General features: G+C 67.7%; 54 protein-coding genes (1 of these 54 running past the window's edge). 30 read left to right on the forward strand and 24 right to left on the reverse strand.

The window, feature by feature from the left end; genetic code table 11:
• From QZM35_RS27475 to QZM35_RS27495, 5 genes are all read right to left on the reverse strand, one after another.
• Positions 1-626: ABC transporter ATP-binding protein (locus tag QZM35_RS27475; RefSeq protein WP_301777315.1), on the reverse strand; the 626-nt coding region annotated here is incomplete at its 3' end.
• 63 nt (positions 627-689) lie between these two features.
• Positions 690-875 carry a hypothetical protein gene (locus QZM35_RS27480; protein WP_301777210.1) on the reverse strand — a complete coding sequence of 62 codons (186 nt, stop codon included), beginning with the start codon at positions 873-875 and terminating at the stop codon, positions 690-692.
• A gap of 253 nt (positions 876-1,128) precedes the next feature.
• A complete protein-coding gene (locus QZM35_RS27485; RefSeq protein WP_089428463.1) occupies positions 1,129-1,596 on the reverse strand; it encodes a nucleoside deaminase in 468 nt (155 codons plus the stop codon).
• Positions 1,597-1,703: 107 nt separating this feature from the next.
• Complete coding sequence (gene cynS, locus QZM35_RS27490) at positions 1,704-2,174, reverse strand: cyanase (protein ID WP_089428464.1); 471 nt, start codon at positions 2,172-2,174, stop codon at positions 1,704-1,706.
• A gap of 35 nt (positions 2,175-2,209) precedes the next feature.
• The gene (locus tag QZM35_RS27495) at positions 2,210-2,869 is read right to left on the reverse strand and encodes a carbonic anhydrase (RefSeq protein ID WP_301777211.1); all 660 of its coding nucleotides are present in this window, start codon (positions 2,867-2,869) and stop codon (positions 2,210-2,212) included.
• A 113-nt stretch (positions 2,870-2,982) separates the two neighbouring features.
• Here QZM35_RS27495 and cynR point away from each other — a divergent pair, with 113 nt between their 5' ends.
• Complete coding sequence (gene cynR, locus QZM35_RS27500; RefSeq protein WP_301777212.1) at positions 2,983-3,879, forward strand: transcriptional regulator CynR; 897 nt, start codon at positions 2,983-2,985, stop codon at positions 3,877-3,879.
• A gap of 75 nt (positions 3,880-3,954) precedes the next feature.
• Here cynR and QZM35_RS27505 read toward each other — a convergent pair whose 3' ends face one another.
• Together QZM35_RS27505 and QZM35_RS27510 are read right to left on the reverse strand one after the other, a co-directional pair.
• On the reverse strand, positions 3,955-4,158 hold the full coding sequence (locus QZM35_RS27505) for a hypothetical protein (RefSeq protein WP_089429190.1): 204 nt from the start codon (positions 4,156-4,158) through the stop codon (positions 3,955-3,957).
• Between the two features lie 34 nt (positions 4,159-4,192).
• Entirely contained in the window at positions 4,193-5,512 is a 1,320-nt protein-coding gene (locus tag QZM35_RS27510; RefSeq protein ID WP_089457473.1) for a DUF3422 family protein, read from the reverse strand.
• Between the two features lie 161 nt (positions 5,513-5,673).
• Between QZM35_RS27510 and QZM35_RS27515 the strand changes: the two genes are divergently transcribed.
• Positions 5,674-6,549, forward strand: a complete 876-nt coding sequence (locus tag QZM35_RS27515) for a LysR family transcriptional regulator (RefSeq protein WP_089428468.1) — start codon at positions 5,674-5,676, stop codon at positions 6,547-6,549.
• Here QZM35_RS27515 and QZM35_RS27520 read toward each other — a convergent pair whose 3' ends face one another.
• From QZM35_RS27520 to QZM35_RS27530, 3 genes are all read right to left on the reverse strand, one after another.
• A complete protein-coding gene (locus QZM35_RS27520) occupies positions 6,550-7,110 on the reverse strand; it encodes a hypothetical protein (protein WP_301777213.1) in 561 nt (186 codons plus the stop codon). It abuts the gene before it with no gap.
• 148 nt (positions 7,111-7,258) lie between these two features.
• Positions 7,259-7,609 carry a hypothetical protein gene (locus QZM35_RS27525; RefSeq protein ID WP_089428470.1) on the reverse strand — a complete coding sequence of 117 codons (351 nt, stop codon included), beginning with the start codon at positions 7,607-7,609 and terminating at the stop codon, positions 7,259-7,261.
• A gap of 224 nt (positions 7,610-7,833) precedes the next feature.
• Positions 7,834-8,754 carry a LysR family transcriptional regulator gene (locus QZM35_RS27530; RefSeq protein WP_301777214.1) on the reverse strand — a complete coding sequence of 307 codons (921 nt, stop codon included), beginning with the start codon at positions 8,752-8,754 and terminating at the stop codon, positions 7,834-7,836.
• A 325-nt stretch (positions 8,755-9,079) separates the two neighbouring features.
• Between QZM35_RS27530 and fae the strand changes: the two genes are divergently transcribed.
• The 4 genes from fae (at position 9,080) to QZM35_RS27550 (ending at position 13,682) form a co-directional block, all read left to right on the forward strand.
• Positions 9,080-9,604, forward strand: coding sequence for a formaldehyde-activating enzyme (gene fae, locus QZM35_RS27535; RefSeq protein ID WP_011356415.1), 525 nt, complete (start codon positions 9,080-9,082; stop codon positions 9,602-9,604).
• 48 nt (positions 9,605-9,652) lie between these two features.
• The gene (locus QZM35_RS27540) at positions 9,653-10,675 is read left to right on the forward strand and encodes an aldo/keto reductase (RefSeq protein ID WP_039369873.1); all 1,023 of its coding nucleotides are present in this window, start codon (positions 9,653-9,655) and stop codon (positions 10,673-10,675) included.
• A 53-nt stretch (positions 10,676-10,728) separates the two neighbouring features.
• Entirely contained in the window at positions 10,729-12,180 is a 1,452-nt protein-coding gene (locus QZM35_RS27545) for an NAD-dependent succinate-semialdehyde dehydrogenase (protein WP_301777215.1), read from the forward strand.
• A gap of 167 nt (positions 12,181-12,347) precedes the next feature.
• The gene (locus QZM35_RS27550; RefSeq protein ID WP_301777316.1) at positions 12,348-13,682 is read left to right on the forward strand and encodes an MFS transporter; all 1,335 of its coding nucleotides are present in this window, start codon (positions 12,348-12,350) and stop codon (positions 13,680-13,682) included.
• Between the two features lie 161 nt (positions 13,683-13,843).
• Here QZM35_RS27550 and QZM35_RS27555 read toward each other — a convergent pair whose 3' ends face one another.
• Positions 13,844-14,143: a type II toxin-antitoxin system RelE/ParE family toxin gene (locus QZM35_RS27555; RefSeq protein WP_301777317.1), complete on the reverse strand. Its 300-nt coding sequence runs from the start codon at positions 14,141-14,143 to the stop codon at positions 13,844-13,846.
• Complete coding sequence (locus QZM35_RS27560; protein ID WP_089428476.1) at positions 14,140-14,397, reverse strand: type II toxin-antitoxin system ParD family antitoxin; 258 nt, start codon at positions 14,395-14,397, stop codon at positions 14,140-14,142. The genes QZM35_RS27555 and QZM35_RS27560 overlap by 4 nt, the downstream gene beginning before the upstream one ends.
• 229 nt (positions 14,398-14,626) lie before the next feature.
• Here QZM35_RS27560 and QZM35_RS27565 point away from each other — a divergent pair, with 229 nt between their 5' ends.
• The 3 genes from QZM35_RS27565 (at position 14,627) to QZM35_RS27575 (ending at position 16,530) form a co-directional block, all read left to right on the forward strand.
• On the forward strand, positions 14,627-15,346 hold the full coding sequence (locus QZM35_RS27565; protein WP_301777216.1) for a hypothetical protein: 720 nt from the start codon (positions 14,627-14,629) through the stop codon (positions 15,344-15,346).
• A gap of 75 nt (positions 15,347-15,421) precedes the next feature.
• A complete protein-coding gene (locus QZM35_RS27570; RefSeq protein WP_301777217.1) occupies positions 15,422-16,180 on the forward strand; it encodes a hypothetical protein in 759 nt (252 codons plus the stop codon).
• Positions 16,177-16,530 carry a hypothetical protein gene (locus tag QZM35_RS27575; protein ID WP_089428479.1) on the forward strand — a complete coding sequence of 118 codons (354 nt, stop codon included), beginning with the start codon at positions 16,177-16,179 and terminating at the stop codon, positions 16,528-16,530. Before QZM35_RS27570 ends, QZM35_RS27575 begins: the two co-directional genes overlap by 4 nt.
• A 164-nt stretch (positions 16,531-16,694) precedes the next feature.
• Here QZM35_RS27575 and QZM35_RS27580 read toward each other — a convergent pair whose 3' ends face one another.
• Complete coding sequence (locus QZM35_RS27580; RefSeq protein ID WP_301777218.1) at positions 16,695-17,570, reverse strand: LysR substrate-binding domain-containing protein; 876 nt, start codon at positions 17,568-17,570, stop codon at positions 16,695-16,697.
• 222 nt (positions 17,571-17,792) lie between these two features.
• Here QZM35_RS27580 and QZM35_RS27585 point away from each other — a divergent pair, with 222 nt between their 5' ends.
• The 7 genes from QZM35_RS27585 (at position 17,793) to QZM35_RS27615 (ending at position 26,855) form a co-directional block, all read left to right on the forward strand.
• A complete protein-coding gene (locus QZM35_RS27585; protein WP_011356424.1) occupies positions 17,793-18,731 on the forward strand; it encodes a LysR substrate-binding domain-containing protein in 939 nt (312 codons plus the stop codon).
• A 312-nt stretch (positions 18,732-19,043) separates the two neighbouring features.
• Complete coding sequence (gene aldA, locus QZM35_RS27590; protein WP_301777219.1) at positions 19,044-20,468, forward strand: aldehyde dehydrogenase; 1,425 nt, start codon at positions 19,044-19,046, stop codon at positions 20,466-20,468.
• A 133-nt stretch (positions 20,469-20,601) separates the two neighbouring features.
• Positions 20,602-21,933 carry a nitrate/nitrite transporter gene (locus tag QZM35_RS27595; protein ID WP_254600289.1) on the forward strand — a complete coding sequence of 444 codons (1,332 nt, stop codon included), beginning with the start codon at positions 20,602-20,604 and terminating at the stop codon, positions 21,931-21,933.
• Positions 21,930-23,147: a mandelate racemase/muconate lactonizing enzyme family protein gene (locus tag QZM35_RS27600; protein WP_166897003.1), complete on the forward strand. Its 1,218-nt coding sequence runs from the start codon at positions 21,930-21,932 to the stop codon at positions 23,145-23,147. Before QZM35_RS27595 ends, QZM35_RS27600 begins: the two co-directional genes overlap by 4 nt.
• 14 nt (positions 23,148-23,161) lie before the next feature.
• Positions 23,162-24,829: a GMC family oxidoreductase gene (locus QZM35_RS27605; RefSeq protein ID WP_301777220.1), complete on the forward strand. Its 1,668-nt coding sequence runs from the start codon at positions 23,162-23,164 to the stop codon at positions 24,827-24,829.
• Positions 24,830-24,908: 79 nt separating this feature from the next.
• The gene (locus QZM35_RS27610) at positions 24,909-25,496 is read left to right on the forward strand and encodes a class I SAM-dependent methyltransferase (RefSeq protein ID WP_179255109.1); all 588 of its coding nucleotides are present in this window, start codon (positions 24,909-24,911) and stop codon (positions 25,494-25,496) included.
• A gap of 426 nt (positions 25,497-25,922) precedes the next feature.
• Positions 25,923-26,855 carry an MBL fold metallo-hydrolase gene (locus QZM35_RS27615; protein ID WP_089428486.1) on the forward strand — a complete coding sequence of 311 codons (933 nt, stop codon included), beginning with the start codon at positions 25,923-25,925 and terminating at the stop codon, positions 26,853-26,855.
• Between the two features lie 153 nt (positions 26,856-27,008).
• Here the strand turns inward: QZM35_RS27615 and QZM35_RS27620 are convergent, their stop codons facing one another.
• The 3 genes from QZM35_RS27620 to QZM35_RS27630 form a co-directional block, all read right to left on the reverse strand.
• The gene (locus QZM35_RS27620; protein ID WP_089432035.1) at positions 27,009-27,830 is read right to left on the reverse strand and encodes a glycine betaine/L-proline ABC transporter ATP-binding protein; all 822 of its coding nucleotides are present in this window, start codon (positions 27,828-27,830) and stop codon (positions 27,009-27,011) included.
• Positions 27,831-27,844: 14 nt separating this feature from the next.
• Positions 27,845-28,810 carry a proline/glycine betaine ABC transporter permease gene (locus QZM35_RS27625; protein ID WP_174975433.1) on the reverse strand — a complete coding sequence of 322 codons (966 nt, stop codon included), beginning with the start codon at positions 28,808-28,810 and terminating at the stop codon, positions 27,845-27,847.
• A 69-nt stretch (positions 28,811-28,879) separates the two neighbouring features.
• A complete protein-coding gene (locus tag QZM35_RS27630; protein WP_301777221.1) occupies positions 28,880-29,917 on the reverse strand; it encodes an ABC transporter substrate-binding protein in 1,038 nt (345 codons plus the stop codon).
• A 571-nt stretch (positions 29,918-30,488) separates the two neighbouring features.
• On the opposite strand from QZM35_RS27630, the gene QZM35_RS27635 reads away from it, so the two are divergent.
• The 3 genes from QZM35_RS27635 to QZM35_RS27645 all read left to right on the forward strand — a co-directional run bounded on the left by QZM35_RS27635 (position 30,489) and on the right by QZM35_RS27645 (position 33,903).
• A complete protein-coding gene (locus QZM35_RS27635) occupies positions 30,489-31,640 on the forward strand; it encodes a porin (RefSeq protein WP_174975434.1) in 1,152 nt (383 codons plus the stop codon).
• A gap of 317 nt (positions 31,641-31,957) precedes the next feature.
• Positions 31,958-32,767 (forward strand): OXA-1043 family class D beta-lactamase, encoded by an 810-nt coding sequence (blaOXA, locus tag QZM35_RS27640; protein WP_089428491.1) that lies wholly within the window; start codon positions 31,958-31,960, stop codon positions 32,765-32,767.
• Positions 32,764-33,903 (forward strand): acyltransferase, encoded by a 1,140-nt coding sequence (locus QZM35_RS27645; RefSeq protein WP_301777222.1) that lies wholly within the window; start codon positions 32,764-32,766, stop codon positions 33,901-33,903. Before blaOXA ends, QZM35_RS27645 begins: the two co-directional genes overlap by 4 nt.
• Positions 33,904-34,027: 124 nt before the next feature.
• Here the strand turns inward: QZM35_RS27645 and QZM35_RS27650 are convergent, their stop codons facing one another.
• From QZM35_RS27650 to QZM35_RS27670, 5 genes are all read right to left on the reverse strand, one after another.
• Complete coding sequence (locus QZM35_RS27650; protein WP_301777223.1) at positions 34,028-34,762, reverse strand: hypothetical protein; 735 nt, start codon at positions 34,760-34,762, stop codon at positions 34,028-34,030.
• 33 nt (positions 34,763-34,795) lie between these two features.
• The gene (locus tag QZM35_RS27655) at positions 34,796-36,187 is read right to left on the reverse strand and encodes an alkaline phosphatase (protein ID WP_166889152.1); all 1,392 of its coding nucleotides are present in this window, start codon (positions 36,185-36,187) and stop codon (positions 34,796-34,798) included.
• 32 nt (positions 36,188-36,219) lie between these two features.
• Positions 36,220-37,653, reverse strand: a complete 1,434-nt coding sequence (locus tag QZM35_RS27660; RefSeq protein WP_301777224.1) for an alkaline phosphatase — start codon at positions 37,651-37,653, stop codon at positions 36,220-36,222.
• Between the two features lie 154 nt (positions 37,654-37,807).
• Positions 37,808-38,398 (reverse strand): class I SAM-dependent methyltransferase, encoded by a 591-nt coding sequence (locus QZM35_RS27665; RefSeq protein ID WP_301777225.1) that lies wholly within the window; start codon positions 38,396-38,398, stop codon positions 37,808-37,810.
• 229 nt (positions 38,399-38,627) lie between these two features.
• The gene (locus tag QZM35_RS27670) at positions 38,628-39,611 is read right to left on the reverse strand and encodes an aldo/keto reductase (RefSeq protein WP_301777226.1); all 984 of its coding nucleotides are present in this window, start codon (positions 39,609-39,611) and stop codon (positions 38,628-38,630) included.
• 119 nt (positions 39,612-39,730) lie between these two features.
• Between QZM35_RS27670 and QZM35_RS27675 the strand changes: the two genes are divergently transcribed.
• Positions 39,731-40,648: a LysR family transcriptional regulator gene (locus QZM35_RS27675; RefSeq protein WP_301777227.1), complete on the forward strand. Its 918-nt coding sequence runs from the start codon at positions 39,731-39,733 to the stop codon at positions 40,646-40,648.
• 38 nt (positions 40,649-40,686) lie between these two features.
• On the opposite strand, the gene QZM35_RS27680 is transcribed toward QZM35_RS27675, so the two are convergent.
• The 3 genes from QZM35_RS27680 to QZM35_RS27690 all read right to left on the reverse strand — a co-directional run bounded on the left by QZM35_RS27680 (position 40,687) and on the right by QZM35_RS27690 (position 43,699).
• Entirely contained in the window at positions 40,687-41,127 is a 441-nt protein-coding gene (locus tag QZM35_RS27680; RefSeq protein WP_089428499.1) for a GNAT family N-acetyltransferase, read from the reverse strand.
• 106 nt (positions 41,128-41,233) lie between these two features.
• Complete coding sequence (gene poxB, locus QZM35_RS27685) at positions 41,234-42,955, reverse strand: ubiquinone-dependent pyruvate dehydrogenase (RefSeq protein ID WP_089428500.1); 1,722 nt, start codon at positions 42,953-42,955, stop codon at positions 41,234-41,236.
• A gap of 243 nt (positions 42,956-43,198) precedes the next feature.
• Positions 43,199-43,699: an Lrp/AsnC family transcriptional regulator gene (locus QZM35_RS27690; RefSeq protein WP_089428501.1), complete on the reverse strand. Its 501-nt coding sequence runs from the start codon at positions 43,697-43,699 to the stop codon at positions 43,199-43,201.
• A gap of 197 nt (positions 43,700-43,896) precedes the next feature.
• On the opposite strand from QZM35_RS27690, the gene QZM35_RS27695 reads away from it, so the two are divergent.
• From QZM35_RS27695 to QZM35_RS27740, 10 genes are all read left to right on the forward strand, one after another.
• Positions 43,897-44,913: a 1-aminocyclopropane-1-carboxylate deaminase gene (locus tag QZM35_RS27695; protein ID WP_174975442.1), complete on the forward strand. Its 1,017-nt coding sequence runs from the start codon at positions 43,897-43,899 to the stop codon at positions 44,911-44,913.
• 605 nt (positions 44,914-45,518) lie between these two features.
• The gene (locus QZM35_RS27700) at positions 45,519-46,931 is read left to right on the forward strand and encodes an undecaprenyl-phosphate glucose phosphotransferase (protein ID WP_301777228.1); all 1,413 of its coding nucleotides are present in this window, start codon (positions 45,519-45,521) and stop codon (positions 46,929-46,931) included.
• A 52-nt stretch (positions 46,932-46,983) separates the two neighbouring features.
• Positions 46,984-48,153 carry a polysaccharide biosynthesis/export family protein gene (locus tag QZM35_RS27705; RefSeq protein ID WP_089428504.1) on the forward strand — a complete coding sequence of 390 codons (1,170 nt, stop codon included), beginning with the start codon at positions 46,984-46,986 and terminating at the stop codon, positions 48,151-48,153.
• Positions 48,150-48,629: a low molecular weight protein-tyrosine-phosphatase gene (locus QZM35_RS27710; protein WP_089428505.1), complete on the forward strand. Its 480-nt coding sequence runs from the start codon at positions 48,150-48,152 to the stop codon at positions 48,627-48,629. Before QZM35_RS27705 ends, QZM35_RS27710 begins: the two co-directional genes overlap by 4 nt.
• Positions 48,626-50,920, forward strand: coding sequence for a polysaccharide biosynthesis tyrosine autokinase (locus tag QZM35_RS27715; RefSeq protein WP_301777229.1), 2,295 nt, complete (start codon positions 48,626-48,628; stop codon positions 50,918-50,920). Before QZM35_RS27710 ends, QZM35_RS27715 begins: the two co-directional genes overlap by 4 nt.
• Positions 50,917-52,161 (forward strand): glycosyltransferase family 4 protein, encoded by a 1,245-nt coding sequence (locus QZM35_RS27720; protein ID WP_301777230.1) that lies wholly within the window; start codon positions 50,917-50,919, stop codon positions 52,159-52,161. Before QZM35_RS27715 ends, QZM35_RS27720 begins: the two co-directional genes overlap by 4 nt.
• The gene (locus QZM35_RS27725; protein WP_089428507.1) at positions 52,158-53,360 is read left to right on the forward strand and encodes a polysaccharide pyruvyl transferase family protein; all 1,203 of its coding nucleotides are present in this window, start codon (positions 52,158-52,160) and stop codon (positions 53,358-53,360) included. Before QZM35_RS27720 ends, QZM35_RS27725 begins: the two co-directional genes overlap by 4 nt.
• The gene (locus QZM35_RS27730; protein ID WP_089428508.1) at positions 53,354-54,646 is read left to right on the forward strand and encodes a polysaccharide biosynthesis protein; all 1,293 of its coding nucleotides are present in this window, start codon (positions 53,354-53,356) and stop codon (positions 54,644-54,646) included. The genes QZM35_RS27725 and QZM35_RS27730 overlap by 7 nt, the downstream gene beginning before the upstream one ends.
• Positions 54,636-55,763, forward strand: a complete 1,128-nt coding sequence (locus QZM35_RS27735; protein WP_089428509.1) for a hypothetical protein — start codon at positions 54,636-54,638, stop codon at positions 55,761-55,763. The genes QZM35_RS27730 and QZM35_RS27735 overlap by 11 nt, the downstream gene beginning before the upstream one ends.
• A 7-nt stretch (positions 55,764-55,770) precedes the next feature.
• A protein-coding gene (locus tag QZM35_RS27740; protein ID WP_301777231.1) for an acyltransferase crosses the window boundary here: on the forward strand, positions 55,771-55,814 show its 5' end (the start). Its footprint extends 988 nt past the window's final position; the window shows 44 of its 1,032 coding nt (coding positions 1-44); the start codon lies at positions 55,771-55,773; its stop codon lies off the right edge, out of view.

The raw sequence follows: 55,814 nt of genomic DNA on the forward strand, positions 1-55,814 counted from the left end.
GCCTCTTCCTGGTCGTGCGTGACCATCACGCAGGTCACGTCGACCTTCTCGATGATGTTCACGAGTTCGAGCTGGGTTTTCTGGCGGATCTTCTTGTCGAGCGCGGACATCGGCTCGTCGAGCAGCAGCAGCTTCGGGCGCTTGACCAGCGAGCGCGCGAGCGCGACGCGCTGCTGCTGGCCGCCAGAGAGCTGATGCGGCTTGCGCTGCGCGTACTTGCTCATCTGCACGAGCGCGAGCGCATCGGCCACGCGCTCCTTGATCTCGTTCTTTGGCGTGCCTTCCTGCTTCAGGCCGAACGCAACGTTCGATTCGACCGTCATGTGCGGGAACAGCGCGTACGACTGGAACATCATGTTCACCGGGCGGCGGTACGGCGGTAGCGACGCGAGGTCCTCGCCGTCGACGAAGATCTTGCCGGAGGTGGCCGTCTCGAGGCCCGCGAGCATGCGCAGCAACGTCGACTTGCCGCAGCCCGAGCTGCCGAGCAGCGCGAACAGCTCGTTCTTCGCGATCGTCAGGTTCACGTTGTCGACGGCGGTGCTGTCGCCGAATTTCTTCACGACGTTTTCGATGCGCACGAACGTGTCGTTCGGCTTGAGCATGTCCGTCGTCGGGCGATGCATCGCATCAGGTGTACTGAATGAATCCCGTTTCATGATGGTCCGTTGTAAGCAGGTAAGCGAATCTCAGGCGTCAGGCGCGAACGGCTGGGCAGCCGCACGGTGCTGGCGGAGAGGAATCGAGCGATTCCTCGTCCGGAACGTATGGCGCAACGAAACAGGGGTGAGGAAACGCACGGCGATCGGCGGCCATCCGTGGCGACCGACCGAGGTCGCTGCGCAGGCTGACATGAAGATTTCATCGGTTTTCATCGGGCTTTCCGCACGTTTCTTTCGTCTCCAGTGCGAATTTTTAAACCCGTCAAAAAGCTTTTGGATCGCGGATTTCGGTTCCGGACATTGAACGGGATCGATGTTTGGCGAGGCAGGAAAACGGGGGCACGAGCCGGCCCCGTGCGGCAGTGCGGGTGCCCGGCGGCACGGGCGCCGTCGGGTGGAACGGAGGGTGGGGAAAACGAGCAGCCGGGCGGCTGCCGGGCGCGGCCGGTGCGCCGCGCGGGTCACGTCACTTCGCGTTCAGTTCCTTCCAGCGCCGGTAGACGTTGATCGCATCGCCGTGCTTCTGCTGCACCATCGGCAACCGGCGCTCGTCGATCGGCTTCGCATATTCGGCGTAGAACGTGTCGAGCTCGAAATACTTGCGGTCGTCGCGGTAGAACGGCGCGTAGTCCTCGCGCGTCGTGATGTAGACCACGCGCTTCGGGCTGCAGTAGTACAGCGAACCGAGGCACATCGGGCACGGGCTCGCGAGAATGTAGATCTCGCAGTCGCTCAGGTGCTCGGTGCCGAGCGTGCGGCACGCATCGCGCACCGCGAGGATCTCGGCGTGCGCGGTCGGGTCGCTGGTTTGCGCGACGAGGTTCGGGCTTTCCGCGACGATCTCGCCGTCGCGGACGATCACCGTCGCGAACGGGCGGCCGCCCTCTTCCACGTTCTTCATCGCAAGGTCGATCGTGCGTTTCACAAAATCCATGGCTGCGTCCTCGTTGAAACGGAATGGCGGGAACGTGCGCCGGCCGGCGGCCCACGCACGTCGGGCGGGAACCTGCGCGGCACCGCTGCCGCGGCGCCGCGCCGGCGTCAGAACGGCTTGGTCGGCAGGTACTTGCCGTCGAGCGTGATCACCGCGCGCGAACCGCCTTCGGGATCGTCGACCTTCTTCACGTCGAGCCGGAAATTGATCGCGCTGATGATGCCGTCGCCGAACTTCTCGTGGACCAGCGCCTTCAGCGTCGTGCCGTACACCTGCAGCATTTCGTAGAACCGGTAGATGGTCGGGTCAGTCGGCACGCGATCGTCGATGCTGCCGCGCAGCGGGATCATCTGCAGCAGCAGCACCGCATCGTCGTCGAGGCCGAGCTTGTCGGCAACGCTGCGTGCGGCTTGCGCCGGCAGCGCGTGCTGGCCGAGCAGCGCGGCCGTCACGAACGCTTCGCTCAGGCCCGTGCCTTCGGTGAGCTGCGCGAACGACAGGTTCTTGCGCGCCTTCGCGAGCACGATGGTTTCGGCAAGTGCGTGGCGGGCGGTCTGGCTGTGCTGGGACTGGATCATGGCAATTCCTCGTGGTGGGTGGGAGCAATCCGGATTCAGGCCGCGACGGCAAGCGTCGCGGGCGTGGCGCGGACCTCGGGGTGGTCCGCCAGGGGGACGAACCGGCCGGTTGCGCCGTCGTAGGCGTCGATGCAGCCCGATTCGATGTCGTAGACCCAGCCGTGCAGCGCGAGGCGCCCTTCTTCGAGCGCGAGCCGCACGGCAGGGTGCGTCTTCAGGTTCGCCAGTTGCGCGACGACGTTCTCGCGCACCATCGAGTCGATCCGCTCGCGTTCGCTGCGATGCGTGCGCGCCTCGTTCACGACCCGCGCCGAATCGGCGTAGCGCAGCCAGTGGCCGACGGCCGGCATGTGATCCATGCACTGGCAGGTGGCGATCGCGGTCATCGCGCCGCAATCGGAATGGCCGCAGATCACGACGTCGGTCACGCGCAGCGCGGCCACCGCGTATTCGACCGACGCCGATACGCCGCCCGGCTCGGGGCCGTACGACGGCACGATGTTGCCGGCATTGCGGATCACGAACAGGTCGCCCGGTTCGCGCTGCGTGACGAGTTCGGGCACGAGCCGGCTGTCCGAGCACGAAATGAACAGCGCCCGCGGGTTCTGGCTGCGCGCGAGATCGCGGAACAGTGCGGCGCGCTCCGGATAGGCGTCGCGCTGGAACTTCAGGAAGCCTTCGATGATGTCCTTCATCGTGTGTTCTCCGGGGCAGGTGGAATCGATGAAGGGCAGGTTACGCCGGACTTCCAATAACGTAAAAGACTGATTTATGATCTACCCGATAAGCATGACTTATAGGAACCGCCATGCTGCTGCGCCATATCCACTACTTCCTCGCCGTCGCCGAGCACCGCAGCTTCACGCGCGCGGCCTCCGCGCTGCACGTGTCGCAGCCCGCGCTGTCCCAGCAGATCCGCCAGCTCGAGGAGACGCTCGGCGCGCAGCTGTTCGACCGCACCGGGCGCGTGACGCAGCTGACCGACGCCGGCGACGTGTATTTCCGCTATGCGCGGCAGGCGCTGCACGATCTCGCGGAAGGCCGGCGCGCGATTCACGACGTGCAGGACCTGAGCCGCGGCTCGCTGCGGATCGCGGTCACGCCGACTTTCACGAGCTATCTCGTCGGGCCGCTCGTCGAGGCGTTTCACGGCCGCTATCCGGATGTGTCGCTGTCGGTGCGCGAGATGTCGCAGGAGCGCATCGAGGCGCTGCTCGTCGACGACGAGCTCGATGTCGGCATCGCGTTCGAGGACGTGCAGACGGCGGATATCGAAGCGCACACGCTGCTGGTCGAAACGCTCGCGCTCGTCGTGAACCGCGAGCATGCGCTCGCCGGCAAACGCAAGGCCGGCGTGCGCGCGCTGCACGACGCGCCGCTCGTGCTGCTCACGGCCGAGTTCGCGACACGCGTGCAGATCGATCGCTATTTCCGCGAGCACGACGTGCGGCCGCGCGTGTTGATGGAAGCGAATTCACTGGGGGCGGTGATCGAGATCGTGCGCCGCACGAACCTCGCGACGCTGCTGCCGGCGACGATCGCGACCGGGCACGACGATCTCGCTGCCGTCGCGCTCGATCCGGCCGTCCTGCGGCGCACGGCCGTGCTGCTGCAGCGCAAGGGGGCGTACCGAAGCGCGGCCGCGCGCGCGTTCGTCGAACTGGCGCTGGCGCAGCAGGCGGGGAAAGGGGGAAAAGGAAAGTGAACCGCGCCCGGCACGTCTCGAGACGTGCCGGGTCATGAAGGCCGGCGTTGCCCCGTACCGGGGCATGCCATCGCGTCAGTTGTACCCGAGAATCGCCACCGCCGCGACGTCCGGTCGATCGATCGTATTCCCGACGAGCGACGTCATCGGCTCCTGCAGCACGGCCTGATACGACGTCACGCGCGGCTCGTCCGGCGCGCCCGGCTCACCCGGTGCCGGTTCGTCGAACGCGGCATCGAAACCGCTGTAAAAGCCCGCTTGTGTCTGCGAAAAAGTCATCTCCATTCCTTTCATTGATTGTGTTTTAGATGTTCTAACCAGCCTGCTTCAACGCCGCCGCATGCACCGGCGCGCCGTCATGCGCAGCCTCCGATCGCGCCAGCTGCGCGCGCGTGCGCCGCGTAATGTGAATCACCGCGAACACGACCGGCGCGATCAGCAGGCCTTCCGCCAGCTCGGGATCGACCGGCAGGTTCATCACGTGCAGCGCCTTGAACGCCGCCGTCGCCAGCGACAGCACGTAGTACGAAATGGCCGCCACCGACAGCCCTTCGACCGCGTGCTGCAAGTGAAGCTGATTGCGCGCGGTGCGCTCCATGCCCGCCAGCAGGCGCGTCACGTCCTTTTCCTGGGCAAGGTTCACGCGCGTGCGCAGCAGGTCGACCGCCCGCGCGATCCGCGCAGCGATCTGCTCGTGGCGCGCCCATACGCTGCGGCAGGTTTCCATCGCCGGCGCGAAGCGGCGCTCCATGAATTCGGCGATCGTCGGCATCCCTTCGATGCGCTCCTCGCGCAGCTCGTGGATGCGCGCCAGCACGAGCTTTTCGTACGCCCGCGACGCGCTGAAACGTGCGCCCGATCCCGACAGCGATTCGACCCGCACCGCGAGATGCGTGAGCTTGACGAGCAGCGCCGTGTCGTCGCCGTCCGCGCCGCTCGCGTCCATCCTCTGCATCAGCGCGTGCAGCGCCGCGTGGATCTCGTCGAGCTCGCGGCTCATCCGGCGCGCGACGGGCAACGCGAGCAGCGCCATCATCCGGTAGGTTTCGATTTCATACAGGCGCTGCAGCAGCCGGCCGCCCTGCTCCTCGCGGAAATCCTCGTCGACCACGAGAAAGCGCATGAAGCCGTCGTCGCGCACGTGCCAGTCGCAGAACACCTTGCCGCCGCCGAGCACGTTGCTGCCGACGAGCGCGGGCCCGTCGATCCAGCGGCGCAGGTCGCCGCACACGAGCCGCGCGGCGTCGCCCGACAGCAACTCCATGCGCACCGCGACGAAGCGGATGCCGGCCAGCCGCGCGAACCACGCGGCCGGAATGCCTTCGATCGCGAGATCGTCGAAATAGCCGGTGTCGCGACGCGGCGCGACGAACGTGAAGGTCGAGAATTCGGTGTGACGTTCCCACTTCAGGTGCCAGCCGCTCGGCGACTGCACTGCGTAGTGTGTCGCGCCTTCGTGCGGCGCGGCGATGCCGGTGTCGCGGCACAGCGCGTGCAGCAGCGTTTCGTGGATGTCGGGCTGGCCGTCCGCGTAGATCGCGTAATGCGTGAGCGACACGGCTTCGGCGAGCCGCAGGAACGGCCGGGCATGCAATTCCGCGGCCAGTGCGGCGCGCAACGGATGGTCCATCATCGAGACACCACGCTTTCCTGTTCAGTGCTGCACGCCGGCTCAGCCGGCCCGAACGCCACGCCACCCTCGGGCGAAACGTCAGCGTGATCGCACTATGGCAGACACACAGCAACAATAAAAACGCATAATGCTGATCGTTACGTTCAGTTTTCCTTATACCTATGAAGATGCTCGATCACGACGTGCTGGCCACCGTCGTCGCCGTCGCGGAAACCGGCAACATGACCCGCGCCGCCGAGGCCGTGAACCGCTCGCAGTCGGCCGTGAGCATGCAGATCAAGAGCCTGGAAGACGCGATCGGCCGGCCGCTGTTCGTGCGCAAGCCGCGCAGCATCGTGCTGACGCGCGAAGGCGAGGTGCTGCTGGGATTCGCCAGACGAATGCTGGCGCTGCGCGACGAGGCGTGGGCGGCCGTGGTGCGGCCGGAAGTGACCGGCAAGGTCGTGATCGGCGTGCCGGACGACTATGCGTCGTCGCTGCTGCCGTCGGTCCTGAAGAAATTCTCGGCAACCTACCCGAAGGTCGAGATCCAGGTGATGGGACTGCCGAGCAGCGCGCTCGCGCCGCTGATCAAGGACGGCACCGTCGATCTCGTGTGCGGCACCCGCATCAAGGGGTTGTCCGGCGACTTCATCCGCCACGAGCCGATGGCGTGGGCCGCGATGACGAACGGGCCGCGCGTGTGGGAAGAACGGCCGCTGCCGATCGCGGTGTTCATGCCGGGCAGCGTCGCGCGCGAGAACGCGATCCGCAGCCTGGAACGCGCGAAGGTGCCGTACCGCACCTCCTATGAAAGCCCGAGCCTGCTCGGGCTGCTCAGCATGGTCGAGGCCGGCCTGGCCGTCGCGCCGCTCGCGCGCTGCGCGATTCCCGCGCAGCTGTCGATGCTCGGCCGCTCGCACGGGCTGCCCGACCTGCCGCCGCTCGAGCTGATCCTCGCGCGCAGCACCAAGTCGAAGCGGCCGCCGTGCGACTTTCTCGCGGAACAGCTGATGGAAGACCTGCAGCGGCAGACCGGGCAGACCGGCGAAGCCTGATCAGCGCGTCGCGCCGAACCCGGCCGCGCCCAGCGCCGCGTTGACGTTCGCGGCGACCGTATCGACGAGCGCCTCGAGCGTATCGCCGCGCACGTGCCGGTGTTCCGGCGCGACGTGCTCCTTGCGTTGCCAGCCCCACTGCGCGCCCGACGCGACCGACAGCGTCGCGCCGAACACGTTGCCGTGGCGGAGGCCGAAGGTGCTCACGCACCGCCCGGCCACATAGTCCTGTTCGGGCAAATAAAGCCGGATCTCGACCGCGACCTGGTCGCGATCGTTGACGCGCGCGGCCGGGCTGACCGGCGACGCGAACGTCTTGCCGATCCGCCAGCTCACGCAGGTTTCCCACGCCGCGAGCGGCCCGCCGGCCGCGTCGACCCGTTCGGTGTCGACCGACCACTGATGCCGGTCGGGCACGACGATCGCCTGGTGCAGCAGCACTTCGGCCACGCGCACCGTCGTCACGAGCTGACGCGCGAGCTGCTGGCCCGACGGCAACGACGCCGTCCGTACGCGGCGGCTCTCCGGCCGCGCGACAGGTACTGCTTCCATGAGGTGCATGACCCCTCCGTATTCAGGATCGGCGCCGCGCACGCGGTGTCGCGCGCGTGTCCGCCGTCGGTCGACGGACAGCACGGCGACCGGCAATCGGCAATCGGGCGGCGCATCGGACCAGCCATCCACGAGCGAGCAATAACCGTTCCCCGCGTCACCGCGCGTTCGGCCCGATGCGCAGGCGGCGGGCAACCGGCCCGATCACCGCATCGGCCTGCTGCGCGATCAGCATGTGGAGCGTGAAATCCAGGTCTTCCGGCGCGATGTCGAAGTGCACGTGAACCACGTCGCGCACGGCACGCGCGCTGACGACGTACACGCCGAGCGGGGAATGCAGCAGCGCCGCGAGGCGGGCGTGCGCGTGTTCGCCGGAGTCGGCCGTCAGCGTGACGGGCAACTGCAGGCGCGGGCGCGGCGGCGGGAACGGAATGACGTTGTCGGGTGCGCCGGCGCGCAACGGGCGGCCGGCGACATGGAAGGCGGGAACGGGATGAATGAAGGTCATGGAGCGGACGGAAGCCGTCTCGGCTGTTCGACACATCCCCAGCTTAGAAGAGACGACATAAACGTCGTGCAAAAAAACGCTGCGGCAGTGCAAAAAACGGCATAGGGGACACAACACGCCATCGGCCGGCAGCTGGCCGCGCGATCGTCATGGGTGCGCGGTGGTCGCGCGCCACGGCGCGCGTCAACCTCGCCCGCGCCGGGTTCGCCCGTCGGTTCGTCCCGTTACGCGGCGAAAGCGTCGAGCGACGCGCGCCGCCGCTCGTCGACCATCGATTCGATCAGCGACACCAGGTCGTCGGTCAGCGGATCGCAGATGCCCGGCGAGCGATGCAGTTCGAGGTCGGCCGCCGGCAGCGACGGAAAGCCGTCCGCCTCGTCGAGCACGCGCCAGTTCCCGGGCAACGTGCAGCGGTCGATCATCGTCACGGCCGCGCCGTGGTTCACCGCGATCTTGATGCCGGTCGGGCTCTGGCTCGTGTAGACGACGTGAAACGACCGGTCGGCCGTCGCGAGGGCCTGCAGCCCGCGCTGCCGGTAGCAGCACGTTTCCGGGAACAGCGCGAGCGGCACCGACGCCTGGCGGTCGAGCGCGAAATCACGGTGCGCGGCCCACACGACGTCGTGCCGGCCCAGCACGCGCCCGCCCGCGCCGGGCCCGTGCCGCACGACGAGCGCCACGTCGAGCTCGCCGGCCTGCAGCCGGTCGAGCAGTTCGAGCGACATCCGGCAATGCACGTGCAGGCGCGCGCCCGGCCGCATCGCATAGAACGACTTCAGCAGGTCGGGCAGCCACAGCTCCGCGTAGTCCTCGGGCAGCCCGAAGCGCACGACGCCGCGGTCGCTGCTCGCCTGCTTCAGCGCGAGGATCGCGTCGTTCTGCACCTGGATGATCCGGCGCGCGTGGATCAGGAAATTCTCGCCGTCGCGCGACAGCTCGAGCCGCCGGCTGTTGCGCATGAACAAGTGCGTGTCGAGCCGTTCCTCGAGCGTGCGGATGCGCAGGCTGATCGTCGATTGCGTGCGATGCAGTTGCCGGGCCGCCGCGGTGAAGCCACCGCTTTCGACGACCGCGACGAACGCCCGGATCAGTTCCGGATCGAGCGAACTGAGCTTCGACCAATCGGGCTTTTGAATGGCAGCCATCGAAATTACTCGCTTTCGAAAAAAGAAGGGAAGACGAAAGATAGGGCTCGGAGTACGCCGATTGTTGTCCGGATGCGCTCGGCCCTCCAACCCCTGCCCGGGTATGACAAACCCGGAGCCGGTACGCGCATGCCCACCCGCCGCTCCCGCCCCGCCCGCCGTCACGACCACGGCCGAGGCCCGCCCGGCGGGCGTGCGCGGGCCGGCTTCAGGGCTTTCCCGGAGACGACGAAAACTCATGGCCCGATCAGAAAACATCGATTCACCGGCCGCCACACGGCCCACCACAATCGCCTCACCCTCACCTCATCGACGAGACACCGCAATGACCGCATCCCAACCCAGGCAGCTTTACATCGGCGAAGGCTTCGAAGGCCCCGGCGTCAACCTCGCGCACATCAACGTGCTGGTCGGCCCGCGCAACGGCCCGGCGGGCCAGGCGTTCGCCACCGCACTCGCGACGCCGTCGGCCGGCCATGCGCCGTTCGTCGTGATCGCGCAGCCGGGCGTGCCGACCAAGCCGCTCACGCTGTACGTGAACAAGGCGCAGATCGCCAGCGATTTCCACGGCAACGCCACGTGGGGCGCGTCGCAGGCCGGCATCGCGAAGGCCGTGGCCGAAGCGCTCGAGAACGGCACGCTGCCGCCCGAAGCGGAGAACGACTGGGTCGTCGTGTCGGCGAACTGGGTGAACCCGCAAACGGACGACCTCGACGCCGTGTTCGAGAACAACTACCGCGCGTGCCGCAACGCGATCGTCGCGGCGATGGAAGGGCTGCCGCATCGCGACGCGGTGTTCGCCGCCGCCCGCGACGTGTCGAACCCGTTCTACACCCCGAAGAAAAACTGACGACGACAAGCGGCCGACGCACGACGGACGGCCGCATCTGGAGGAAACATGGAATACGTCCGCCTCGGCCAGTCCGGCCTGAAGGTGTCCCGCCTGTGTCTCGGCACGATGAACATGGGCACCCCCGAATGGAAGCCCTGGATCTTCGACGAAGCGCAGAGCGAGCCGATCGTGCGCCGCGCGCTCGACGCCGGCGTGAACTTCATCGATCTCGCGGATTTCTACTCGACGGGCGTCGGCGAGGAAGTGGTCGGCCGCATCCTGAAGCGCAACGCGCGCCGTGAGGAGCTCGTCGTGACGACCAAGGTCGGCTACGACATGGGCAGCTATCCGAACGCGGGCGGCCATTCGCGCAAGCACGTGCTCGACGGCATCGACGGGTCGCTCAAGCGCCTCGGGATGGATTACGTCGACATCTTCATGCTGCACTTCTTCGACGTGAACACGCCCGTCGAGGAAACGATGAGCACGCTGCACGACATCGTGCGGGCGGGCAAGGCGCGCTATATCGGCGTATCGACGATGTACACGTGGCAGTTCGCGAAGATCATGCAGGCCTGCGAACGAAACGGCTGGGACAAGCCGATCAACATGCAGCTGCAGCTGAACCTCGCGTATCGCGAGGAAGAGCGCGAGATGGTGCCGTACTGCATCGACCAGGGCGTCGGCGTATCGGTGTTCAGCCCGCTCGCGCGCGGCCTGCTCACCTGCGAGCCGCAATCGACGCGCAACCAGACCGACTTCTTCACCGCGCAGATGTACGGCGATGCGTCGTCGCTCGCGATCGCGGCATCCGTCGCGAAAGTCGCGAAGCGCCGCGGCGTGCCGCCCGCACAGATCGCGCAGGCATGGGTGCTGAGCCGCCCCGGCATCGCGAGCATGCTGGTCGGCGCGGATTCCGTCGCGCAGTTCGACAGCGCGCTCGGCGCGCTCGAAACGCAGCTCACCGACGAAGAGCTGCACGAGCTGGAACGCAACTACACGCCGTGCGACCTGATCAACGACTACACGGCCGGCAAGCGCATCGCGCGCGAATCGCGTCCGGCGCAGGGCAGCTTCGCGACGGACTGAAGCACTGATGCACTGAATCACGAAGCTCCGAGGCACTGAAGGAACGACACACAATGAATGAATTTCTGAGGACCGGCCATTTCATCGGCGGTGAATGGCACGAATCGCATGGTGCGAGCGATGCAACCTATCCGGTGCTGAACCCGGCGACCGGCGAGACGATCGCGAAGGTCGCGAAAGGCGGCGCCGACGACACGCAACGCGCGATCGATGCGGCAGCACACGCGTTTCCGGCATGGCGCGCATTGACCGCAAAGGAACGCGGCGCCCGCGTGAAACGCTGGGGCGAGCTGATGCTTGAAAACCGCGACGCGCTCGCCGAGCTGCTGACGCGCGAGCAAGGCAAGCCGCTCGCGGAAGCGCGTGGCGAAGTCGCGTATGCGGCGAGCTTTCTCGAATGGTTCGCGGAAGAAGCGAAGCGCATGTACGGCGACGTGATCCCGAGCCCGAAGCCGAACGCGCAGATCGTCGTCACGCGCGAGCCGGTCGGCGTGGTCGCGGCGATCACGCCGTGGAATTTCCCGCTGGCGATGATCACGCGCAAGGCCGGCCCCGCGCTCGCGGCCGGCTGCACGATGGTGTTGAAGCCGTCCGAGGAGACGCCGCTGTCGGCGTTCGCGCTCGCGGTGCTCGCCGAGCGCGCGGGCGTGCCGGCCGGCGTGTTCAACGTGGTGTCGGGCGACGCGGTCGCGATCGGCGAAACGCTGACGAGTTCGTCCGTCGTGCGCAAGCTGTCGTTCACGGGTTCGACGCGGGTCGGCAAGCTGCTCGCGAAGCAGTCGGCCGACACGCTGAAGAAGCTGTCGCTCGAACTCGGCGGCAACGCGCCGTTCATCGTGTTCAACGATGCCGATCTCGATGCGGCGGTCGAAGGCGCGATCGCATCGAAGTTCCGCAACACGGGCCAGACCTGCGTGTGCGTGAACCGTTTCCTCGTGCAAGACGGCGTGTACGACGCGTTCACGCGCAAGCTCGCGGATGCCGTGCGCAAGCTGCGCGTCGGCAACGCGCTCGCGGGTGAAGTCGACCAGGGGCCGCTGATCAACGAAGCGGCGCTCGGCAAGGTCGAGCGGCACGTGGCCGACGCCACCGCGAAGGGCGCGCACGCGCTCACCGGCGGCAAGCGTCACGCGCTCGGCGGCACGTTCTACGAGCCGACCGTGCTGACCGGCATGACGGCCGACATGCTGATCGCCGAAGAGGAAACCTTCGGCCCCGTCGCCGGCTGCTTCCGCTTCGCGACCGAGGAAGAGGCCGTGGCGGCGGCCAACGACACGCCGTTCGGGCTGTCCGCGTACTTCTACACGCGCGACCTCGGCCGTGCATGGCGCGTGTCGGGTGCGCTGGAGAGCGGGATGGTCGGCGTCAACGACGGGATCATCTCGACCGAAGTCGCGCCGTTCGGCGGCGTCAAGCAATCGGGGCTCGGCCGCGAAGGCTCGAAGTACGGCCTCGACGAGTACGTGGAACTCAAGTACACGCTGATGGCCGGCCTCGGCCGCTGACCGCCGGCCGCTCCCCGCGGTCGACCCGCGCCGCGCGCCGTCCGGCCGCGCGGCGCCCTGCACGGCACGCGCGGCGGCGCTCCGCCCGCGCGCGCCGCCGCGCGCCCGATAACCATCCAGGAGACAGCTTGACTCAAGCCAACGTTCAATCCGGCACCGCACGCGCGTTGCCGCTGTCGCGTGGCGCCGATGCGCCGCACCGCCCCGTCGCACTCGACGACGTGCCGCTCAACCGCTTCCACGTGAAGATCGCCGGCCTGACGTTCGGCGCGCATTTCACCGAGGGCTACACGCTCGGCACGATCGGCTATGCGCTCGCCGCGCTCGGCCGGCAGATGCCGATCGACGCGTTCTGGATGGGGATGATCGGCAGCTCCGCGCTGATCGGCATCTTCTTCGGCAGCCTCGTGTTCGGCTGGCTGTCCGACCGGATGGGCCGGCAGAAGATCTTCCTGACCAGCTTCGTGATCATCACGGCGGCCGCGTTCGCGCAATGCTTCGTCACGTCGCCGCTCGAACTGTGCGTGCTGCGCGTGCTGATCGGCTTCGGGATGGGCGGCGACTTCACGGTCGGCCACGCGATCCTCGCCGAATTCTCGCCGCGCAAGCATCGCGGCGCGCTGCTCGGCTCGTTCAGCGTGATCTGGACGATCGGCTATGTGGCCGCGAACGTGCTCGGCCTCGCGTACAGCGACGTCACGCCGGATGCATGGCGCTGGCTGCTCGCGTCGGCTGCGTTGCCCGCGCTGATCGTGCTGGTGCTGCGGATCGGCACGCCCGAATCGCCGCGCTGGCTGCTCGGCAAGGGCCGGGAGAAGGAAGCACGTGCGATCGTCGCGAAGCATTTCGGGCCACACGTGATGCTCGACGGTTCGACCGAGCCGCATGCGCATGGCGGCTTCGCGCGGCTGTTCCAGCGTGACCTGATCCGCCGCACGATGTTCAACTGCGCGTTCTTCGTGTGCCTGGTGATTCCGTATTTCGCGATCTACACGTTCCTGCCGACGATCCTGAAGACGATCGGCCTCGCCGAAGGTTTCGGCGCCGACCTGCTGCTGAACGGCTTCCTGGTGCTCGGCGCGCTGATCGGCATCTGGCTGACGATCCGGCTGTCGCGGCGCGGCTTCCTGATCGGCTCGTTCGCGGTGACGTGCGCGTCGCTCGTCGCGCTGGCGGTGCTGCCGTCGTCGGCGGCCGTCGCGATGATCGTCGCGTTCGCGATCTTCACGCTGACGATGTCTGCGTTCAGCAACCTCGTCGGCGTGTTCCCGCCCGAGTGCTTCCCGACCGAAGTGCGCGCGAGCGGCGTGGGTCTCGCGATCGCGGGCAGCCGGCTCGGTTCGGCGATCGGCACGTTCCTGCTGCCGGTCGGCATCGCCACGCTCGGCTTTCACGCGACGATGTTCGCGTTGGCGGGCGTGCTGCTGGTGGGGATGATCGTGTCGATCGCGTGGGCGCCGGAGACGAAGCATCTGACGCTGGAGGAGGCGTCGGGGCATTGATGAGGGCGGCGGGTTGTGTGGCCGCCAGCTTCATCGTGCTCGATGGAGGCTTTCGTGTCGACAAGCCGCTGATACGCTGCGGCGATGCTGCGCTCGATTCGAACGAACCCGGCCGCGGCCGGGTTCGTTCATTTGGGACGCGATGCGATGCGCACGTTCGCTCAGAACAGGATCGATGCGTAGTCCCGCGCGCCGTGCAGGATGTGAAGAATGTCGATCCGCGCAGGCGGATCGCCGACGACCCGATAGAAGATCTGGTAGTTGCCGTACACGCGGTGCCGCACGCCGTGGCGCTCGTAGCGCGGCACCAGCGGAAACGCCAGCGGCATCGCGACCAGGCTCAGGCATTTGTCGCGAATCTCTCGCACGAACGTCACGGCACGTTGCGGGTTGTCGCGTGCAATGTAATCGGCGATCGCTTCGAGTTCGGCAATCGCAAAGTCGGACAGGCGCACGGTCAGGCCTGCCGATCCGCCTGGGCCCGATACTTCGCCTCGAGCCGATCGAAGACTTCCGCTGCGTCGGCGCTGTGCCCTGCTTCCGCATCGGACAGGCTGCGTGCAATCACGGCGTCCAGCGCGTTCAGCTGTGCCTCGCGATCCTGGATGAGGCGTACACCTTCGCGAAGCACTTCGCTCTTGGATCCGTAGCGGCCTGATTCGACCAGTTTCGTGACGTAAGCCTCCAGTTGCTGCCCCAGTTCCGCACTGATCATGTCGACCTCCCGACCGGATTGAATTCGATCCATCGAGCGTATCGCGCCTATCAACTATTATCAAGAAGAGGGTCTCCAAAAGATCGGCGCGAATGCTTTCGAGGTGCCGATCGGGCGGAGGGACGGAACCGGACGCGCTTCAGGCAGGCTGCTTTGGCGCCGGACATTCATCCGGTTTTCGTGCGCACTCGTGTAGCCTTACCGGACCCTCACCGTGCGAGCAGCGATCATGATTGAAGACATCGTCACGCCACAACCTGGCCTGAAGGTCTACCCGCCAGACGCCGACGTCTTTGCCGAGCCGCATGCCGCACTCGCGCGCCACCTGCATCCGCTGGTGTCGATCGACCTGTCGACGGTCAATCCGTCGTGGGAGGGCTGGATCCACCTGCTCAGTCCCGTCGAACCGTACGACGGGCTCGTCGGGCAGGACACGGCCGCGTATCACAACGACTATCTGCGCGCGAACTGGATCGGGTTCCGGCTCGACGACGACAACCGCTACACGCTGCTGGGCGACCCGCGCTACTTCTATCTGGAAAACCCGCCCGGCACGCATGACGCGGGCTATCGCGCGGAACTGGAGGCGCACTACGCCGAGCAGCAGGCCAGCATCGAAGCCGCGCGCCGGCGGTTCGCCGAATACGGCGTGCTCTACTCGTCCAACCAGTACGCGCCGGACGAGCGCGATTTCAGCCAGGAAAAGCCGTGCAACCTGATCGACCAGCTCGGCGGATCGGTCGGCTGGGGCAACTGGTCGGGCACGTCGGATTTTCCGGTCGACGACCGCAATCCCGACGACATCCGGCCGCTCGGCCCCGACGGTGCGCGCTTTCGCTTCGTCGCCCGCGTCACCGGCTGGGAATACCGCGCGATGGGCGCGGACTCGATTCTCCTGTTTTACGAGCCGGCCAGCCGCGTGGCGCTGCTGACGTTCGACTGGTCGTAGGGCGGGCGGGACGGGCGGGCGCTCCGTCTCGTGATTGGCCGTTTGGCGGACTCTGCCCGCGGGATTCGCGCCGATATGCTGGGGGCTTTCCATTCATCGCTGGAAGCCATGCCCGCTCAACCTGTCGATCTCGGTCATGTCCTGCCGTACGAGACGACGTACTTCGACGATCGGCTCACGGTCGATCGAAACGACCTCGATATCGCCGCGTTGCTCGGGGTGAGCGGCAGCGTCCCCGACGAACTGCTCGTTTCGTTGTGCGGCGCGCCGGCCGGATCGGAAATCCAGGCCTATCTCGACAGCAGAGGCCGTTTGACGCTCTCGGTCACGCACCCTACCTGGATCCGATCCGAAAACCGCGTATTGGTCCGTCGAGAATCGGACACATCCCTACTCGAGCTCAAGACAATCGATCTCGTCGATAACGCAGTCACGGGACTCGGCGCGGCGATGCTGTGGCGAATCGTCAGGGCATCCGATAAGTTGGGCATCAGCCGAATCATTGCATTCGCAGCGGGGGGCCGGAAGGCAGCGCCCAAACCGGGCGGGCGCCGGCTATTCGGGTACTACGCATGGCCACGGTTCGGCTTCGACGCGCCCATTCCGGACAAGTGCGGCGATGAAGCGGCGCTGTTCCAGTATTTCCAGGGGCACCCGGTCGGTCTTGCCGACGGATCACTCCGGTCGCTGCGTGCGCTCTATGCGACGCGATTCGGGCGGGATTTCTGGCGCGTAGCGGGATCACATCGCTGGATGACATTCGACGTCACACCGCACGGCATGTCCGTGCGGGCGCTGCAACGTTACTTGATCGAAAAGGGGATTTACGAATGAACGCAAAGCACACGCCGATCGCCGGATTCCGGATCACGCGCCCCACGGCGAAGCGCGGCCGGCCGTCGAGCCGGCGTCCTCTCGCCCTCAGCGCCGAAGCAAGGCGTCTCCTCGATGCGCTCGTCACAACCGAGCTCCATCACAGCCTGGCGCGTGTCATGCGCAAGTCCGCCGTCGGGCACGACACGCGGACGGCCAACATGCCGGTATCCCCGCCGCGACGCGCCGTCTTCAACGTCGGGCGTATCGATCTCTCGAAGTGCCAGTTGCCTGTCGAATCGATCGCCGACATAGAATTCTGGGGGCGCCGGGAAACACTCATGCACTTCGGGCACGACCCCGACCGGTAGCCGGCAACGACGACGAAGCCGCATGGCCCAGGCCGTCAACGATCGTGACTATCGCCGTTCCCCGTAACGATCGTTGACAGACGCCAACACCGCGAGAACAGCAGGACTGGCGCGGACTGATCCGATTTCTCACGCATTTCGATCAGCCGCGTCCCACTCCCGCCCTACCCCCTCCTCGCCGCCTGCTCCCTCAACCACGCGGCAAACGCGACCACCGGCTCGACCGCCACACTCTCCGGCTCGACATCGAGCCAATACCCGAACGGCCCGATCGGCTGCACCGGTGACAGCCGCACGAGGCTGCCCTCGCCGATCTCCTCCTCGATCATGTTCAGGTCGACCACCGCGAGCCCCGCGCCCTTGCGCGCCGCGCGGATCGCCTGTTCGAGCGTCGAAAACTCGATGCCGTCGCCGATCCGCGCCGGCGGCACGCCCGCCTGCTCGCACCAGTCGTCCCACAGCGTCAGGCGCTTGCCTTCGTGCAGCACATGCAGCGACGGCAACCGGCCCAGCAGCACATCCAGCGCATCGCCGCGATAGCGCGGCGCGCCGACGAGCGCATGCCGCTCCATCATCAACAGCTCCGACTGCATCCCGGCGCGCGCCGCGCGCCCGAAGCGGATGTGGCAATGGCAATCGTCATCCGGCTCCGTGCGGATCGACAGCTCGACGTCGGGCAGCGCCTCCGCGAGCGTGCCGAGCCGCGGCGAAAACCACTGCGTCGCGAACGTCGGCGGAAGCGACACCGTCAGCCGCCGCTTCGCACCCGGCCGCGTGGCGACGATTTCGCCGACGCCCCGTTCGATCGTGTCGAACGCCTGCCCGATGAACGGCAGCAACCGCTCGCCGGCATCGGTCAGGCGCACGCCCTTGTGATCGCGCTCGAACAGCCGCGCGCCGAGCGCTTCCTCGAGCAACCGGATCTGCCGGCTCACCGCCCCCTGCGTCACGCACAGCGAAACCGCCGCGCGGTTGAAGCTCAGGTGACGCGCGGTCTCCTCGAAAAATCGCAGTGCGATCAACGATGGCAGGCGTCGCATGATGTGTGTCCCCTTCGTTCGTATCGTTTGTATCGTTCGTGTCGTTGCCGGCCGGCACCGCCGGCCCGCCTGCGGGCAGCCTTGTCACGACGAGGCACGCCAGCCGCCCTACCGTAAAACCCCCGCGCCCAACGTCGCCGCCATTCAGCGACCCCGCGCCCGCGCCACCCGCCTACAATAAGCATCCCGCACCAAACACGACACCGCCCCGTGAGACGCAAGATGCCGGCGCTGAATGCGCTGAAAGCCTTCGAGATGGCCGGCCGCACCGGCAGCTTCACGCGCGCGGCCGAGCTGCTCAACGTGACGCAGAGCGCGGTGAGCCGCCAGGTTCGCCAGCTCGAGGGCCAGCTCGGCGAAACCCTGCTCGAGCGCCGCCATCACCAGCTCGAACTGACCGCGGCCGGCCGCGTGCTGCTGCGCGCGCTGCAGCAGTCGTTCGACAAGATCGAGCTGACCGTGCGCAGCCTGCAGGAAAAAACCCACCTGAACCGCCTGCGCGCGAACGTGCCGCCCACCTTCGCCGCGCGCTGGCTAATGCCGCGCCTCGGCCGGCTGCGCGACGCGCATCCCGAATTCGAGCTGAGCCTTACGACCCGCATCCACGACAGCCTCGGCGAATCGCGCGTGCTCGACTGCGCGATCCGCTTCGGCGACGGCGAATGGGACGGCTTCGACAACGCGCTGCTGATGCAGGAGCAGCATATCGCCGTCTGCGCGCCCGCGCTGTATGCGCGGCTGCGACAGGACGGCGCGCCGATCGACCTGAACCGCTTCACGCTGCTGCACGTGCTCGCCACCGACGACCAGCGCTACCTGACCTGGCAGCACTGGCTGAAAGCAGCCGGCATCGCCGACGTCGACACGCGCGGCGGCTACGAATTCGACCTGCTCGACCATGCGATCCGCGCGGCGATCGACGGCCTCGGCATCACGATCGCCGACCGCCACATGGTCGCGCGCGAACTCGCGACCGGGCAACTGATGCAGGTGCTCAACGTGCACGTCGACGGCCACCAGTCGTACTGGTTCGTCACGCGGCCCGAGCAGACGAACCTGCCGCACATCGTCCAGTTCCGCGACTGGCTGCAGCAGGAAGTGTGGCTCGCGAAGCGCCATCTCGAACCGTCATCGCCGCTGCCGCAGGTGCCGCTGGCCTAGCGCGCGACCCGCCCCGGCCACCCTCGACCTGCGGCCGCGGGCGACACCTTACCGGCTTCCGCGCCCGTCCGCACTCGGACCAGTCGGAAAATACGACAGCCCTCCGCCCGCTCCCCCCCGGGCCACGCCACGGCAGCCTTGCCGGACGGGCGACTCCAGCCGATTCGCCGAGTAACGTGCGTTTTTCTCATGTTCGACGCGAAAATAAGTCGTTTGTCGTGCGCTAAACGCATGAACAGAATGGCCGCTATCCCGTGCCACGCGTGTCGCCACTCGAAGCGATCCGCCTGCATTCATCGGAGGAGTCACTTCATGCGCACCGAACGCAACTACGTGAACGGCCGTTTCGTCGCCCCGGAAAGCGACACGTTCATCGTCGTCCACAATCCCGCCACCGAAGCGCCGTTCGCGCGCGTGCCGGCCGCGACACCGGCCGACGCGCTCGCCGCCGTCGACGCCGCGGCCGCCGCGCAGAAGGCATGGCGCAAGCTGCCGAGCGCCGAACGCGCCACGTACCTGCACCGCTTCGCCGACGCATTGACCGCGCGCGCGCCCGACATCGGCGCGGCGCTCGCGCAGGAATCCGGCAAGAGCGTCGCGGACGCATCGAACGAAGCGGTCTACGCGGGCCAGATCACGCGCTACCACGCCGAGTGGGCGCGCCGGATCGAGGGCGAGATCATCCCGAGCGACACGCCCGACGAGAACCTGTTCCTGCAGCGCGAGCCGATCGGCGTCGTCGCCTGCCTGATCCCGTTCAACTACCCGGTCTACACGCTGCTGCGCAAGGTCGCGCCCGCGCTGATCGCCGGCAACACCGTGGTCGTGCGGCCGAGCAACCACACGCCGGTGTCCGCGTTCGAGATCGCGAAAGCCGCCGACGATGCCGGCTTCCCGCCGGGCGTCGTCAACATCCTGACGATGGACCACGCGACGGCCGAAGCGCTGTGCACGCATCCGGCCGTCGGCATGATCACGCTGACGGGCAGCGTGAACGCCGGCCGCAAGGTGCTCGACTACTGCAAGGCGAACATCGCGAAGCCGTCGCTCGAACTCGGCGGCAAGACGCCCGCGATCATCGAGCCCGACGCCGACCTCGAACGCGCGGCCGCCGCGCTCGTCGCGTCGAAGACGACCCATTGCGGCCAGCTCTGCACGGCCATCGAACGCGTGTACGTGCACGACAGCGTGCACGACCGCTTCGTCGCGCTGCTGAAGGAGAAGATGGCGGCCGTGCGCATCGGCGACCGCGCGGAAGACGCGTCGCGGATGGGGCCGCTCGTCAGCGCATCGGCGCGCGCGCACATCCACGGGATGGTCGAACGCGCGATCGCAGCCGGCGCGACGCTCGAAACCGGCGGCGCGATTCCGGCCGGCCCCGGCTTCTTCTACCCGGCCACGCTGCTCACCGGCGTGCGGCAGGACATGGAGATCGTGCAGGAGGAAACCTTCGGCCCGATCATGCCCGTGCTGCGCTACACGACGCTCGACGAGGCGATCGGGTTCGCGAACGACCACCAGTTCGGCCTGTCGTCGGTGCTCTACACCGAGCGCTACCGCACCGCGATGACCGTCGCGAACGCGATCGAAGCCGGCGAGCTGTACGTGAACCGCACGCCGGCCGATCCGTACCAGGGCTTCCACGCCGGCTGGAAGCGCTCGGGCCTCGGCGGCGACGACGGCAAGCACGGGATGCTCGAATTCACGCAGACGCGCCTCGTCGTCATGAAGTACTGACGCCGTCACGCCAAACGCACCGTTTCCGGCGCGCGCACTCAAACACCACGCCGCGCGCGCCGCCCCTGACCCAACCAGAACATAAAAAATCTGCAGGCGTCCGCGTTAAGGATGCCTGATGGAGGAAGACATCATGCCGACCCAACCGTCGACACCCGCCGCGTCGCTCGCATTGCAGGACAAAGCACTCGACGCACACGCGTCGCAGCATTCCCGCGCGCAACGCTACCTGCAACTGCTGCTGCTCGTGATCGCCGCGGGCGCGATCTACCCGATGCTATATCTGCGGCAGGTGTACCAGCCGACGATGCTGCAGTTCTTCCATATCGACGACGTGCAGCTCGGCTACCTGTATTCGTCGCTCGGCACGATCTTCCTGATCAGCTATTTGCCGAGCGGCTGGCTGGCCGACCGCCTGTCGCCGCGCTGGCTGATCTGCTTCTCGCTGCTCGCCACCGGCGCGCTCGGGCTCGTCTACGCGACCGGGCCGTCGTTCGACCTGCTGGTGCTGATCTTCGGCGGCTGGGGGCTGACCACCGGCCTCACGTTCTGGGCCGCCGTGATCAAGCGCGTAAACATGATCGCGGGCCCCGACGAACAGGGCCGCTTCTTCGGCCTGCTCGACGGCGGCCGCGGCCTCGTCGAGGCACTGCTCGCGACGATCGCGATCACGCTGTTCGCGTACGTGACGCAGGCACGCGGCGGCACTGACGCAGCCGGCTTCAAGCTCGTCGTCCACCTGTACGCGTTCTTCTGCATCGCGCTCGGCGTGTTGCTCGCGCTGGTGAAGGATCCGTCGAGCACGGGCGACCGTGCAGCGGCCACGAAGCGCGCCAAGGGCAACGTGCTGACCGACCTGAAGACGCTCGCGGCGATCCCCGAGCTGTGGCTCGTCGCCGCGATCGTGTTCTGCGGCTACCAGGTGTTCTGGGCGACCTACAGCTTCTCCGCGTACCTGCACGAAGGCAACTTCGGGCTCAGCGCGACGGCGGCCGGCTTCATCACGACGCTCAAGCTGTGGATGCGCCCCGTCGGCGGCATCGGCGGCGGCTTCCTCGGCGACCGCGTATCGAAGGTGTCCGTGCTGTTCTGGGCGCTGGTGCTCGCCGCGCTGTCGCTGGTCGGGCTGATCGCCGCACCGGCACACAGCCCGCAGGCGATGCTCGTGGTGCTCGTGCTGTTCATCGGCATCCTCACCTATGCGATCCGCGGCCTGTACTGGTCGCTGCTCGACGACTGCAAGGTGCCGACGCATTGCGCGGGCCTCGCGATCGGCCTGATCTCGGTGCTCGGCTATTCGCCCGACGTGTTCGTGCCGCTGATCAACGGCTACGTGACGCAGACCTACCCGGGCGCGCACGGCTACCAGCTCTATTTCGGCTATATCGCGGCCATCGCGCTCTGCGGCGCGGGCGCCGCCGCATTCCTCAAGTACCGCCTCAATCGCATCCAGGAGTCCGCATGAAGATCGTTTCGCTCGAAACCCATATCGTTGCCGTGCCGCCGCCGCATGTCGGCGGGATGTACTGGATCTTCGTGAAGCTGAAGACGGACGACGGCATCGAAGGCGTCGGCGAGATCTATTCGGCGACGTTCGGCCCGAAGGCGATGGCGCCGATCATCGATGACGTGTTCGAACGCCATCTGCTCAACCGCGACCCGCATCACGTCGAACGGCTGTTCCGCCAGGCTTACTCGAGCGGCTTCACGCAGCGGCCCGATCTCACGATGATGGGCGTCGTCAGCGGCCTCGAGATGGCGTGCTGGGACATCATCGGCAAGGCCGCCGGCAAGCCCGTGTACGAACTGCTCGGCGGCAAGATCCACGAGCGGCTGCGCTCGTACACGTACCTGTACCCGAAGAACGCGAAGGGCGAATACGACTACGACGATCCCGACCTCGCGGCCGAATGCGCAGCCGAGAACGTGAAGCTCGGCTTCACGGCCGTCAAGTTCGATCCGGCCGGCCCGTACACGGCTTACTCGGGCCACCAGCTGTCGCTCGAGGTGCTCGATCGCTGCGAGCTGTTCTGCCGCCGCGTGCGCGAAGCCGTCGGCAGCAAGGCCGACCTGCTGTTCGGCACGCACGGGCAGATGGTGCCGTCGTCGGCGATCCGGCTCGCGAAGCGGCTCGAGAAATACGACCCGCTGTGGTTCGAGGAGCCGGTTCCCCCCGGCCAGGAAGAAGCGATCGCGCAAGTCGCGAAGCACACGTCGATTCCGATCGCGACCGGCGAGCGCCTGACGACCAAGTACGAATTCCACAAGCTGCTGCAAGCGGGCGGCGCATCGATCCTGCAACTGAACGTCGCGCGCGTGGGCGGCCTGCTCGAAGCGAAGAAGATCGCGACGCTCGCCGAAGTGCACTACGCGCAGATCGCGCCGCACCTGTACAACGGCCCGGTGGGCGCGGCCGCGAGCATCCAGCTCGCGACCTGCACGCCGAACTTCCTGATCCAGGAAAGCATCATGACGTGGGGCGGTTTCCACGCGGAAGTCGTGAAGACGCCGATCCGCTGGGAAGACGGCTACATCATCCCGTCGAACGAACCGGGCCTCGGCATCGAGCTCGACATGGACGTCGTGCGCCGCCACACGCCGTACACCGGCGAACGGCTTCACCTGCAGATGGGCGAACACCCCGTCGACGTGAAGGATCTCGCCCCCGCGAAGGGCTGAGCGCAAGGACAGACATGAGCTACGACTACATCATCGTCGGCGCGGGCTCGGCCGGCTGCATCCTCGCGAACCGCCTGAGCGAATCGGGCCGGCACTCGGTGCTGCTGCTCGAAGCGGGCGAACGCGACGCGTCGTTCTGGTTCAAGGTGCCGGTCGGCTTCACCAAGACCTACTACAACCGCCGCTACAACTGGATGTACTACAGCGAGCCCGAGGCGCAGCTCGCCGACCGCAAGCTGTACTGCCCGCGCGGCAAGGTGGTCGGCGGCTCGGGCTCGATCAACGCGATGGTCTACGTGCGCGGCCAGCGCAGCGACTACGACGACTGGGCAAACGCCGGCAATCCGGGCTGGGCATACGACGACGTGCTGCCGTACTTCCGCAAGCTCGAAACCCACGCGGCCGGCACGACCGATCCGCAGCATCATGGCTCGACCGGGCCGATCCACATCACGTCGATGAAGGCCGACGTGCATCCGATCGTCCACGAGTTCCTGAAGGGCTGCGGGCAACTGAACCTGCCGCGCACCGATGATTTCAACGGCGCGCGGTTCGAAGGCGCGGGCATCTACGACCTGAACACGAAGCACGGCGAGCGCTGCTCCAGCAGCTTCGCGTACCTGCGCCCCGCGCTGGGCCGCGCGAACCTCACGCTGCGCTCGGGCGTGCTCGTGCGGCGCGTGACGTTCGACGGCACGCGTGCGACCGGCGTGGTCGTCGCGGGCGAGCACGGCGACGAAACGCTCGTCGCCGCGCGCGAGGTGATCCTCGCGGCCGGCGCGGTCGATACGCCGAAGCTGCTGCAACTGTCGGGCGTCGGCGATCCGTCGCTGCTCGCGCGCCGGCGCGTGCCGCTCGTGCATGCGCTGCCGGCGGTCGGCCGCAACCTGCAGGACCACCTGTGCGTGAGCTTCTACTTCAAGGCGAACCGGCCGACGCTGAACGACGAGATGGGCACGCTCATCGGCAAGATGAAGATCGGCTTGCGCTACCTGCTGACGAAGCGCGGCCCGCTCGCGATGAGCGTGAACCAGGCGGGCGGCTTCTTCCGCGGCACGGACGACGCGCAAGAACCGAACCTCCAGCTCTACTTCAACCCGCTGTCGTACCGGATCCCGAAGAGCGATCGTGCGAGCATCAAGCCCGAGCCTTATTCGGGCTTCCTGATCGCGTTCAACCCGTGCCGGCCGACGAGCCGCGGCACGATCGAGCTCGCGTCGAACCGCGCGGAAGATGCCGCGAAGATCCACATCAATGCGCTCACCACGCAGAAGGATCTCGACGAAGCCGTGCAGGGCAGCAAGGTGATCCGGGCGCTGATGCGTGCGCCGGCGCTGAAGTCGATGACCGTCGAGGAGATCTCGCCGGGGCCGCAGGTGGATTCCGACGAAGCGATGCTGCAATATTTCCGCGAGCAGTCGGGTTCGATCTATCACCTGTGCGGCTCGTGCGCGATGGGGCCGGACGCGGCGACGTCGGTGGTCGATGCGTCGCTGCGCGTGCACGGGCTGCAGGCGCTGCGGATTGTCGATGCGTCGGTGTTTCCGAACATCACGTCGGGCAACATCAACGCGCCGACGATGATGGTCGCGGAGAAAGGCGCGGACCTGATCCTGGCGGATGCGCTGCACGGCGACAGGACGGGCACGCAGGCCGGCGAACGGGAAACCGTCGCACACTGAAACGGTGGCCGCCGTGTTTTCCCGGGTGCCGCGCATGCGGCACGCCGTTTGCTCGCGGGCAAACCGGAAGGAGAACGCCATGACCACTCATCTCAGGCAACCCGGCCGGCCGCGCGGCCTCGTCGGATGGATCGTGGGCCGCATCATGCGCCGGGTCAACCGGGCGGACAACGTGTGGACGCTGTCGCTGCTCGCGATCGGCGACGGCGAGCGGGCACTCGAAGTCGGGTTCGGCCCCGGCGAGGCGATCAGGCTCGCCGCTGAAGCCGCCCGATCCTGCCGCATCGCCGGGGTCGATCACTCCGCGACCATGCTGGCCGCCGCCAGGCAGCTGAATCGCGCGTTCATCGAGCAAGGCCGCGTACGGCTCTCGCTCGGCTCCGTCGACGCGCTTCCGTTCGCGGACGACGCGTTCGACAAGGTCTTCTCGATCAACTGCATCTACTTCTGGCGCAACCCGGCGCTCGGCCTGGGTGAATTGCGCCGCGTCGTCAGAAGCGGTGGCATCGCCGCGATCACCGTACGCGACATCGAGCGTGCGCCGTACGACGCGTACCGACCCGACACGCTGGCTCGCCTCATGACCGAAGCCGGCTTCGCGTCGGTGGTCATCCATCGCAACGGGGTACCGTCGCATCCGCTCGCTTGCGTGCTCGGCACGAAGTAGCGGCCGCACGTCGAAACCGGCGACGCTCGCCGCACGCCGACAAACATGGGGCTTCGGCGTTTCGCCGGGAGAATCCCGCTCGCAGGCGGACGGGCAAGCGCATGCGCGTCCGGCCCGATCACCACCGGCGCAGCGTACAGCCGCCATGCAACCGTCTGCGGATAGGAAGCGTCCCGGTCGGTGAACGGCGCGTCGATCCATCCGCCCGTCGCCTTGCCCGTCGCTTCCCGCCCGTCGTCGATTGTTGCCCGTCGAACAACATGATGTGTGCGCTCCCGGTGCTTCCGCCTTTCATCCCCCTGACTACAATCCTTCTTACGCCCGGTTGAAAGGCGAGCGAAGCGAAACGCGCGAAATTCGTGGTCGTGCTCGTGACCCGCACCCTGCAGTGCGACTTACCCCACTCGATGAATAGGACTATTGATGATGAGCGAAACCACCCGCAATGTTCAGCCGGTTATCTCCGACCTCGGCAAGCCAGGTTCGGGCGAACTCGTGCCGTCCCGCTACGCCGTCCGCGTGGGTGACGTCGACGTCGTGCTGATCAGCGACGGCATTCTGCCGCTGCCGACCTCCACCATGTCCACCAACGTGAGCGAAGCGGACCGCAATGCCTGGTTCGACGGCCGTTTCCTGCAACGCGACATGTTCGACTGGGCGCTGAACATCGCGCTCGTGCGCAGCGGCGAACGCCTGATCCTGATCGACTCCGGCGTGGGCGACGGCTTCGAATACTTCACGCGCGCCGGGAAGTCGGTGATGCGTCTGGAATCGGCCGGCATCGACTTGTCCGCGCTCACCGATATCGTGATTACCCATATGCACATGGATCACGTCGGCGGGCTGAACGTCGACGGCGTCAAGGCCAAGCTGCGCCCGGACGTGCGCATTCACGTGTCGGCCGCGGAAGTGGCGTTCTGGAAAAATCCGGACTTCAGCAAGACGGTGATGCCGGAAACGGTGCCGCCGGCCCTGCGCAAGGCGGCCGAGAAGTTCGTGACGCTCTACGGCGAAAACATCGTCCAGTTCGACCAGACCGTGGAAGTCGCCGCAGGCGTGTCGGCGCGCGTGACGGGCGGGCACACGCCCGGGCACTGCGTCGTGGACATCGCATCGAACGGCGAGAAGCTGACGTTCGCGGGCGATGCGATCTTCGAAGTCAACTTCGATCATCCCGAGTGGCAAAACGGCTTCGAGCACGATCCTGAAACGGCTGCCGCCGTGCGTATCGCGCTGTTCAATGAAGCCGCCGAGACCGGCGCGCTGCTGGCCGCCGCGCACGTCGCGTTTCCGTCCATCGGTCATATCGCCAGGAACGGCGACGGATTCCGGTTCGTGCCGGTTCTGTGGGATTACTGATTACTGGTCACGGATCGGTGTTCGACGATCACGACGAGACCGCCGCACGTCCACGAGACTTGCGGCGGTTTTTCGTGGGCGATCGCGTGTCGTCGCCATGGCGCCGGAAAAAAGCACGCCGCCCGTCGCGGCGCGCCGTTCTTCATGCTCCCGTCAGTTCACACTCGTGCGCTTCTCCACGAACCGCCGGACATAGTCATCCGCCGGCCGCGACAGGATATCGTCCGGCGTCCCGACCTGTACGAGCGTGCCGTCGCGCAAAATCGCGATCCGGTCGCCGATCCGCAGCGCTTCGTCGAGATCGTGCGTGATGAACACGATCGTCTTCGCGAGCGTCGCCTGCAGTTCGAGCAGCTGATCCTGCATCTCGGTACGAATCAGCGGATCAAGCGCGGAGAAAGCCTCGTCCATCAGCAGCACGTCGGTATCGGCCGCCAGCGCGCGCGCGAGCCCGACGCGCTGCCGCATCCCGCCCGACAGCTCGTCCGGATAGTGATCGCCATAGCCGTCGAGCCCGACCTTCGTCAGCCAGTTGCGCGCGGCCTCGGCCGCATCGTGCCGCTTCTCGCCGCGCGTGCGCAGCGCGTACGCGGCGTTGTCGAGCACGGTCTGGTGCGGCAGCAGCCCGAAGTTCTGGAACACCATGCTGACCTTGAAGCGGCGCAGCTCGCGCAGCCCGTGCGCGTCGAGCTTGATCACGTCGTTGCCGTCGATCACGATCTCGCCGGCCGTCGGCTCGATCAGCCGGTTGAAGTGCCGCACGAGCGTCGATTTCCCGGAACCCGACAGCCCCATGATCACGAAGATCTCGCCCGACTCGATGCCGAGGCTCACGTCGTTGAGCCCGACGTTGCAGCCCGTTTCGGCCAGCACCTCGGCCTTGCGCTTGCCCGAGCGCAGCAGGTCGAGCACGCGCGCATGCGCGGCCTGCGGCCCGAACAGCTTGTACACGTGTTTGACGTCGATGGTCGCCATGTCTGCCTCCGTTCCTATGCACGCGACGACTGCGTCGCCTGATTCGAATCGACGCCCGCCGACGACGCCTTGCGCGGCAGCCGGTACGGCACGCGCGACGCGCCCTTCTGCCGGCGCTGCTGCGCGAGCCGCCGCCGTGCGCGGCGCTCCTGGCCGAAGCCCTGGCTGATCCGGTCGATCACGATCGCGAGAATCACGATCGCGAGGCCCGCCTGCGTCCCCTTGCCGACGTCGAGCGTCTGGATGCCCGCGAGCACGTCCTCGCCGAGCCCGCGCGAGCCGATCATCGACGCGATCACGACCATCGACAGCGCCATCATCGTCGTCTGGTTGATGCCGGCCATGATGCTCGGCCGTGCGAGCGGCAACTGCACGTTGACGAGCAATTGCCAGCGCGTCGTGCCGAATGCGCGCGCGGCTTCCGTCACGTCCGGATCGACCTGGCGGATGCCGAGATCGGTCAGGCGGATCAGCGGCGGCAGCGCGTAGATGATCGTCGCGAGGATCGCGGGCACCTTGCCGAGGCCGAACAGCATCAGCACCGGGATCAGGTACACGAAGCTCGGCAATGTCTGCATCACGTCGAGCACCGGCAGCAGCATCCGGCGCAGCCACGCGCTGCGCGACGCGAGGATGCCGACCGGCACGCCGATCGCGACCGACAGCACCGTCGCGACAAGCATCAGCGCGAGCGTCTGCATCAGCTTGTCCCACAGGCCGAAGCAGCCGATCGCGTAAAGCAGCAGCATGAAGAGCGCGCCGAGGCCGATGCGGCGCGTCGCGTTCCACGCGATCGCGCCGACCACCAGCAGCACGAGCCACGGCGGCGCCACGCGCAGCGCGCCTTCGAGCGGCACGAGCAGGTAGCGCAGCACCAGCACGCTGAAGTGATGGAAGCCGTCGCCGTATTGCGCGACGAACGTCTCGAGCGCGCCGTTCACCCAGTCGGCGATCGACAGGTGCAGAAAGAAGCCGTTCATTTGATTCTCCGTCGCGCCGCGAAGGCGCGTGACGGCGGCGGCGGGCGCGGGCCCGCCGCCGCGCGCAGGTTACGCGCCCTTCAGGCTGCCGGCGATCTTCTGCGCGACGTCGGCCGGCACCCACTGCTTCCACATGTCCTGGCGGGTCTTCAGGAACTGCGTGGCCATCGCCGCGCCGTCGATCTTCTTCGTGGTCATCTCGAGGATTGTCTGGTTCAGGAAGTCCATCGGGAAGCGCACCTTGCCGAACACGCCGACGAGATCGGGGTTCGCATCGGCGAACGGCTTCGACACGCCCACCGTCAGCCGCGACACCATGTACGACGACGCGCACTGGTGCGTGCTGCTCTCGTCGCGCAACGTCTTCCAGCAGGCTTCGTTATAGGCCGGCATCTTCAGCGCGGTGAACTTGTATTTCGCCATCAGCGCGGCCGGGCCCCAGTAATAGAACACGATCGGCGCGCCGCGCTGGTACGCCGACGCGATCGCCGCGTCGAGTGCCGCGCCGGTGCCCGGGTGGAAGTTCGTGTACGACTGGTCGAGCTTCAGCACGCGCAAGAGGCGCGTGTTCACGCGCTCGCAGTCCCAGCCCGTCGGGCAGTTCAGGAAGCGGCCCTTGTCCGGCTCCTCCTCGTCGGCGAACACCTGCTTGTACTTCGGCAGATCGTCGACCGACACGAGCCCCGCCGCGACCGGCTTGATGTTGCGCGCCGGATCGCCCTTCACCACGTAGTCGGGCACGAACCAGCCTTCCGTCGTGCCGCCCGGCAGCGTGTCGCCGATCAGCTTCACGGCGCCCGACGAGACGGCCTTCGCGGTGATCTCGCTGCGGCCCGTCCACTGCTCGGCCCAGATCTGCAGGTCATTGCGCGCGAGCGCCGTTTCGGTGGCGGCCGTGCTGCCCGGCACGACGTCCGTCTTGCAGCCGTAGCCCTTCTCCATGATCTGCCGCAGCACTTCGGTCGCGAACGACCCGCTTTCCCACGTGATGCCCGCGAAATGGACCGTCTTGCCGTCGGTGCACGCGCCGCCGGCCGCGTGGGCGGCAGGCGCGGACAGGATCGCCGCGGCGGCGAGAAGGACCGTTTTCAGTCGTCGAATCTGCATGGTGGGTCGTCTCCAAATCGAATCTGTTGTTTGTGCGTCGCGGCATGCGCGGCGACCGGCGAAGCGTGGACGTATCCACGTCCGGTCAGCCTGCATGTTTCCGCCGCCAATTTGTTTAGGGAAACGAGTAATTCCGATCATTGCAATCGGCGGCGTCGATCGATCTCTGGGCGCCCTGTCAGGCCCGCCGGACGGGCCTCGCGGCCGATTTTCCGAGCCCGTGCAAGACCCGGCGCGGGCCGCGCCGCCCCCGCGTTCGGCCGTTGCGCGGCCGGCGTTGCAGCGCGGCACGCCACGCCCCGTTTCGACTGTCGAAACGGCCTGTCGCGACCCCATTGGCGAACCCGATCCCATCCATCGAAATTACTCGCTTTCGGTTCCTTGCCGGCTTGGGAAGAATGCGCGGTGTCATCGGAGGAGACACGACCCGACGCTGCCGGTTGCCGCGCCGCCGCGCGTTGCGCGACCCGGCGCCGCGCGCGCTGCATCGGGTCGCCCCGGATGACGGGGCGCGCCACGCCGGGCGCGCTCACGACAACCGATACCAGCTGGATATCACGGAGATCTCTCAATGAAAAAGACCCTGACGGCGCTCGCCGTAACGGCAACCTTCGCGGCCCCCGTGTTCGCGCAAAGCAGCGTCACGCTGTACGGCGTGATCGACGAAGGCCTGAACTATACGAACAACGTCGGCACCGGCCACGTCTACGAGATGGCGAGCGGCTACGCGCAGGGCAGCCGCTGGGGCCTGAAGGGCAGCGAGGATCTCGGCGGCGGCATGAAGGCGATCTTCCAGCTCGAGAACGGCTTCGACGTGAACAGCGGCCGGCTCAACCAGGGCGGCCGCATGTTCGGCCGCCAGGCGTACGTCGGCCTGAGCCAGGCGCAGTACGGCACGCTGACGTTCGGCCGCCAGTACGACTCCGTCGTCGACTATCTCGCGCCGACCACGGCCAACGGCAACTGGGGCGGCTACCTGCTCGCGCACCCGTTCGACAACGACAACACCGACAACTCGTTCCGCCTCGACAACACGGTGAAGTACGCGAGCCCGAACTTCGGCGGCTTCCAGTTCGGCGGCGCATACAGCTTCAGCAACAGCACGAGCTTCTCGGACAACCGCGCGTACAGCTTCGGCGCGCAGTACCAGAACAACGGATTGCTGATCGGCGCCGCGTACCTGCAGGCGAACCATCCGGGCAACGGCTCGGCCGGCGCGATCACCGCGAACGACGCGAGCTACATCGCCGAGCGCATGCGCGTGTTCGGCGCGGGCATCAACTACACGTTCGGCCAGGCGACGGTCGGCTTCGCGTACACGAACTCGAACTACAAGAACCCGACCGGCAACGGCTACCTCGGCACGCCGGGCGCGATCATCGCCCCGGGCGCGACGGTCAGCGCGATCAAGTACCAGAACTTCGAGGTGAACGGCTCGTACCAGGTCACGCCGGCGTTCATGGTCGGCGCGCAGTACGTGCTGTCGCTCGAGAAGTACGACGCATCGACCGGCAACGCGAAGCCGAAGATCCATTCGGCCGGGCTGATGGCCGACTACAACCTGTCGAAGCGCACCGACGTGTACGTGCAGGCCGCGTACCAGCACATCGCCGGCGACAAGACGAACTCGATCCTCGACAACGCGTTCATCCCCGGTACCGACGCGCCGTCGTCGACGTCGAACCAGGTGGCCGTGCGCGTCGCGCTGCGCCACAAGTTCTGATGTAACCCGGTTCTCCGTTCTTCACGCGACACCCGTGCGGGTCTGCCCGAGGTGTCTTTGCCCGCCCGCAAGCGCAAGCCTGCCGGCGGGTTTTTTCATGGGCGCCGTCACGCGTGACCCGCCGATGTTGCCGGAATCGGCAAAAAGCGCCCGCTCGTCCCGTCAACCGTGACAGGTCAACGGACGACCATCCGCCGATACACTGTGGATCTCCGCGACGGCCGCCATCCCCACGATCCCCGATGCCGGCCGTCGCCTTCATTGCGCCCGGCCTGCCGCCTTTCGCGCACCCACAGCCCATCCCCGAGGAGTGTCACTTGAAGCACTGGCGCCGCGCGCTGTTCACCTTCGCCGCCGGCCTCCTGGCCGCCGCGACTTCCGATGCCCGCCCGATCTGCACCGTCGTCGCCGACGCCGCCACCGGCCAGCTGCTCGTGCAGCAAGGCGACTGCGCGACCCGCGTGACGCCGGCGTCGACGTTCAAGGTCGCCATCAGCCTGATGGGCTTCGATGCGGGCGTCCTGAAAGACATGCACACGCCGACGCTCGACTTCCACGCCGGCTACCCCGACTGGGGCGGCGCACCGTGGCGCGAGCCGACCGACCCGGCGCGCTGGATGAAGCTGTCGATCTTCTGGTACTCGCAGCAGGTCACGCAGGCGCTCGGGCAGGCGCGCTTCCAGCAGTACACGACCGCATTCGGCTACGGCAACGAAGATGCGACCAGCCCGACGGGCGAACTGAACGGTGTGATGGGCGCGTGGGTCAACGCGTCGCTGCGCATCTCGCCGCTCGAGCAGGTCGCCTTCATGCGCAAGATCGCGAACCGGACGCTGCCCGTCAGCGCACACGCGTTCGACATGACCGAGCGCATCACGCTGATCGACACGCAGCCCGACGGCTGGATCGTGCATGGCAAGACGGGCACCGGGTCGCCGGGGCGCAAGTACGATGCGTCGCACGCGTACGGCTGGTTCGTCGGCTGGGCGGCCAAGGGGCCGCGCAAGGTCGCGTTCGCGTACCTGATCCAGGACGACGAGCGGCAGACGCCGAACGCCGGCCTGCGCGCACGCGATACGTTCCTGGCGACACTGCCGGCCCTCGCCGAACCGGGCAGGCCGCAATGAGCACCGGCCCGCGCAACGCGCGGATCGACCTGCTGCGCGGCGTGTCGATCGTGCTCGTCCTGCTGCATCACTTCAACATCCCCTACTCGCTGCGCGACACGTCGCTCGCCCGCGTATTCGGCTGGGATGCCGTGCATGCGATCGCGCGCAACGGCAACTACGGCGTGACGATGTTCTTCGTGATCTCCGGCTACCTGATCACGTCGAATGCGCGCCGCCGCTGGGGCAGCCTCAGCGCGATCGACGTGCGTGCGTTCTACGTGTCGCGACTCGCGCGCATCGTCCCGTGCCTGCTCCTGCTGCTCGCGCTCGTCAACTGCCTTGCGGCGGCCGGCGTGCCGATCTTCCAGAACCATGCGCCGGAGGGCATCGCCGTGTCGTTCTGGCTCGTGAACCTCGCGTCGCTGACGTTCTGGATGAACGTGCTGATCGGCGCGTACGGGTGGGTCAACTACGCGCTCGGCGTGCTGTGGTCGCTGTCGGTCGAAGAGGTGTTCTACCTGTCGTTTCCGCTGCTGTGCATCGCGTTGCGCCGCGATGCGCGGCTCGTCGCGTTCTGGGTGGTCATCGCCGCGATCGGGCCCGTGTACCGCTTCACGCACGCCGGTGATGAAGGCGGGTTCCTCTATGCGTACTTCGCGTCGTTCGACGGGATCGCGATCGGCTGCTGCACCGCGCTGCTGGCCGAGCGCGTGAACGGGCAGCGGCTGGCCGCGCCGCTCGTGCAGTGGCCCGTCGCGGCGGCGATGGCCGCGCTTTATCTGGCCAGGCCGATCGCGGAAAGCCATGTCGCCGGCGTCACCGCGATGGCGCTCGGCACGGCCGTGCTGCTGATCGGCGCGCACGTCAACGGCGAGCGTGTGCACGGCCGCCTGCTCGCGCCGCTGGGCCGCGCCGGCAAGCTCAGCTACGAGCTGTACCTGTTCCACCTGATCGTGCTCGGCGGGCTGCGCACGTTCTGGCCGCCGTCGGCCACGCACGGCGACACGAAGCTGCTGTTGCTGATTGCGTATCTGGTGTTGTCGGCGGCACTGAGCACGGCGATCGCGCGCGGCTATGCGACGCCGCTCGACCGCCTCATCAAGCGAGTCGCGTCGCGGCCTTCAACGCGCGTGCCGGATGGCGCGCGCTTCTAGCGTGTCATCGGCCATCGCTGCCGGGTCGCCGGGAGAAAGAAATCGGCCAGGGCCCGGCCGTATCGCTTGACGATACCGGCCGGCCTGACCGCAAGCCCCGCGTACAGACGGTCGACCTCGTCGATCAGTCGAGATAATCCGCGTATTCCTTGCGCGTATAGCTGGCGAGCGCCTGCCACGGCAACGTCTCCCGCCGCGCGGCCGCCGCCGGTGTCAGCGTCAGCTTGCGCACCACGCGGCCGTCGGCGCTCCGGTACTCGACCGACAGCGGCGCCTGCAGCGTCTCGCTCCACAGGATCCGGTTCACGCCGCGCGCGCCGGGCGTGTCGATCGCCTGCTCGTACCAGCGGGTGCCGGGCACGTCGCCGCGCTTCGCCACCGCGAGCCGCTTCAACTGCGACGGCGGCGTGACGTAGTACGCGTTGTCCCACGAGCCGTCGAAGCCCGTGGTTTCGTACTCGGCCGGCGGCACGCTGACGACCGTCCGGTTCGCCGCGTCCACGTACTCGATGCGCGCCGTCTTGCCGTCGTACGTCACGTGCCGCGCGGCCGCCTGGAAGTTGAAGTGCTTGTGGCCCGCGTGGGCAGCGGCCGGCTGCACGCCGGTGCGAACGCCCGCGTCGTGGTCGTGGTCGTGATCATTACCGTGACCACCCGCCGCCGCGACGGGCAGCACGCGTTCGACCCACACGTGCCCGTCACGGCGCACCATCCGTTCGCGATACATCGTCGTGCGCGTCACGCCATCGGCCGACACCGTGCGGCTCTCGTGCAGCAGCACGGCGTCGAGATCGGCCGCTGCAAGAGCCGGCAGCGCAACCCACCCGCAGGCGAGCACGCAGAGAAGCTGACGTTTCATCGGGCGTTCCCGTTCCTCATGCAGTCAACGGATTCAGAAACCGAACGCCGAGCGCACGAGACCGAACACCTTCGTGTTGTCGATCGTGCCCTTGAACGCCTTCGCGTCCGCGCCGTCGGCGAACAGCATCACGTCGCCGCCGCCGTGCGTCTCCGAGCCCGCGCTGCCCATCCGCACCCCGACTTCCTGCAGATACGCCTCATTCGTCGCGGTGGCCGAATCGACCGACGCACGCACGTTCGGCCGGTTCGCGCCGTTGCCGAACACCAGCGTCGTGTAGGTGTTGCCGTCGGCGTCCTTGCTCGGCTGGCCGTCGCGATAGTTGCGGCTGATGTCGAGAATCGGGTTGCCGCGCTTCGAATAGCCGTTGATCGTCATCGTGTGGTCGTGGTCGGCCGTCACGACGATCAGCGTGTTCGACAGGTCGACCTTCGACAACGCGACGCGGATCGCCTCGTCGAACGCCGCCGTGTCCTCCAGCGCACGCTTCGCGTTGGTGCCGTGCAGCGCGTGATCGATCCGGCCGCCCTCGACCATCAGGAAATAGCCGTTCGAATTCTTCGACAGCACGTCGATCGCCTTCGACGTCATCTCGGCGAGGCTCGGCTGCGTCGGCCCTTCGCCCTTGCCCGCGACACGGTCGAGTTCGTACTCGAGGTGGCTCGTCGAACTGAAGAGACCGACCAGCTTGCCGTTGCCGGCCTGCGCGAGCTGATCGCGGGTCGCGACGACCGTGTAGCCCTTCGCCTTCATCTCGTTGAGCAGGTTGCGCCCGTCCGCGCGGCCGCGCTTGTTCGCCACCGGATCGAACGGCGTCCAGTGGTTGCGGCCGCCGCCCATCAGCACGTCGACGCCGTCGCCGAGCGCCGCGTTGTAGCCCGCGCCGCCCGGCGCCGCCTGCGCGGCGATGTCGTACTGCGCGTCGCGATGGCAGATGTGCGAATAGGTCGCGGCGGGCGTCGCGTGCGTGAGTTCCGTCGTCGTGATCGCACCCACCGCCTTGCCGCGCGCCTTCGCGAGTTCCAGCAGCGTCGCGACCGGCTGGCCGTTGCCCGGCGCGCAGTTGTTGACGGTCTTGTTGCCGTTGGCGTCGCTGCCCGGCGCGACCGCGCGCGTGTCCGACGACATCGACAGCACTTCGTTGTTCATCTTCACGCCGGTCATGTACGCGGCCATCGACGGTGCGCTGTCGGTCGTCTGCGCGTCGTTCGAGAAGGTCTTGACGCGCGCGGTGCGGGCCAGCTTCTCCATCGTCAGTTGTCCCGACTCGCCGACCTTGTAGATCCGGCTCGCCGTCACGGTCGTCGGCCCCATGCCGTCGCCGAGAAAGAAAATCACGTTCTTCGCCTGGCCGGCGGCCTGCGCCGCGCCGCACGCGAAACCCGCGACGGCCAGCGCCGCCGCGATGCACTTGATGGTCGACATCCTGTATTCCCCTGTACCCGTTTGGTCGGCGCTCACAGCTGCACCGCGTTGCGCACCAGCTCGAAGACCTTGTTGTTCTCGATCACGCCGTGGAACGCATCCGCGCCGCGGCCGATCGCACCGAGGAACACATCGGTGCCGCCGTGCGTCTCGCTGCCCTTGTCCATGCGCACGACCGCCTCCTGGCGATAGTCGTCGGCGCCCGTCACCGCGTCGGTGAGCGTGGTGCCCGCGCGGCTGCCCTGCACGCGGTTCTCGCCGTTGCCGAAGCCGATGATCGTGTACGGCGCGCCGTCCGCATCCTTCGCGACCGCGCCGGTCTGGTAGCTGCGCAGCACGCCCAGCACGCCGGGCTTGCCCGCCTCGGTCTTGCCGGTGCGCGCCGCATAGCCGTTCAGCACCAGCGTGTGGTCGTGATCGGCCGTGACGACGATCAGCGTGTTCTTCAGGTCGGGATCGGTCTTGCGCACCTTGTCGATCGTGGCCTTGATCGCGTTGTCGAACGCGACCGTGTCCTGCAGCGCGCGCTTCGCATTGGTGTCGTGCAGCGCGTGGTCGATCCGGCCGCCTTCGACCATCAGGAAATAGCCGTTCGGGTTCTTCTGCAGCACGTCGAGCGCGCGCGTCGCCATGTCGGTGAGGCTCGGCTCCTTGGTCGCGCCGCGATCGAGGTCGTAGCTCATGTGGCTCGACGCGAACAGGCCGACCAGCTTGCCGCCCTTCGTCGCATCGGCGGCCAGCAGGTCGTCGCGGTTCTGCGCGACCGCATAGCCCTTCACCTTCAGCTCGTTGACCAGGTTGCGGCCGTCGGTGCGCTTGCCGCCGCCGTCCTTCGGCACGAAGAATTGCGTGCCGCCGCCGAGCACGACGTCGACGCCGTCGCCCAGCGCGCCGTTGTAGCCCGCGCCGCCCGGCACGAGCTGCGCGGCGATGTCGTTCTCGGCGTCGCGATGGCACACGTGCGCATACGTCGCCGCCGGCGTGGCGTGCGTGACGCGCGTGGTCGTCACGACACCGGTGGCCAGCCCCTGCGCCTTCGCGATCTCGAGCAGCGTCGCAGCCGATTTGCCGTTGTTCGCGCCGCAGTTGCCGGTGAGGCTCGCGGTCGGCTCGATCGCCTTCGTGTCGGGCGACATCGAGATCACTTCGTTGTTGGTCTTGACGCCGGTCATGTACGCCGACATCGACGGTGCGCTGTCCGTCACCTGCGCATCGTTGGAATAGGTCTTCACGAACGCGGTTTCGGGCAGCGTGTCGATCGTGAGCGCGCCGTCTTCACCGACCGCGTAGATGCGCGCGGCCGTCAGCGTCGTGATCCCCATGCCGTCGCCGAGGAAAAAGATCACGTTGCGCGCCGCCGCCTGCACGGGCGCGGGCGCCGTGCTGGTCGGGCCGTCGTCGCTGCCGCATCCGGCCAGTGCAAAGGCGCCCGCGCACAGCAGCGCCGCCAGTTTGATTCGATTCATGTTGCCCGCTCCCCCCGCCATTGATGCTTTCGAAATGAAAGGCGATGGTAGGAACCTGATGTGACGGCAATATGAATGGCAATTGGAAGGATTAGAAGGATTTATGAAAGGCGAGAGCGAGGCGCCACGATCGGGCGCCCCACGCGCGACGACGTCATTCCGCGTGTTCGGCGGCGACGCTGCGCACGGTCACGATGCGCGCGGGCGGTATGTTTGCCCACACGATCCGGCTGCCGCAGGCAACAAATGCCGAATCGCCGAGCGGATGACGGCCGGGCGGCCGCAGGTCGTACGTGAACTGAATCATCACGCCGTCGGCCGACAGCACGCGATGGCACTGGTCGATGATGGCCGTCACGTCCTGACGCGGCAGCGTGCGCAGCGGCAGGCACGACACGATCGCGTCGACGCGTGCCTCGGTCGGCAGCAGCCGTTCGAGCTGCCGCGCGTCGCCCGACACGATCGTGATGCCCGGAAAGCGTCGCCGCAGATGCTGGACGAACGCCGGCGAACGTTCGACCACCACGAGCCGCCGCGGCGCGACACCGCGTTCGAGCAACGCCGCGGTGATCGCGCCGGTGCCGCCGCCGAGTTCGACGACCAGCCCGTCGCCGTCCGGCACCGCGTCGGCCATTTCGCGCGCCAGCTGCCGCGAACTCGGGCACAACGCGCCCACCGCGGCCGGACGGCCGACCCACTCGCGCACGAACAGTGCCGAGACACGCCACGCGTTCGGCCACATCATCGGCGGGCCTCCCCCGGCGCTTGCGCGGTCAGCGGCGGCGTGCCGATGACCGCGCGGAACTGGGCTACGGCGAAACGGGTAGGGTTCATGCGCATCCTCCTGGGCGAATCGGTCCGTCGCTGTACACGCGACGGTCAATCGATTCTAGGAAACGCAAACTTAAGCTGACGTGAAGATTGACCCTGATTTGCCTGACCAATTCGTGCCGGATCAGCTGGCGCACGCCCGGTCAGCGGTCGATGCGCTGCTGGAAATGCGCGGGATAGCGCTCGCCGACGATCCGGATCTGCTGCAGTGCGGTCTCGATCGCGGCAAGATCGTCGGCCGTCAGCACGACGGCGGCCGCGCCCACGTTCTCGTCTAGCCGGTGCAGCTTCGTCGTGCCCGGGATCGGCACGATCCACGGCTTGCGGGCCAGCAGCCACGCCAGCGCGATCTGCGCGCGCGTCGCGCCCTTGTCGGTCGCGATCCGGCCGAGCAGGTCGACGAGGCCCGCGTTCGCCTTGCGGTTCTCCTCCGAGAAGCGCGGCACGACATTGCGGAAATCGTTCTCCGCGAACGTCGTGTTCGCATCGATCGCGCCGGTCAGGAAACCTTTGCCGAGCGGGCTGAACGGCACGAAGCCGATCCCGAGTTCCTCGAGCGTCGGCAGGATCCGCGCCTCCGGCTCGCGCCACCACAGCGAGTACTCGCTTTGCAGCGCGGCGACCGGCTGCACCGCGTGCGCGCGGCGAATCGTCTGCTCACCGGCTTCCGACAGCCCGAAATGCGCGACCTTGCCTTCGCGGATCAGGTCCTTGACTGTCCCGGCTACCTCCTCGATCGGCACGTTCGGATCGACGCGATGCTGGTAGAACAGGTCGATGCGATCGACCTTCAGCCGCTTCAGCGCCGCGTCGGCCACCTCGCGGATATGCGACGGCCGGCTGTCGACGCCCTTCATCGGCTGGCCGTCCTCGAAACCGAATTTGGTGGCGATCACGACCTGGTCGCGAAACGGCGCGAGCGCCTCGCCGACCAGTTCCTCGTTGACAAACGGGCCATACGCTTCCGCCGTGTCGAAGAACGTCACGCCTCGCTCGAACGCCGCGCGGATCAATGCGATGCCGCTCGCGGTGTCGGTCGCGGGGCCGTAGCCGTAACTCAATCCCATGCAGCCCAGCCCGATTGCCGAGACTTCGAGGCCGCTCTTACCAAGCATGCGCTTTTGCATGACGCTCTCCTGCTGAAGTTGAAAAGGATCGACGGGATGCCGAGGAAGCCAGTGTAGGTTGATGGATACGGCTCAACAATCGGCGTACCATTTCATGCGTTACTGAGGAAAATTCACAAATGCTCCGCACCGGCATCGGCGAACTGACGACCTTCATCACGATCGCGGAACAGCGCAGCTTCAGCGGCGCGGCGCGCATCCTGGGCGTATCGCCGTCGGCACTGAGCCATGCGGTCCGCCACCTCGAAGCGCGGCTCGGCGTGCGTCTCTTCAACCGCACCACGCGCTCCGTCGCGCTGACGGAGGCCGGCGAGCAGTTGCTGCTGCGTGTGCGGCCCGCGGTGGCCGATCTCGAAGACGCGCTGAACGACGCGGCCACCGCCCGCAACCGGCCATCCGGCCAGATCCGCATCAGCGCGTCGGAAGCGTCGGCGCGCCCGCTGATCCGGCATGTGCTGCCTGCGTTCGTCGCCCGTTATCCGGACATCCACGTCGAATTCGTCACCGATTCGCGGCTGATCGACATCGTCGAGCACGGCTTCGACGCCGGCATCCGCGTTCACGAAGACGTGCCCCGCGACATGATCGCGGTGAAGTTCGGCGACACGATCCGCTTCGTCGCGGTGGCGTCGCCCGACTACCTGTCACGGCACGCGCCGCCGGCCCGCCCGCAGGATCTCGTGGATCATCGGTGCATCCGCTACCGGTTCGAAAGCGGCGCGCTCTATCGATGGGACCTGATCCGCAAGGGCAAGCGCGTCAGCGTGGACGTCGACGGGCCGATGACGCTCGGCAACCAGGGGCTGATGATCGACGCCGCGCTGGCCGGCATCGGCATCGCGTGGGTCACGGAATCGCGCGTGGCCGATCATGTCGCCGCCGGGCGGCTCGTGCATGTCTTGCCGGAATGGAGCCAGGATTTCGGCGCGCTGTGCCGCTACTATCCGGCGAACCGGCATCCGCCGGCGGCGCTGCGGCTGTTCGTCGAGGCCGTGCGTGAGTGGGTGGCCGCGGGGCGCGAAGCAGCGCCTGCCTGAGCGCAATCGCGGCTGATGCCCGGCCGCGCAGCACACGCTCAGCGCGTGGCGCGCATCAGGATGTTCGCGAACGGCAGGCCTTCGTCGTCCTCGTCGCGCCGCGAAATTTCGTCGAAGCCGAGCCGTGCATAGAACGCGCGGGCATCGCGATTGTCGGCATACACCTCCAGATCGAGCGTGCCCTTGAGCGCGAGCGCATGCTCGACCAGCGCGCGGCCGATCCCGTGGCCGTGCAACGCCGGCGCGACGAACAATCCGCCGATTGAACCATCGAGCAGACCGATGAAGCCGACCGGTTCGCCGCCACGCCACGCGACCCAGGTTTCCGCGTTGGGTAGATAAACCTGTTCGATCAGCGTGCGCTGCTCGCGCAGCCGCGCCTCGCCGAGAAACGGATGCGCAAGCAGCGACGCGTCGAACCAGATGGCCGACAGCGTGTGCAGGTCGGATGCCTCGTAGGCGCGAATCTCGATTGCCATGTTGCTTGTGTTGTTCAATGCGTGCTGCGAAGACGAACGCACCCCGGCACGTTCGTCGATGGGTTACGCCGCGCGCGCTGCCCGCTGCATCGCGCGCGGCACCGCATTACCGCAGGTTGGTTCTCGCCAGCTCGACGATCTCGTCGCCGCGCCCGCTCAAGATCGCGCGCAGCATGAACAGGCTGAAGCCCTTCGCATGCGCGAGTTCGATCTTCGGCGGCATCGCGAGCTCGTACTTCGACGTGACGACGTCGACGACCGCCGGCCCGTCATGCGCGAACGCCATGCGCAGCGCTTCTTCGACGTTCTCCGAGTGCTCGACGCGCACGCTGAAGATGCCCGCGCCCTTCGCGATCGCCGCGAAGTCGGTCGGGCTCAGGTCGACGTTCGTGTCGAGATAGCCGGCCGCCTTCAGCTCCATCGACACGAAGCCGAGCAGGCTGTTGTTGTACACGACGATCTTGATCGGCAGCTTGAGCTGTCGCGCGGTCAGCAGATCGCCGAGCAGCATCGACAGCCCGCCGTCGCCCGACAACGACACCACCTGACGCCCCGGATGCGCCCCCTGCGCGCCGAGCGCCTGCGGCATCGCGTTCGCCATCGAGCCGTGATTGAACGAACCGTGCAATTGACGCTTGCCGTTCATCGTCAGGTAGCGCGCGGCCCACAGCGTCGGCGTGCCGACGTCGGCCGTGAAGATCGCGTCTTCCGCCGCGACTTCGTCGACGATCTTCGTCAGGTATTGCGGATGGATCGCGCGGCCCGGCGGCTCGGCCACCGCGAGATCGTCGAGCCCCTTGCGCGCCGCCGCGTAGTGCTTCAACGCATTCTCGAGGAAACGCCGCTGCGTCTTGCGCGTCAAGCGCGGCAGCAGCGCCGCGATCGTTTCCTTCACGGTGCCGACGAGGCCGAGCGCGAGCGGCGCGCGATGGCCGAGCTGCGAGCCCTTCCAGTCGATCTGCGCAATCTTCGCGTTCGACGGATAGAACGGCCGGTACGGGAAATCCGTGCCGAGCATCAGCAGCGTGTCGCACGATTCCATCGCGTGATAGCCCGAGCTGAAGCCGATCAGCCCCGTCATCCCCACATCGAACGGGTTATCCCATTCGACGAACTGCTTGCCGCGCAGCGCATGCACGACCGGCGCGCCGAGCGTATCGGCCAGCGCGACCACCTCGTCGTGCGCGCCCTGCGTGCCGCTGCCGCACAGCAGCGTGACCGCGTCGGACGCGTTGAGCAGCGCCGCGAGCCGGTCGAGATCGGCATCGGCCGGCAGGATCGACGGCGGCGCCGCTTCGCTCCACGCCGCCGGCTCTTCCGGGCCGTCGCCGAGCGCGATGTCGCCCGGCAGCACGATCACCGCGACGCCGCGCTCGTCGATCGCGGTGCGCATCGCGCGCGCGAGCACGCGCGGGAACTGCGACGCGTTCGTCACCAGCTCCGCGAAATGGCTGCATTCGCGGAACAGTTCCTGCGGATGGGTTTCCTGGAAGTAGCCGAGGCCGATCTCGGTCGACGGAATGTGCGCGGCGATCGCGAGCACCGGCTGGTGATTGCGGTGGCAGTCGTAGAGGCCGTTGATCAGGTGCAGGTTGCCGGGGCCGCAGCTGCCCGCGCACACCGCGAGCCGCCCGGTCGACGCGGCATCCGCGCCGGCCGCGAACGCGGCGCTTTCCTCGTGCCGCGTATGCATCCAGCGGATCGAGCCGATCTGGCTCAGGCTGAACGACAGGCCGTTCAGGCTGTCGCCCGTCACGCCCCAGATGCGCTCGACGCCGGCTGCCGCCAGCGTCTTCGCCAGATATTCCGCCATCGTCTGTTTGGCCATGCTGTCCTCGCTCGTTGATGGGTCGTCACACGAATGAATCGGCTGCGGTGGCCGCCTGCGCCACCGAACGGACGAGCATACGCGATCGTTTCGCGCCGCGTCGTGAAGATGCGACGCGCTTGGGTGCGTCTCGTTCGGTCCCTTTCGGCGGTGTCGGGCGACTGTCGCCGTTTCGTCGGCAAATGGACGGGTTGACGGGGATGGCAAGCGCCAGTCCGGCGCGCATTCGTCGAACACGCCTGTTTACAACGGCAGCGCATGCGTCGACAGAATCTCCTTGAGCACCATGAACGAGCGCACCTGCCGCACCCCCGGCAGGTACAGCAGCTGTTCGGCGTGCAACCGGTTGAAGCTGTCGTTGTCGCGCGTGCGCACCAGCATGAAGTAGTCGAATTCGCCGGTCACGACGTGACACTCGACGCACCCCGACACTTTCTGCGCGGCCTTCTCGAACGCGGCGAACGCTTCGGGCGTCGAGCGATCCAGCACGAAGCCGATCACGACCAGCATCCCCGCACCGAGCAGCTTCGGGTCGAGCAGCGCAACGATGCCGCGGATCAGCCCCATTTCCTTCAACCGCTCGACGCGCCGCAGGCACGCCGGCGCACTCAGCTTCACCTTCGCCGCGAGGCTCACGTTGGAGATCGACGCGTCCTGCTGCAACTGCCGCAGGATCGCGCGGTCGATGCGATCGAGCGCCGGTGCGGCGTCGGCCGGCGATGCGCTGTCTCGATCTAATTTCATTGCGTCGCCCTCCTGTTCTGCGAATCAAAATTGCTTGTCATGTTCTCGTATCGTCCATAACGTAGGCCGGTGCAATTTATTTCGCAAGCTCATTTCTCGCGCTTCTGCCTATCATTTTTCTGGTCGGAACACGGCCTGCCGGCCGCAACCGAGCGAACCGATTTCCCGCCCTGCCCCCTGCTTTCCGGAGCCCGCCGATGAACCTGCAACGTTTCGCCCGTTATCCGCTCACGTTCGGCCCGACGCCGATCCAGCCGCTCAAGCGCCTGAGCGAACACCTCGGCGGCAAGGTCGAGCTGTATGCGAAGCGCGAGGACTGCAACAGCGGCCTCGCGTTCGGCGGCAACAAGACGCGCAAGCTCGAATACCTCGTCCCCGATGCGCTCGCGCAGGGCGCGGATACGCTCGTGTCGATCGGCGGCGTGCAATCGAACCAGACGCGCCAGGTCGCCGCCGTCGCCGCGCATCTCGGGATGAAATGCGTGCTCGTGCAGGAGCACTGGGTCAACTACGACGATCCGGTGTACGACCGGGTCGGCAACATCCAGCTGTCGCGCATGATGGGCGCGGACGTGCGGCTCGTGTCCGACGGCTTCGACATCGGCATTCGCCGCAGTTGGGAAGAAGCGATGGAGCGCGTGCGGCAGGCGGGCGGCAAGCCTTACCCGATCCCGGCCGGCTGTTCCGAGCATCCGCTCGGCGGGCTCGGCTTCGTCGGGTTCGCGGAAGAAGTGCGTGCGCAGGAGGCGCAACTCGGCTTCAGGTTCGACTACATCGTCGTGTGCTCGGTGACGGGCAGCACGCAGGCGGGGATGGTCGTCGGCTTCGCGGCCGACGGGCGGGCCGACCGCGTGATCGGGATCGACGCATCGGCCACGCCCGAGCGCACGCACGAGCAGATCACGCGCATCGCGCGGCACACCGCCGAACTCGTCGATCTGGGCCGGCCGATCACCGCCGCGGACGTGGTGCTCGACACGCGCTACGCCGGCCCCGAATACGGGCTGCCGAACGACGGCACGCTCGAAGCGATTCGCCTGTGCGCGCGGCTCGAAGGCATGCTGACGGATCCGGTCTACGAAGGGAAGTCGATGCACGGGATGGTCGACAAGGTACGGCTCGGGGAATTCGAGCCGGGGTCGAAGGTGCTGTATGCCCATCTCGGCGGCGTGCCGGCGTTGAGCGCGTATAGCGAGATTTTCCGGAACGGTTGAGGCATTCGAGATGAAACGCCGGTGCGCCAAAGTCGCGCGCCGGCGCCTGGATCACGGCGATCGCCCGGATCGCCGTTGTCGTTGTCGTTGTCGTTGTCGTTGTCGTTGCCGTTGTCCCCCTACACGTCCGCCCTCCCGCACGCCATTTCTTCGGCTGCCCCCAACCCTCGCTGTCTAGCCCGCCGCTTTCCGTCCGTTGCGAATCGTTCGCCTCGGCGCGCCGACATCGCACGTCTTTCTAAAGACGTGTCCGACTCGTCAATCGCCCATTCGGACAGCAATCCGGCTTATTCGTACACGTACTAATCCTTTTACACGGCATTTAGTAGGCGTTCTATTTAAATCGGGCCCCCGCTTCCCGAAAATTGACCCTGTCGTGTCGGCCGCAACGTTTCGCAAGCATTCGTCCTTCATCGCGCGAGGCTCGGATAGCACCGTTGCGGCGCATCAGGTCGACCGGCACCCCAGGCAGCGTCTCCTTCCCCGGTGGCATTTCCCATGCAGTGGAAACAGCGGCCGCGCTCCGCTACGGCCGAGCGTGCGGTTTCGCGTCGCGATCGGAACGACGGGCGTCCCTTTAAATCAGAACGGCAGCAGAAGGGTATATGGATATGTCATTCGAACCACGGCACGCGCACACAGCGCGTACCGCCGGCGGCCTGATCGCGCGTATCGCTGACGTCGCACTGATCTCGTTCGGCGCGCTGGCCGCCGCGCTCGTGTTGCATGGCCCGGACGTCGATCGGTCGTCGGAACTGGCCGCCGTTGCCTGCGCGGCGACCTTTGCGCTGCTGCTGTTTCCCGCATTCCGCCTCTATCACGCGCCCGCCCGTACCCCCACGCACCGCACCGCGCTGCTGACCGCGTTCGCGTGGCTGGCGGCGCAGGCCGGCGCGGCGCTCGTGATGCGGGTGCTCGCGCCGACGCTGGCCATTCCGCTGCCCTGGTACCTGCTCTGGACGGCGACGAGCGGCATCGCGCTCGTCGCATCGCGCGTCGTCGCCGGCACGACGCTCGAACGGATCGGCCGCCCGCAGGAAAGCGATCGTCTCGTCGCGATCGTCGGCACCGGCGCCCATCGCGACGCCGTCCTCGACCGCATCGCCAGCGCACCGTCGGCCGGATTCCGCGCAGCCGCGACGTTCGATATCGCCAGCGCCAACCCGACGAGCCCCGACGGCATGCCGCGCTTTTGCGATCGCGATACGTTCGCCCAGCATGTCCGCACGCACGCGATTCCCGAAGTCTGGCTCGCGCTGCCGATCGGCGAGGCGCGCATCGTGATGGCCGTGCTCGACGCGTTCCGCGACGATCTCGTCAACATCCGCTTCGTGCCCGACGTCAGCAAGCTCGCGATGTTCGACGGCGAGATGATCGACCTCGTCGGCGCACCGGCGATCAACCTGGTCGCGTCGCCGCTGTCGTCGCGCGCGCTGCTGCACAAGGCGATCTTCGATCGCGTGTTCGCGGCCACCGTCCTCGTCGGCCTGGCGCCGCTGCTGCTCGCGATCGCCGCGGCGGTCCGGCTGTCGTCGAACGGCCCCGTGCTGTTCCGCCAGCAGCGCAAGGGCGCGGACGGCCAGGCGTTCACGATCTTCAAGTTCCGCACGATGCGGCTGCACGACGCGGGCGGCGAAGTGTGCCAGGCGACGCGCGCCGATCCGCGCATCACGCGGGTCGGCGCGTTCCTGCGTCGCACGAGCCTCGACGAGCTGCCGCAGTTCCTCAACGTGCTGCGCGGCGAGATGTCGGTCGTCGGCCCGCGCCCGCACGCGCTCGAACACGACGACCTCTACCGGAAGATCGTCGACGGCTACATCCACCGCTACCGCGTCAAGCCCGGCATCACCGGATGGGCGCAGATCAACGGCCTGCGCGGCGAGACCGACCGCGTCGAAAAGATGCAGCGCCGCGTCGAAGCCGATCTCCACTACCTGCGCAACTGGTCGTTCGCCCTCGACATGCGCATCGTCCTGGCCACCGCCCTGCGCGGCTGGTCTCACCGCAACGCGTACTGATACGCACGCGGCACCGCCATCGCGCGTCGCCGCACCACGATAAGGATGACTGATGACTTCCGCCACGATCGAGCGGGCTGGATCCGCACGTCCCTACCGCGTGCGCACGCTGCTGGCCGCAGCGGTCAGCGTCGCGCTGTCGGCCTGTGCATTCGCACCCGGCATGCAGATGAGCGCACCGACCACCACGACCGACGGCCGGCCGGCCGGGCACGCTGACGCCAACGCGAGTGCCCTGCCGTTCCGGATCACGACGATCGACGCCAGCCTGATCCGCCAGCTCGACGCGCAGGCCGCGCAGCAGCCGAACCTGCCGCCCGGCCCGCTGGCAGCCACGCCCGGCGCTTACCGCCTCGGCGCCGGCGACGTGCTGCAGATCACCGTCTGGGATCACCCCGAACTCGCGGCCGCGCAAGGCGCCGCGCAGCAGAACGCGCCGCGCGCGGCCGACCCGGTCGCGGGCTTCGTCGTCGATCCGCACGGCAACGTGGCGTTCCCGTTCGCCGGCAGCGTGCCGGTCGCGGGCCTCACGGCCGACGCCGCGCAGGCCCGCCTCGCCGCCGCGCTGTCGCGCGTCTATCGCCATCCGCAAGTGACGCTGCGCGTCGCGTCGTTCCGCTCTCAGCAGGTCTATATCGACGGCGAAGTCCGCACGCCCGGTGCGCAGCCCGTCAACGACGTGCCGATGACGCTCTACGAAGCGCTCGGCCGCGCGGGCGGGCTCGGCACGGGCGCCGACCAGAGCCGCATGACGCTGGTGCGCGACGGGGTGTCCTATCCGCTCGACCTGACGCGCATGCTGCGCGACGGCCGCAATCCGGCCGACGTCGTGCTGGCTGCCGGCGACCTGCTGCACGTGCCGTCGCGCAGCGATTACGGCGTGTACGTGATGGGCGAAGTGAACAAGCCGTCGCTCGCGGTGCCGCTGCGCGACGGCCGGCTGACGCTGTCGGACGCGCTGTCGCAGGCCGGCAGCGTGAACGCGAATACCGCCGACGCCGCGCAGATGTTCGTGATCCGCGGCTCGCAGACGGGCGATCCGCAGGTGTTCCACCTCGACGCGCGCTCGCCGGTGTCGATGGTGCTCGCCAACGAGTTCGCGCTGCAGCCGAAGGACATCGTCTACGTCGACGGCAACGGCCTGGTGCGCTTCAGCCGCGTGCTGAGCCTGCTGCTGCCCGGCGTCAACACCAGCGCCACCGCGGCGCTCGCCGTCAAATGAGCGCCATCGCCACGCTGCTCGTCGTGTGCGTCGGCAACGTCTGCCGCAGCCCGATGGCGCAGGCGCTGCTCGGCGCGCGCCTGCCCGGCGTCGACGTGCGGTCGGCCGGCATCGGCGCACTCGACGGCCAGCCCGCCGACCCGCACGCCATCGACCTGATGGGCGAGCGCGGCCTCGACCTCGCCCCGCACCGCGCGCGCCAGGTGTCGACACGGCATGTCACGCGCGCCGACCTGATCCTGACGATGGACCTCGAGCAGAAGCGCTGGCTCGAGCGCCGCCACCCGTTCCTGTGCGGCCGCGTGTTCCGCCTCGGCGCCGCCGCGCATGGCTTCGACATCCCCGACCCCTATCTCGGCCCGCGCGCGTCGTTCGAACACAGCCTGCAGCTCATCGAGCGCGGTGTCGACGCGTGGTGCGCGCGCATCGCGCCGGCCGCTTCCTCCTCCACCCCGCTTTCCGGACCGAATCGATGACCTCACCCGTTTCCCGCGAACGATCGCACGATCGCGGCGCCGAGCTCGACCTCGCCGGCGTCGTCGACGTGCTCGCCGCCCAGCGCTGGCTGATCGCGCTCGCTACCGCCGCCTGCGTCGGCGCCGGCACGCTGTACGCGTTTCTCGCCCCGCCGCAATACCAGGCCGACATCCTGCTCCAGGTCGAGGACAGCGGCGACACGTCCGCTGCAAAAAGCATGCTCGGCGACGTGTCGTCGCTGTTCGACATCAAGTCGAGCGCCGCGGCCGAAGCGCAGATTCTCGCGTCGCGGCTCGTCGTCACGCGCGCCGTCGACGAGTTGCGCAGCTACATCGTCGCGCAGCCGAAGCGCTTTCCGCTGGTCGGCGATTTCGTGTCGCGCTTCAACACCGGCCTCGCGCACCCCGGCCTCCTCGGTTTCGGCGGCTATGCGTGGGGCGAGGAAGCGATCGTGGCTGCCCGCTTCGACGTCCCCCGGGCACTCGAGGGCGAGCGCTTCGAACTGACGCGGCTCGACAGCCAGCGCTACCGGCTGACCGGATCCGCGCTGCCGTCGGCCGTCACCGGCCGCATCGGGCACCTGGAGATGTTCCCGACCGCCAGCGGCCCGATCGCACTCGAAATCGCGCACATAGACGCGAATCCTGCCACCCGCTTCACGCTCGTACGCGAATCGCGTGCCGAGACGATCGACACGCTGCGGCGCGGCCTCGACGTGCAGGAGAAGATCAAGCAGTCGGGCGTGATCGTCGCGACACTGCGCGGCCCCGACCCGCAACGGATCCAGTCGCAGCTTCAGGCGGTGGCGAACCACTACGTGCGCCAGCACATCGAGCGCAAGTCCGCCGACGCGGCGCAATCGCTCGCGTTCCTCAACGCGCAACTGCCGGTGCTCAAGCGCCAACTGCAGGACTCCGAGCAGCGCTACACAGACCTGCGCAACGCGAACGGCACGATCGACCTGACCGAGGAAGCGAAGCTGATCCTGCAGCAGACGGCCGACGCGACCACGCGCCGCCTCGAACTGCAGCAGAAGCGCGACGAAATGGCCACGCGCTTCGCGCCGGGCCACCCCGACATGGTCGCACTCGATGCGCAGATCGCCACGCTCGGCCGCGAGCAACGCGGCTTCGAGCACCAGGTGCGACGGCTGCCCGACCTGCAGCAGAACGCCGTGCGGCTGATGCTCGACGTGAAGGTCGACACCGATCTCTATACGGCGCTGCTCGCGAACACGCAGCAGCTCGAACTGGTCAAGGCCGGCAAGACCGGCAGCGTGCGGCTCGTCGATACGGCGATCGTGCCCGAGGATCCCGTGCGCCCGAAGCGGCCGTTCGTCATCGCAGCGGCCGCGCTGATCGGGCTCGCGTTCGGCATCGCGCTCGCCTTTGCGCGCGACTTCCTGTTCGGCGGCGTCCGCCACGCGGACGAGATCGAGCGGCATCTCGACATCGACGTCTACGCGACGATTCCCGACTCGGCGGCGCAGCGGCAGATGGCGCGACGCATCGCGCAGCACGCACCGGGGCCGAACCTGCTGAGTGCGCGGCACCCGCACGATCCTGCCGTGGAAAGCCTGCGGAGCCTGCGCACGGCGCTGCGCTTCGCGATGCAGGGCGCGCGCAACAACGTGCTGCTGCTGACCGGCCCCGCGCCGGGCGCGGGCAAGTCGTTCGTCGCGGCGAACTTCGCGGCGCTGCTCGCGGCCAACGGCGAGCGCGTGCTGCTCGTCGACGGCGACCTGCGCAAGGGTCATCTGCACGAATCGCTCGGCGTCCCGCGCGAGCGCGGCTTCGCCGAGTTGCTGTCCGGCACGGCCGCGCCGGCCGACGTGACCCACCGCGACGTGGTGCCTTGCCTCGACTTCATCCCGACCGGCGCGGTGCCCGCGCATCCGTCCGAACTGCTTGACGACGAACGCGTCCCCGCCCTGCTCGACGCGCTGTCGGCCCGCTATGACGTCGTCGTGATCGACGCGGCGCCGATTCTCGCGGTGACCGACGCCGTCACGCTCGGCCGCCACGCCGGCACCGTGCTGCTCACGGCGCGCGCCGCGTCGACACGCGTCGCCGAGCTGGACGAAACCATGCGTCGCCTCACGCACAACGGTGTCGCCGCGAGCGGCGTGCTGCTCAACGGCGTCGATCCGCACGTCGGCCGGTACGGCTCGCGCTACGGCGCCTATCGCTATACGCAATATCGTTACGCGCCGTCGCGCTGCGGACTGGCCTCGTCGGTCGTCCGCACGCTGCGCGCACTCGTGTCGCACCGCCGGGGAGAGCCGCGATGAGCGATACCCGTCACCTCGAACGCGCCGCAAGCCGCGATGTCGCACCGGCAGCCGCTTCCGCCGCAACCGGATTGCGCGCCCGGCACGCGCCGGCCCGCGCGGCGCGCCTGCGGATCGCCCTCGTCGTCGAAGCCGCGGGCGGCGGCGTGGCCGTCCATCTCGCCGACCTGATCGACGGACTGAGCGCCGCCGACGATATCGAACTGCACCTGATCGTGCCGCACGGCCCGCGTTTCGACGCCACGATCCTCGATGCGCACGTGCTGTCGCGCTGCGCAAGCGTGCAGGCGGTGCCGATGCAGCGCGCGGTCGGCTGGCGCGACGCGCTCGCGGTCGGCCACGTCTATCGCCACCTGCTGCGCATCCGTCCCGACATCGTGCACAGCCACAGCTCGAAAGCCGGGGCGATCGCGCGCCTGTGCGTCGGGCCGTGGCGGCAGGTCTACACGCCGCACGCGGTCTATACGCTGAACCCGACGCTGGGCAACCGCCAGCGCCGCGTCTACGGAACGATCGAGCGGCTGCTCGGCCGCCTCTGCACGCACCGGATCGTCGCCGTGTCGCACGACGAGGCGCAACACCTGAACGAAGCGCTCGGCATTCCGGCCGCACGGATCAAGACGATCGTCAACGGCGTCCGGCCGCCCGCCCTGATGTCGCGCGAGGAAGCACGACGCGCACTCGGCATCGCGCTCGACGCACGCGTCGTCGGTTTCGTCGGGCGCTTCGATCATCAGAAAGGCATCGATCGTCTCGTGCGGATCGCGCGCGGCGTGTATCGCCACTGCGGCCGCTCGGTGCAGATCGTCGCGATCGGTTCCGGCGACTTCATCGCAGCGGCCGGCGACGACGTCGATCTGCCGCCGAATCTTCACGTCGTCGGCCGCGTGAACCAGGCGAGCCGCTATTTCTCCGCTTTCGACCTGTTCGCGTTGCCGAGCCGCTACGAAGGCTTTCCCTACGTGTGCCTCGAAGCGATGGCGGCCCGCGTGCCCATCGTCGCCACGCAGGTGTCCGGCGCGACCGAGCTGATCGCCACGCATGACATCGGCGTCGTGGTGCAGAACGAAGACGACACCACGCGTTTCGCCCGCGCGATCGTCGCGCTCGCCAACGATCCGGCCGCACGCGACGCGATGCGCGCGAACTGCGCAGCGGCCTTCGGTCACTTCTCCGCCGAAACGATGGTCGCGCACACGCTCGACCTCTATCACACCCTTTCCAGACGAGGTCCGGAATGACGCACCCTACTCACGTCGCGCTGCTGCACGCGTATAGCGCCCGCAATTCCGGTGACGGCCTGCTGGTCGACCTGTCCGTCGGCCTGCTCCGTGAAGCCTTCGGCGATGCCGTCCGCGTGTCGATCGTCGCGGCCGATCCGGCTTCGTTTCCGGCGTACGACGACGTATGGGCAGCGCCCGTGCTCGCGGAACGCGGCAAGCGCCGGCTCGTCGGTGCCGCCGCTGCCGCGCTGCCCATTCGAATGAACCGCAGGTTGAACGCACTGCGCGGCCTGCTCGACGAAGTCGACCTGATCGTCGGCGTCGGCGGCGGCTATCTGCGCGCACGCACCGCCCTCGAAGCGCTCAAGCTCGAAGCCGGCCACCTGCTGCAAATGCGGGCCGCGCGCGCGTCCGGCAAGCCCGCCGTCTATCTGCCGCAAAGCATCGGCCCGGTGCTGTCCTCACGCGCCGTCGGCACGCATCTGCAGTCGCTGCTCGGCGCGTTCGATACGGTGTTCGTGCGCGACGACCGTTCGGCCGCCTTCCTCGCCGCGAATCCCAACACGCGGCGCGCGCCCGATCTCGCGGTGCTCGACTTCGGACATCGCGGCGAGTCCATCCTTCGGCAGGCCGCGCCGACGCGCGACACCGTCCGCCATGTCGCCTTCGTGCTGCGCCGCGCCCCCGCCTGGAGCGCGACACGACGCGCGCGCTATGACGCATCGATCGCGCAGCTGGTCGAACAGGTGCGCGCGACGTGCCGGGTCAGCTTTGCCGTGCAAAGCACGGGGCGCGGCAACGACGACCCCGCGTACTACCGCAGCCTCGGCATCGAGGAACCACTGACGCCGCTCAAGACGCTTCTCGAAACCGACCGGCCGGACGTCACGGTGTCGGTTCGCCTGCACGGCGCGCTGGAATCGATCCTGCATGGCGTCCCCGCGTTCCACGTCAGCTATGAACGCAAGGGCTTCGGCGCGTATGCAGACATGAAACTCGATGACTGGGTCGTCAACGGCGCGGAGTTCGATCCGGCGCGCGTCTGCCGGACGATCCTCGCGCCCGGCGCGGCTACGGCGTTCTGGCAGGCCGCGCAGGGCGGCTTCGCACGCATCCGCGCCGCACGCGCGCGCGTGATCGACACGCTGCGCGCCGCCCATCGGGCCGATTCCGACATCGATACGGCCATCGAAGCCGACGAGGTCACGCCATGCTGACGCGCCTGCTGCTGCGCGGCCTGGCGCTCGGCCTGAAATTCGCGCTCGCGATCGTCGTCGCGCGCACGCTCGGCTTCGACGCGGTCGCCGCGTACGGGCTTGCGGTCGCCGCGACCGTAATCGCGTCGAAACTGCTCGGCCTCGGCTTCAGCCCCGAACTCAACCGGCGGCTCAGCGAAGCCGATCCGTTGTCCGCGTTCGGCGCGATGCGCACCCTCTGCCTCGCGTACGGCGGGCTCTACCTGCTGCTCATTGCGACGCTCGCCATTGCGACGAGCAACGGCGACGCCGGCCTGCTCGTCCGCTTCGGCCTGTCGACGCGGCTCGCGTGGTGCGTGCTGTTCGTCGCGCTGTCCGAGCACGCGGCATTCGAGGCGAACGGCTGGCTGTTCTCGCTGCATCGACCGCGCGCCGGCTCGCTGCTGCTGTTCGTCCGCACGGGCGCGTGGGCCGGCCTCGCGTGCGCGGGCCTGCTCGTCGGTGCGCTGGATTCGATCGATGCGGTCCTGGCCCTGTGGTTCGCGGCCAATGCGTGCGTCGTCGCGCTTGCGTGGTGGCGTATCCGCCGGGCGGCACGCGAGGCGCGCGGCAGCCCGCGGACGGCTCACGCACCGGCCGCGCGCGAACGCGGCGTGGTGTCGGTCTGGTGGCATGGGTTGCCGTTCTACGTGGCCGGCATCGTCCTCGCGTCGCTGCAATACGCGGAGCGGTTCATCGGCGGCGGCCACCTGAGCGCCGATGCACTCGGCCGGTACGTGTTCGCGTGGTCGATCGCCAACGCGATCCAGGCACTCGCGTTCTCGAGCGTCGTCGTGACGGCCGGCCCGCGCTTCGTGCGCGTGCTGGCCGACGCGCCGCATGCCTTCTCCCGGCTGGCCGCTCGAGCGACGATGGCCAGCGTGGCCGTCACCTCGATCGCGGCGGCCGCGGTCCTTGCACTGCATCGCGACCTGCTCGCGCTCGCGCACGAACCGGCCGCCACCGGCCAGTTCGCGCTGCTCGCGACCCTGCTCGTGTCGTTCGTGCTGCGCGGCGCGGCGGACGTGCTGTGGACGGCCGCGATCGCGCTGCGTACCGGTGTCGCCGTGATGCTGTCGATGATCGCGCTCACGCTGTCGTACCTGCCGCTTGCGTGGACCCTGATCGCTCACGCCGGCGCGATGGGCGCGGCCATCGCGCATCTGGCAGCCAGCGCCGGCATCGTCGCCACGCTGGCGCTGATCGTCGCGCGCACCGGCCGGTCCCGCGCGGCCACGCGCAAGGAGGCGGCCCTGCATGCTGCGTAACCTGATTGCCGGTGGCCCGGCACTGAGCCGCGGCGTGACGCGCGCGGTCGGCGCGATGATCGTGTTCGTCTACTGGATCGTCTACGCGAAGGCCGACACGTTCCTGCCCGAGTTCGTGTTCCGCGATGCGGAGAAGATCCAGAGCCAGATCGGCGGCGGCAGCACCTACGAGGGCACCTCGTTCGATGCGGTCGCGAAGTTCTATGCACTGCTCGGCCCGGCCGGCACGTCGCTGTTCGTTGCCGCGATCGGCACGGTGTTCATCTGGCGGATCGTCGGCGAAGGCCGGCGCCTCGGGTCGCTGGCCGCGACCGTCGTGCTGCTGGCGCCGTGCGTGTTCTTCAACCTGTTCGTCGCGAGCAAGGACACGCTCGTCGTGCTGATCGCGCTCGTGCTGGCCGGCATCGCGCAGCGGCGCTCGACCGCGTGGACCTTCGTGGCCGTCGTTGCGCTCTATGCCGGCTACGCGGCCGTCGTGCGCAGCTACTTCGCGCTGATTCTCGCGATCGCGCTGGCCGCGTTCCTGTTCCGGCACGTGTCATGGCGCGGCAAGACGCTGCTGATCGGCGCGGGTGCGATCACGCTGTTCCTGCTGCCGTCGGACGTGTACTACCTGCTCCAGCATCCTCGCGACATGGCGGCCGACTATCTCGCCTATGGTTCGCCGTTCGGCGCGCGCACGAGTTTCTACAACCCGGTCGTGCCCGATTCGTTCGTTGCCTTCTGCGCGAACTATGCGTATGGGGTGCTGCGGTTGAATCTGCCGCTGCTGTTCGACGTGGGACCCAAGGAACTCGCGATGCAGCTGTTCGTGTGGATCGTGCTGGCCGCCGTGTGGCGTCGTGCACGGCATGGCTCGCATCCGGCGCGCGACCTGCTCGCCTGTGTCGTCATCGGTCACGTCGCCGTATCGATGCTGTTCGAACCCGATCTCGGCAGCTATACACGCCACCTGTCGAGCGTCGCGTTGCTGTGCGCGCTTCAGTTCGCGGGATTCGATTCGCGGGCCGGTCGGTGCCGGTCGAAGCGCGATGCAGCGATGAACGGGACGCGGCAACCGAACGCGCCAACCAAGCCGAAGGTCGATCACCGGCCGCACACGGACACCACCCGCTGAACTCGACATGCAGACCTTCCCATTCCATTCCGGCCTCTTCCGTAACCTCCA

The organism is Burkholderia sp. AU45274 (genome assembly GCF_030482505.1).
GTDB lineage: Bacteria > Pseudomonadota > Gammaproteobacteria > Burkholderiales > Burkholderiaceae > Burkholderia.

Bases quoted from the DNA above. Each gene is read 5' to 3' on its own strand.
- QZM35_RS27670 (WP_301777226.1), bottom strand. From the start codon at position 39,611: ATGCAAAAGCGCATGCTTGGTAAGAGCGGCCTCGAAGTCTCGGCAATC.
- QZM35_RS27605 (WP_301777220.1), top strand. From the start codon at position 23,162: ATGAGCTACGACTACATCATCGTCGGCGCGGGCTCGGCCGGCTGCATC.
- QZM35_RS27505 (WP_089429190.1), bottom strand. From the start codon at position 4,158: ATGACTTTTTCGCAGACACAAGCGGGCTTTTACAGCGGTTTCGATGCC.
- cynR (WP_301777212.1), top strand. From the start codon at position 2,983: ATGCTGCTGCGCCATATCCACTACTTCCTCGCCGTCGCCGAGCACCGC.
- QZM35_RS27680 (WP_089428499.1), bottom strand. From the start codon at position 41,127: ATGGCAATCGAGATTCGCGCCTACGAGGCATCCGACCTGCACACGCTG.
- QZM35_RS27690 (WP_089428501.1), bottom strand. From the start codon at position 43,699: ATGAAATTAGATCGAGACAGCGCATCGCCGGCCGACGCCGCACCGGCG.
- QZM35_RS27660 (WP_301777224.1), bottom strand. From the start codon at position 37,653: ATGAATCGAATCAAACTGGCGGCGCTGCTGTGCGCGGGCGCCTTTGCA.
- QZM35_RS27650 (WP_301777223.1), bottom strand. From the start codon at position 34,762: ATGAAACGTCAGCTTCTCTGCGTGCTCGCCTGCGGGTGGGTTGCGCTG.
- QZM35_RS27510 (WP_089457473.1), bottom strand. From the start codon at position 5,512: ATGATGGACCATCCGTTGCGCGCCGCACTGGCCGCGGAATTGCATGCC.
- QZM35_RS27700 (WP_301777228.1), top strand. From the start codon at position 45,519: ATGGATATGTCATTCGAACCACGGCACGCGCACACAGCGCGTACCGCC.
- QZM35_RS27720 (WP_301777230.1), top strand. From the start codon at position 50,917: ATGAGCGATACCCGTCACCTCGAACGCGCCGCAAGCCGCGATGTCGCA.
- QZM35_RS27730 (WP_089428508.1), top strand. From the start codon at position 53,354: ATGCTGACGCGCCTGCTGCTGCGCGGCCTGGCGCTCGGCCTGAAATTC.
- QZM35_RS27705 (WP_089428504.1), top strand. From the start codon at position 46,984: ATGACTTCCGCCACGATCGAGCGGGCTGGATCCGCACGTCCCTACCGC.
- QZM35_RS27735 (WP_089428509.1), top strand. From the start codon at position 54,636: ATGCTGCGTAACCTGATTGCCGGTGGCCCGGCACTGAGCCGCGGCGTG.
- QZM35_RS27620 (WP_089432035.1), bottom strand. From the start codon at position 27,830: ATGGCGACCATCGACGTCAAACACGTGTACAAGCTGTTCGGGCCGCAG.
- QZM35_RS27540 (WP_039369873.1), top strand. From the start codon at position 9,653: ATGGAATACGTCCGCCTCGGCCAGTCCGGCCTGAAGGTGTCCCGCCTG.
- QZM35_RS27565 (WP_301777216.1), top strand. From the start codon at position 14,627: ATGATTGAAGACATCGTCACGCCACAACCTGGCCTGAAGGTCTACCCG.
- QZM35_RS27630 (WP_301777221.1), bottom strand. From the start codon at position 29,917: ATGCAGATTCGACGACTGAAAACGGTCCTTCTCGCCGCCGCGGCGATC.
- QZM35_RS27595 (WP_254600289.1), top strand. From the start codon at position 20,602: ATGCCGACCCAACCGTCGACACCCGCCGCGTCGCTCGCATTGCAGGAC.
- cynS (WP_089428464.1), bottom strand. From the start codon at position 2,174: ATGATCCAGTCCCAGCACAGCCAGACCGCCCGCCACGCACTTGCCGAA.
- QZM35_RS27495 (WP_301777211.1), bottom strand. From the start codon at position 2,869: ATGAAGGACATCATCGAAGGCTTCCTGAAGTTCCAGCGCGACGCCTAT.
- QZM35_RS27560 (WP_089428476.1), bottom strand. From the start codon at position 14,397: ATGATCAGTGCGGAACTGGGGCAGCAACTGGAGGCTTACGTCACGAAA.
- QZM35_RS27610 (WP_179255109.1), top strand. From the start codon at position 24,909: ATGACCACTCATCTCAGGCAACCCGGCCGGCCGCGCGGCCTCGTCGGA.
- QZM35_RS27600 (WP_166897003.1), top strand. From the start codon at position 21,930: ATGAAGATCGTTTCGCTCGAAACCCATATCGTTGCCGTGCCGCCGCCG.
- QZM35_RS27655 (WP_166889152.1), bottom strand. From the start codon at position 36,187: ATGTCGACCATCAAGTGCATCGCGGCGGCGCTGGCCGTCGCGGGTTTC.
- QZM35_RS27615 (WP_089428486.1), top strand. From the start codon at position 25,923: ATGAGCGAAACCACCCGCAATGTTCAGCCGGTTATCTCCGACCTCGGC.
- QZM35_RS27585 (WP_011356424.1), top strand. From the start codon at position 17,793: ATGCCGGCGCTGAATGCGCTGAAAGCCTTCGAGATGGCCGGCCGCACC.
- QZM35_RS27580 (WP_301777218.1), bottom strand. From the start codon at position 17,570: ATGCGACGCCTGCCATCGTTGATCGCACTGCGATTTTTCGAGGAGACC.
- QZM35_RS27570 (WP_301777217.1), top strand. From the start codon at position 15,422: ATGCTGGGGGCTTTCCATTCATCGCTGGAAGCCATGCCCGCTCAACCT.
- QZM35_RS27575 (WP_089428479.1), top strand. From the start codon at position 16,177: ATGAACGCAAAGCACACGCCGATCGCCGGATTCCGGATCACGCGCCCC.
- QZM35_RS27520 (WP_301777213.1), bottom strand. From the start codon at position 7,110: ATGCACCTCATGGAAGCAGTACCTGTCGCGCGGCCGGAGAGCCGCCGC.
- QZM35_RS27695 (WP_174975442.1), top strand. From the start codon at position 43,897: ATGAACCTGCAACGTTTCGCCCGTTATCCGCTCACGTTCGGCCCGACG.
- QZM35_RS27545 (WP_301777215.1), top strand. From the start codon at position 10,729: ATGAATGAATTTCTGAGGACCGGCCATTTCATCGGCGGTGAATGGCAC.
- poxB (WP_089428500.1), bottom strand. From the start codon at position 42,955: ATGGCCAAACAGACGATGGCGGAATATCTGGCGAAGACGCTGGCGGCA.
- QZM35_RS27715 (WP_301777229.1), top strand. From the start codon at position 48,626: ATGACCTCACCCGTTTCCCGCGAACGATCGCACGATCGCGGCGCCGAG.
- QZM35_RS27710 (WP_089428505.1), top strand. From the start codon at position 48,150: ATGAGCGCCATCGCCACGCTGCTCGTCGTGTGCGTCGGCAACGTCTGC.
- QZM35_RS27725 (WP_089428507.1), top strand. From the start codon at position 52,158: ATGACGCACCCTACTCACGTCGCGCTGCTGCACGCGTATAGCGCCCGC.
- QZM35_RS27665 (WP_301777225.1), bottom strand. From the start codon at position 38,398: ATGATGTGGCCGAACGCGTGGCGTGTCTCGGCACTGTTCGTGCGCGAG.
- aldA (WP_301777219.1), top strand. From the start codon at position 19,044: ATGCGCACCGAACGCAACTACGTGAACGGCCGTTTCGTCGCCCCGGAA.
- QZM35_RS27675 (WP_301777227.1), top strand. From the start codon at position 39,731: ATGCTCCGCACCGGCATCGGCGAACTGACGACCTTCATCACGATCGCG.
- fae (WP_011356415.1), top strand. From the start codon at position 9,080: ATGACCGCATCCCAACCCAGGCAGCTTTACATCGGCGAAGGCTTCGAA.
- QZM35_RS27635 (WP_174975434.1), top strand. From the start codon at position 30,489: ATGAAAAAGACCCTGACGGCGCTCGCCGTAACGGCAACCTTCGCGGCC.
- QZM35_RS27645 (WP_301777222.1), top strand. From the start codon at position 32,764: ATGAGCACCGGCCCGCGCAACGCGCGGATCGACCTGCTGCGCGGCGTG.
- QZM35_RS27480 (WP_301777210.1), bottom strand. From the start codon at position 875: ATGAAAACCGATGAAATCTTCATGTCAGCCTGCGCAGCGACCTCGGTC.
- QZM35_RS27515 (WP_089428468.1), top strand. From the start codon at position 5,674: ATGAAGATGCTCGATCACGACGTGCTGGCCACCGTCGTCGCCGTCGCG.
- QZM35_RS27525 (WP_089428470.1), bottom strand. From the start codon at position 7,609: ATGACCTTCATTCATCCCGTTCCCGCCTTCCATGTCGCCGGCCGCCCG.
- QZM35_RS27485 (WP_089428463.1), bottom strand. From the start codon at position 1,596: ATGGATTTTGTGAAACGCACGATCGACCTTGCGATGAAGAACGTGGAA.
- QZM35_RS27625 (WP_174975433.1), bottom strand. From the start codon at position 28,810: ATGAACGGCTTCTTTCTGCACCTGTCGATCGCCGACTGGGTGAACGGC.
- QZM35_RS27530 (WP_301777214.1), bottom strand. From the start codon at position 8,754: ATGGCTGCCATTCAAAAGCCCGATTGGTCGAAGCTCAGTTCGCTCGAT.